The organism is Conexibacter sp. CPCC 206217 (assembly GCF_030646165.1).
Classification (GTDB): domain Bacteria; phylum Actinomycetota; class Thermoleophilia; order Solirubrobacterales; family Solirubrobacteraceae; genus Conexibacter.
Map to the genome: position 1 here is coordinate 1 of NZ_JAUTDO010000011.1, position 53,568 is coordinate 53,568.

Sequence of the window (53,568 nt, forward strand, 5' to 3'; positions counted from 1 at the left end):
GCAGGCCGCCCCGCCGCCCAACGCACCACCCTCTACACCACCCGCCACCACTACAACATCGGCGACATCCCCGCCCCACCAACAGCCCCAGACGTCGCCGCGGCAGCATCCCCGACCAGCTCCTGAGGACCAGGCCCCCCGGTCGGGGGGAATCCCGGCGCATCGGGTTCCCAGCGTGCGTCAGGCGGAGGAACCTCGGACGCATGTCGTGCGAGACCGCCCACTTCTTCCCGGCGGACAGCGGCCAGCTGGTGGCAGCTGCGCTCGCCTGCCCGGTGTGCCTCTCCTCGGCCGTCAGGTGGTCGCTCTGCGGCGGCCGCTACGATCGTCGTGCACGCTGCGCCTGCACGACGTGCGGTCACGAACGTGACGTCTTCCTCACGCCCGAGCAGGCACTCCGGCTGTCGCTCCACCGCACATGCCCGCTCGACCTGACGTTCCACTCGCCCGACCTGCTGACAGCGTTCTGAGCAGCGAACCTCCCCTGCCCGCTCGGCCCGCCCACGAGCCGAGCCTGTTCGCCGGCGTCGAGCCGCTGGAGGTCTTCGTCGACCTGCTCTCGGAGATCGAGAGCGACACCACGTCGAGCGAGTTCTACCACCGCATCTGCGAGGCGATCTGCCGCCTCACGACGATGCAGCGCGCCGCGATCTTCCTCTACGACGCCGGCCGCTTCCGTGTGCGCGCCGTCGGCTCGCACGGGATCTCCTTCACGCGCCTGGCAAAGCTGCGCCCGACGCTGCACGACGCCCCGATCGCCCAGCGCGCGCTGCTGGAGGACCGCGTGATCGTCGTCAAGTCCGACGCGATCGACAGAGAGGTCCCGCCGGACTACGCGCAGCTGCTCGGCATCACCGCGCTCGTCTGCACGCCGCTGGCCGCCGCCGGCCACCGCTACGGCGTGATCGTCGCCGACCGCGGCGCCGGCGACTTCGAGCTGGGCGACGGCGAGCGCCACCTGATGTGGACGCTCGGCAAGACCGCCGCGCTCGCCGCCACGGCGCGCAACGCGACGCGCCAGCAGGAGCGCACGCGCCGCCTCGGCGAGCGGATCGACCTCGCGCGCGAGATCCACGAGCGCGTGATGCAGCGGCTCTTCGGCGTCTCGCTCGTGCTCAGCACCGAGGCCGACCTGACGCCGGAGCTGCGCGAGCGCTGCCGCACCGAGATGGGCGACGCGCTCGCCGACCTGCGCTCGGCGCTGGAGCGGCCGCTGGCGCCGATGGCGTACGAGACCGGCACGACCCTCAGGGCGGAGCTGGAGCGCCACGCGCGCGAGACGAATCTGCCGATCGTGCTGGCGTGGGAGGCCGGCGTCGAGGTGCCGAGGAGACTCGAGGGCCTCGCGCAGTCGGTCCTGGGGGAGGCGCTGCGCAACGTCAGGAAGCATGCCGACCCCTCGCGCGTCTCGGTCACCGTCCAACGCGACGAGGACACCTTCACGCTCGAGGTCCGCAACGACGGCATCACCGGCGGCGTCGCGGCCGGGCTGGGCAGCGGCGGGACCGGCGGCATGGGGCTGCGGCTGGCCGCGTTCGAGGCGCTGCAGCACAACGGCTTCGTCGAGTTCGGCCCGGAGAAGTCGGCGGTTCCACCCGGCTGGCGGGTGCGGCTCGTGGTCCCGGTGAACGAGACGGAGGAGCGATGAACACACTTCCCACCACGCCGATCGAGTCGGAGCGGCGCCTGCGCGTGCTGGTCGTCGACGACCACGACGTCGTCCACTGGGGCTTTCGCCTGCTGCTCGGCGAGCAGTCGTGGGTCGAGCGCTGCGTCGCGGCCAGAAACGCGAGCGAGGCGATGGAGCTGACGAAGCGCTATCGCCCGCACGTCGCGCTCGTCGACCTCTTCCTCGGCGACGAGTCCGGTGCCGACATCTGCGAGTCGATCCGCTCCTCCTCGCCCGAGACGCGCGTGCTGCTGATCTCCGGCGCCGGCAGGATTTCCCCGCATGCCGCGAAGGCGGCCGGCGCGTCCGGCTTCGTCTCCAAGGACTGGGGCGCGCACGACGTCGCGATGGCGGTCCGGATGGTCGGGCTCGGGATGACGATGTTCCCGCCGCAAGCCGACCAGCCCTCGACGCTGCTGTCGGAGCGCGAAAGGGAGGTGCTCGACCTGATCTCGACCGGCTCGACCAACCGCGAGATCGCCGAGGCGCTGTACCTCTCGCCGCACACGGTGAAGGAGCACACCAGCGCGCTCTACCGCAAGCTGAAGGCGCGCAACCGCGCCGAGGCCGTGCAGCGCGCGCAGCGCATCGGCCTGCTCGGCTGAGCGCTACACAAAAGCCCAGCAAAAGTGACACGCGCCCCACGGGGGTCCGTCACCTCCCCCCCGACCGGGGGGAACCATGGCGAGCCGGGGTGGAAGGGGGCCATAACGCGCAGAAGTATGCGGCCAGTGAAGACCGCAGTTCTGTTTCCAGGCCAGGGCAGCCAGACGCCCGAGATGCGCGACACCGTCGCCGCCCGCCGCCCCGACCTGCTCGAGCTTGCGCTCGAGGTCGTCGGCGACGACCCCTTCGAACGGGTAGACGACGGCACGCGCTTCGCGCAGCCGGCGATCTACTGCGCCTCCGTCGTCGCCTGGGAGCGCCTGGCTGAGACCGGCCTGCAGGCCGACGTCGTCGCCGGCCACTCGCTCGGCGAGGTCGCGGCGCTCGTCGCCGCCGGCGTGCTGAACGCCGAGGACGGGCTGCGGCTCGTCGCCACGCGCGGCCGCCTGATGCAGGAGTCCGGCGAGCGCAGAGGCGACGGCTCGATGCTCGCGCTGCTGGGCACCGGCGCCGCCGAGCGCGCCGCACAGGTCGCCGAACCGCACGGCCTCACCGTCGCCAACGACAACGCGCCCAACCAGGTCGTGCTGTCGGGCAGCAGAGCCGCCTTCGAGGCTGCGACCGTGACCGCCAAGGGCCTCGGCCTGCGTGCCGTCCCGCTGCCGGTCACCGGCGCCTTCCACTCGCCCTACATGGCCGAGGCGGTCGGCGAGTTCGAGGCCGCGCTCGCCGCGATCGAATTCGCCGCGCCGAAGATCGCCGCCGTCAGCTCGATCACGACTGAGCCGTTCGGCGACGACGTCGCCGCGCGCCTCGCCGACGCGCTCACGCGGCCGGTGCGCTGGCGCGAGACGCTCGTCGCGCTGCACGCGGACGGCGTCACCCGCTTCGTCGAGACCGGGCCGGGCAAGGTCCTGACCGGGCTCGTGCGGCGCACCGTCTCCGACGTCGAAGCGCTCACCGCAGAGCAGCTGGAGGCCGCAAGTGCCTGATCAGGCCACCACCTCCGCGGCGGGCCTGCGGGCGCCGTCGCCGTCGGTGCCGCGCGGCGCCGCGCTGCGCTCGGTCGCCGCCGTGCTGCCGGAGACGGTCGTCCACAACGACGCCGTCGCCGCCCGCATCGGCAAGAGCGACGACTGGATCTACACGCGCACCGGCATCCGCGAGCGGCGCGTCGCCAGAGACGACGAGCGGCTGTCGGACTTCGCCGCCGCCGCCGGCAGGCTCGCGCTGGAGCGCGCGGGGATAGCGGGCGCGGACCTCGACCTGATCCTCGTCGCGACGATGACGCAGGACGAGGTCACGCCGAACGCCGCACCGCTCGTCGCGCACGCGCTCGGCGCCACGCGCGCCGGGGCGATCGACATCGGCGCCGCCTGCACCTCGTTCCTGTCCGCCGTCGCGCTCGGGGCGGCGCAGATCGAGACCGGCCGCGCCTCGAAGGTGCTCGTGGTCGGCGCCGACTTCATCAGCCGCATCACCGACCACGACTCGAGGGCGACCGCGATGCTGTTCGCCGACGGCGCGGGCGCGGTCGTGATGACGCCGGCCAGCGCCGACGACGCCGACGAGCTCGGCTCGATCGGTCCGATCCTGCTGCGCGCCGACGGCTCCGAGCCGGAGATCCTCTACGCGACGCACGCGCAGAGAACGCTCCAGATGGACGGCCACGAGACCTTCAAGCACGCCGTCAACAGGATGAGCGAGATCACGCGCGAGGCCGTCGCGGCCGCCGGGCTGACGCTCGACCAGATCGACCTGTTCGCCTACCACCAGGCGAACGGTCGCATCGTGCGCGCCGTCGGCGAGCGGCTGGAGCTCGATCCGGCGAGAGTCGTCGACTGCATCGAGAAGACGGGCAACATGTCCGCCGCGTCCATACCGTTCGCACTCGACGCCGCGCGCAGAGACGGGCGCCTGCGCCCCGGCGTGCGCGTCGCGCTGGCCGCCTTCGGCGCCGGCTTCACGTGGGGCGGCGGCGTGATCGAATGGGGAGGGGCGGAATCCTCGGCAGAGCCTCGGATTCCGTCGGGAGAACTCGCCGTGGGGACTCGTTCTCCCGGGCTGGAGGTTTCGCAATGACGCAGCGCAGAGGCGCAGCGCTCGTGACGGGCGCGTCGCGCGGCATCGGCGCCGCGACGGCCAAGCTGCTGGCGGCCGACGGCTGGCCGATCGGCGTCGGCTTCCAGAACGGCGCGGAGGCGGCCGCGGCCGTCGTCAAGCAGATCGAGGACGCCGGCGGACAGGCGCTCGCGCTCGGCGGCGACATCTCCGACACGGCCGTGATCGACAGTCACTTCAGAGCACTCGAGGAGCGCTTCGGCACCGTCCTCGTGCTCGTCAACAACGCCGGCCTGCGGCGCGACGGACTGTCGCCGCAGATCAACGACGAGGACTGGGACGCGGTCCTCGACACGAACCTCGGCGCCGCCTTCCGCACGACGCGGCGGGCGATTCCGTCGATGCTGCGCGCGCGCCACGGACGGATCGTGAACATCGCCTCGGTGGTCGGCCTGCGCGCCAACCCCGGTCAGGCGAACTACGCCGCCTCGAAGGCCGGTCTCGTCGGGATGACGAAGACCGTCGCCGCCGAGGTCGCCCGCCGTGGCGTCACCGTGAACGCGGTCGCGCCGGGACTGATCGAGACCGACATGACAGCGGATCTCGACGGCGAACTCCTGAAGGTCGTGCCGGCACGCCGGCCCGGGACGCCGGAGGAGGTGGCGGCCTGTGTCCGCTTCCTCGCCTCCGACCAGGCCGGCTACGTGACCGGCGCAACGTTGACCGTCGACGGCGGCATGTCCGCCTGAGACCCTGATCTCGAACCAGTAAGAGGAGACACACCAAATGGCAGCTGCAACCCCCGAAGCCGTCGAGAGCCGCATCGTGGAGGCGCTCGCGTCCTTCGGCCCCGACGTCGAGCAGGTCACCCGCACGGCGACGTTCGAGGAGCTCGACATCGACTCGCTCGACCTCGTCGAGCTGGCCCAGATCGTCGAAGACGAGTGGGGCGTCGAGCTCAAGGGCGACGACATGAAGTCGCTGAAGACGGTCGGCGACTCGATCGACCTCGTGGTGGCGCGGGCAAGCTGATGAAGAGACGCGTCGTCATCACCGGTGTGGGTGCCGTGACCCCGCTCGGGGTCGGTGCCGAGCCGCTGCTGCGACGCTGGGCAGCGGGGACGGTCGGCATCCAGGACGGGGAGGGCACCTGCCGCGACTTCGTCGTGAAGGAGCACCTGTCCGTCAAGGAGGCCCGCCGCAACGACCGCTTCGCTCAGCTGGCGATGGTCGCCAGCGACGAGGCGCTCGCGCAGGCCGGTTGGAACGGGGAGAAGCCGTACGACACCGAGCGGATCGGCTGCATCCTCGCGACCGGCATCGGCGGCCTCGAGTCGCTCGAAGGCCAGCACGACAACCTGCGCGACAAGGGCGAGAAGGCAGTGTCCCCGCTGTCGGTCCCGCTGTTCATGGTCAACGCCGGCACCGCCGCGCTGTCGATGCGTCACGGGCTGCGCGGGCCGACCTTCCAGGTCGGCTCCGCCTGTGCCTCGGGCGGTCACGCGATCGGCACGGCCGTGCGGATGATCCAGGCCGGCGACGCCGACGCGATCGTCACCGGCGGTGCCGAGGCGACGCTGACGCCGCTCGCGCGGGCCAGCTTCCAGTCGGCCAGCGCGCTGTCGCCGAGCGGCATCTCGCGCCCGTTCGACGCGCGCCGCGACGGCTTCGTGATGGGCGAGGGCGCCGGCGTGCTGGTGCTCGAGGACGCCGAGCTGGCGGAGGCCCGCGGCGCCACGATCCTCGGCGAGGTGACCGGCTACGCGACCACGTCGGACGCGTACCACATCACCGCGACGCTGCCCGAGGGCACCTACGCGTCCAGAGCGATGAGCCTGGCGCTGAGAGAGGCCGGCCTGCTGCCCGAGCAGATCGACTACATCAACGCGCACGGCACGTCGACGGAGCTGAACGACGCCGCCGAGACGACCGCGATCAAGCTGACCTTCGGCGAGACGGCGAAGGACGTGCCGATCTCGTCGCTGAAGTCGTCGATCGGCCATCTGCTGGGTGCCGCCGGCGCGGTCGAGGCGATCGCGACGCTGAAGGCGCTGAACGAGCGGATCGTGCCGCCGACGCTCGGGCTGGAGCAACCGGGCGAGGGGCTCGACCTCGACTACGTGCCGGGCTCCTCACGCACGTTCACGCCGCGCAACGGCACGCCGAAGGCACTGTCGAACTCGTTCGGCTTCGGCGGCCACAACGTAGTGCTTTGTCTGGAGGGATCTGCATGAGTGCCGTAGCAGCAATCAGAGCCGACGAGCGGATGAGTCCGCACGAGCGGATCGAGCTGCTCTGCGACGAAGGCACGTTCGAGCCGGTTCGCTCGAGCGTGATGTCGCCGAAGCTCGGCGCCCGCGCACGTTCCGGCGACGGCGTCGTCGGCGGCCTCGGCCGCGTCGACGGCCGTCCGGTCGCCGTCTACGCGCAGGACGCGGCCTATCTCGGCGGCTCGCTCGGCGCCGCCCACGCGGACACGATCCACCGCGTGATGCAGCTGGCGCAGCGTGCCCGCGTGCCCGTCGTCGGCTTCATCGAGTCCGGCGGCGCGCGCATGCAGGAGGGCACCGCGGCGCTCGGCGGCTACGGGCGGATCTTCCGCCAGAACGTGCTGCTGACGGGCGTCGTGCCGCAGATCTCGGTGATCGGCGGCCTCTCGGCCGGGGGCGGCTGCTACTCGCCGGCGCTGACCGACTTCGTCGTGATGACGGAGAACGCGGCGATGTTCCTGACCGGCCCCGGCGTCGTGAAGGACGTGATGGGCGAGGACGTGACCGCGCACGAGCTGGGCGGTCGCAAGATCCACGAGAAGAACGGCGTCACCGACCTCGTCGCCGCCGACGACGTCGGCTCCGCGCACATGGCGCGCAGCCTGCTCTCCTACCTGCCGCAGCACGCCGGCGGCCGGCTGCCGAGAATCCTCTCGGTCAACCCCGACTTCTCCGACCCGGGCGCCGCGGTGCCGTCCGACCCGCGCCAGGTCTACGACATGCGCACGGCGCTGCGCGGCATCGTCGACGGCGGCTCGCTGATGGAGATCGCGCCGAAGTGGGCGCGCTCGCTCGTGACCGCGTTCGCGCGCATCGACGGCCGTCCGGTCGGCGTGATCGCCAACCAGCCGCGCTACATGGGCGGCGTGCTCGACGCCGACTCCTCGCAGAAGGGTGCGAGGTTCGTCGAGACGTGCGACCGCTACGGGATCCCGCTCGCCGTCTTCGTCGACACGCCCGGCTTCATGCCCGGCACGCGTCAGGAGCAGGCCGGCGTGATCCGCCACGGCGCGACGCTCGTGCGCGCGTTCGCGCAGGCGACCGTGCCGCGCGTGACGGTGGTGGTGCGCAAGGCCTACGGCGGCGCGTACATCACGATGAACTCGAAGGACCTCGGCGCCGACCTCGCGTTCGCGTGGCCGGGCGCCGAGCTGGGCGTGATGGGCGCGCAGCCGGCCGTCGGCGTGCTGCACCGGCGCGAGCTGGCGGCGGCGGAGGATCCCGTCGCGCTGCGCGACGAGCTGGCGCTGGCGTACGCCGAGGAGCACCTCGGTGCGGAGGTCGCGGCCGCCGCGGGCTTCGTCGACGAGGTGATCGAGCCGCAGGACACGCGCAGACGGCTGGCGTGGGCGTTCGGCGCGATGGACGATCGGCGCGCGCTGAAGGAGATCGCGTGAAGAGCTGCGCCCAGCGGGCTTGCTTTCCACTGAGAGAACTCGCCCGGGGGCTCGTTCTCTCGTCTGCGGAGGCGACTCGTGAGGCTTGAGGGCCGCCGGTACCTCATCACCGGCGTCCTGACGAAGGACTCGATCGCCTTCTCCACAGCGGAGCAGCTGCAGTCGATGGGGGCGGAGATCGTCCTCACCGGCTTCGGCCGCGCCAAGCGCCTGACCGATCGCGTCGCGGGCAAGCTCGCGACGCCGGTCGAGGTGCTGGAGTTGGACGTCAACAACGCCGCGGACTACCCGCCGCTCGTCGCCGCGCTGGACGAGAAGTGGGGCGGCGTGCTCGACGGCGTCCTGCACGCGGTCGCGTTCGCGCCCGAGGACGCGTTGGGCGGCAACTTCCTGCAGACGCCGGCCGACTCGGCGCTGACGGCGTTCCAGACGAGCGCCTTCTCGCTGAAGGAGCTGGGCCGCGCGCTGCGCCCGCTGCTGGTGAGAGCCGAGGGCGGCGGCGCGATCGTCGGGCTCGACTTCGACGCCACGGTCGCCTGGCCGATCTACGACTGGATGGGCGTCGCGAAGGCGGCGCTGGAGTCGACCGCGCGCTACCTCGCGCGCGACCTCGGCCCCGACGGCATCCGCGTCAACCTCGTCTCGGCCGGTCCGCTGAAGACGGTTGCGGCGGGCGGCATCCCGGGCTTCCAGACGCTCGCCGACGCGTGGGGCAAGCAGGCCCCGCTCGGCTGGGACGTGACCGACCCCGAGCCGGTCGCGAGAACGGTCTGCTTCCTGCTGTCGGACTGGGCCCGCGCCATCTCCGGCGAGATCGTCCACGTCGACGGCGGCTTCCACGCGATGGGGACCGCGCTGAATCCCTGAGCGGTGCCGAGGAGCGGCGGCATTCCTCTACGCATCATCAGGATGACACCGGAGATCGCGCGGGCTGCGGCGCGTCATCGCGGACGCGGGATCAGTCTCGCCGACGGCTTTGCGATCGCCACGGCGCAGGCCAACACGGCGGCGGCCGCGGCGACGGAAGGAATCCGGTGTGACGTGCGCGGTTGTCGTGCGTGCGTCGCGCCGGGGGAGGAAGATCGCTCGTGCGCAACATTCCGAAGGAGGGATCGCATGAGCACTGCCGCATCGGACCAGCTCGACATGGGCGCGCTGAAGCAGGCGATCGAGGGTCGTGATGCCGCCGCGCAGGCCGCGATGTTCGCGCCGGACGCGACCGTCACGATGATCGACCACGAGCATTCGCCGAGCAATCCGCAGCGCCTCGCGGGCATCGACGCGATCCGAGCGATGCTGGACGACGTCTACTCGCGCGACATGACCCACGAGGTCACCCACGCCGTCGGCGGCCCCGGCGGCGCCGCCTACACGATCGCCTGCCGCTATGCCGACGGCATGCGCGTCGAGGTCGCGGCGGTGCTGGACGTCAGAGACGGCCACATCACCCACATGGAGGGCGTGCAGGCCTGGGATCCGGCGTAGGCGGCTCACGGGCGCGCGCGGCCGCACGGGAGCGGCCGCGCGGCCGCACGGGAACGGCGCTGCAGCTCAGGGATCGCTGAACGGCTGCAGCGGGACGCCGTGGGTGTGCTCGCGCATGCCCAGCTCGTAGGTCGCGCCGCCGGCGACGGTCAACTCCAGCGGCGGCAGTTCGCGGCGGGCGATGCGGATGCGCATGTCGGCGATCGCGCAGTGGGCGGTGTCGTGCTGCGGACCGGCGGGGTCGCTGTAGATCCAGCCGACGACGTCGCGCGGCGGCGCGCCGACCTCGATCCGCAGCGACAGGTCCTCGCCGCCGAGCCACAGCTCGGCACGCTCGGGCGTCTCGTCGACGCGCGTCGAGCGGATCCGGCCGATCCCGCCGAGGCGGTGACGTCTGCCGCCGAGCGAGAGGCAGCCGTTGGCGACCCACGGCGTCGTCCAGCGGCCGACTCTGATGCGACCGAGGATCACGTCGATCCAGGCGTCCGGCTGCTGCTCGAACGCGGTCCCGTGCAGCCAGATCCAGCGCTCGGCGTGCTCGGCGCCCCAGTTGTGGCCGACCATCCCCGGCCAGCCGTCGAGCGTCAGCGTGCGGCCTCTCACCGTCACCGTCCCACTCACGCGCACCGCCGGCAGCAGGCTGAGCGCCTTCGTGCGCGGCAGCGGCGCCGTGTACATCCAGTCGCGCGGGAGGTAGGGGAAGGGATCCTCGCCGCCGTCGAAGCGCAGCTCCCAGCTGGCGAGTCCCGGCACCTCGCCGGACGCGCCGCCGGCGCCGATCGTCGCGTCGCCGATGCGGAGCCAGGCGGCGTCGGCGGGGTTGCGCCCGAGCGTGCCGCTCGCGTCATCGCCGGTACGCGGTGCGCCGTCGCCGTGCGGCGCGACGGTGCGGCCGCTTCCGAGCGCCTCCGGCGGAGGGCTGACCTTCGCGGCATGCGGCCCGTCGGCGTCGAACAGCGTCGCCCACAGCGAGCCGACCGGCGCCTCGCCGGGACGCTTGTGGATCGTGTAGCGCAGCCACACCGCCTCGCGCCCGGTCGCGTCGCCGGCCTTCAGGTAGAAGCTCTCGTAGTGGCCCTTCGCCAGCGGGACGAGGGGGTAGCGCGGATCAGCCGCCTCCATCGTGGCGACGCTACCAGCGCGGGCGCGGGGCGCGAGCCGATCACGCGGCGACGACGATCCGCGACGGCGGCGATCGCTGCGACCGCTGGTGCGACCGCGCCGCCCGTCCGCTCAGCCGATCGACCGCTCCGCGCGTGTCGCGAGCGCGATCCGGTCGACGCCCGCGGCGGCGAGTGCGCGCGGCACGGTGCCGACGTCGGCGCGCAGGACGCCGAGCAGCACGTGCGTCGCGCCGATGCGGCGGTCGCCGCGCGCGACGGCGATCCGCACGGCGCGCTCCATCGCGCGCTTGGACGAGGCGGCGAAGCCGGGCTTGCGTCGCGGCACGGGCGGGCGGGCGGGCAGTTCGAAGTCGCCGATCGTGACACCGGCGGCAGCGAGGCTCAGCTCCTGCTCGCGCTCCAACGCGGCGAGGAGACCGCTCGAGTGGAGCCCTTCGTCGGACAGCAGTCTGGCCGTCGGCGTATTCGGATCGGCGGCGATCGCCAGCAGCATGTGCTCGGCTTCGAGCGTCGGCGAGCCGAGCGCCTCGGCCTGCTCGTGCGCGCGTGTGACGATGACGCGGGCGTCTCTTGCGAAGCGTTCGAACATCAGCGCCTCCTGGGGGCGAGGCCGGTGTCGGCCAGTCGTCGTGCGTGCTTCTTGTGGACCGCCTGACGCGTCACGCCAAGCGCCTCGGAGATCTGCTCCCAGGTCCAGCCGAGCGCCAGGGCGCGCTCCACCGAGGCGTCCTCGAGGCGATCGGCGAGCCGCCGCAATGCGAGTGCGGCGGCGAGTCCGTCGGCGGGATCAGGGGGAAGGTCGGGTGGGGCGTCGATCATCGCTAGCAACTGTAGTTGACAGGTATACGCTGTGTCAACCTGGGTTGCGAGCCGGCGATTGCGCAACCTCACCGGCGCGCGTCCGTTCTTACTTGTCGAGCGCTCAGATCGATTCAACTCACTCACTCGAACCACAGGGGAATTCAGATGAAAGCCATCCTCGCCTTGGGCGCGGCCGCTCTCGCATGCCTCGTGCTCGCCGCGACCGTCGCAGCATCCGTCGTCACGCGCAGCGATCATCGCAGCGACGAGAACGCGGCTGCGCGTGTGCTGTACGACTGCGCCAGCAGCCGCACCGGCCTGCTGCAGCACACCTACTCCGTGCGCGTGCTGCGGATCGCGCAGCGTCACATCCGCGGCGATGTGGCCGAGTACACCGGCTGCACCGAAGCGGTCAGGTTCGCGCTGCGCGGGCCGCACGGGACGATCGTCGCGGGCGTCAAGCGCAGCCGTCGCGGCGGCCTCGCCGCCGGCAGAATCGCGCTGCTGGACCTGCGCGGTCGCAAGGTCGACGTGCTGAGAGTCCGCCGCGGCGAGCGCGCCCTCTTCGCCGTCGCCCCCGGTCGCTACCGCCTGCGCGCCGACGGCCGCAGAGCATGCACCGTCAACGTACGCTCGTCGGCCTGGCGGACGGCGAGCGTGAACGTGATCTGCCGGAAGTAGGTCGGGCGAGTGTCGATCCGGCAACGCATCAGCGGGCGCGTCGCACGACGCGCCCGCCGCTCAGCGGAACATGTCCTCGGCGGCCGGGCGCAGCAGCGCGCCGACGCCGGGGCCGTCGTCGGCCGTCACGTGCGTGGCGAGGCCGCGCAGCACGACGGCCGGCTGACGCGAGTCCTTGCCGCGCGCGAGGTCGGCCGCGGCCGCCAGTTCGTCGGCGGTCGCGATCCAGGTCGCGCGCAGTTCGCGGCCGACGCTGTCGCTGCGCCCGCGCCAGTCGTCGCTCGGCGCGACGCCGGCGATCCCGATCGCGACGTCGACCTGGCCGTGGCGCCACGCGCGCCCGAACGAGTCGGTCACGATCACGCCGATCTGCGCGCCCGTCAGCTCGCGCAGCCGGGCGCGCAACGCGCGCGCAGAGGCGTCGGGATCGGCCGGCAGCAGGATCAACGTCTCGGGCTCGTCGGCCGGCGCGTTGGAGGCGTCGACGCCCGCGTTGGCGCAGACGAAACCGTGGTGCGTGATGCAGATCAGCACGTTGCGCTCGGCGCGCAGCAGCTGGCGCGTCTCGTCGAGCACGACCTGCACATGGCGCGGGTCCTTGCCGCCCTGCTCGGCCGCCAGCGCGACCGCGCGCTCGGTCGGGACGACCTCGGCGAGCCTGCGCACGCGTCCCTCGGCCTTCGAGATCGCCTTGTGCGCGATCACCAGCACGTCGCCGTCGGCGAGACCGCCGAGGCCGGCGCCACCAGCAGCCGCCGCGATCAACGCCCCCAGGTCCTCACCGGCTGCGATCTCGGGCAGCCCGTCGAGCGCGACGGCGGAGAACATCTGGGGCAGGCCTACTTCTGGTTGGTGCGCATCAGCTGGTTCAGCATCCCGCGCGTGTGCGCGGCGCCGCCGCGGCGGGAGGCGATCAGCTCTCTGAGCGCCGCGAAGTCGTCGGGCGTGTCGACGTCGAGCGCGAGCGACTCGATCTCGGCGACCTCGACCATCACGCCGGCCTCTTCGGCGAGCGTGCGATGGCGGTGCAGCGAGTCGACGCCGTAGGACGGCGCCATCACGTCGGGCGGCTGCAGCAGCAGCGCGTTGGTGCCGCTGAGGTGACGGTCGGGGATCACGACGACGTAGCGGTCGGCGGTGCGCGGACGGCCCAGCAGCGCGTCCAGTTCGGCCGGGTCGAGCATCGGCGTGTCGCCCGCGATGCAGAGCACGCGCGTGGCGCCCAGCTCGCGCGCGTGCGCGACGCCGCGCAGCACCGCTCTGTTCTGCCCGCTCTCGGCGGGATCGTCGAGCGGGATCGCGTCGTAGCCCTCCGCGACGCGCTGCGCGCCGGGGTCGCTGCTCAGCACGAGCACTCTGTCGATGCCTCTGGTCCGCCTCAGGGCGGTCAGGACGTCGACGTACATCGCTTCGGCCAAAGCGCGCCGCGGACCGGCTTGCAGCGCCGGCTCGAGACGGCCCTTGGCCCCGTCGAAGCGCTTGACCGGCAGGATCGCAAAGGTGGACATCGGCGGAGAACGGTAACTCTTCGGGACGATTGACCGATCAGTGGTGTCGAACCGCTCAGCTCGCGAGCGATGCCGCGAACGCCAGCGTCTCGCGTGCGAGGCGCTCGCGCGAGGCGGCGTCCGACATCAGCAGATCGGCCGTCACGACGGCGATCTCGGGGGTGGACGGATCGGATTCCAGCGGCTCGTCGGCGACGATCCCGTCGAGCACGTCGCCGTACAGCGCGGCGACCCCCGCGGCCGACAGCGGCTGCCCGGCCCAGGCCATGAACGCGGCCGTCGGCCCCTTCACGATCGCGCCGCCGACGATCGGGCTGACCGCCACGACCGGCGCCGCGGCGGCGCGCAGCGCCTCGCGGATCCCCGGCACGGCGAGGATCGGGCCGATCGACAGCAGCGGGTTCGATGGCCCGATCACGATCGCGCGCGCGGAGGCGATCGCCTCCAGCACCTCCGGCGTCGGGCGCGCCTGATCGGCGCCGCGGAACTCCAGCCCCTCGACCGGTCCCGCCGCTCTGCCGACGATCATGAACTCCTGGAACGGCCACTCGCGCCCCTGCGCGCGCACGAACGTGCGGACGGGGTCGTCGGACATCGGCAGCACGCGCGCGTTCAGCCCGAGCGCGCGCCCGAGGTCCGCGAGCGTGTCGGTCAGCCGCTCGCCCGCCGCGAGCCGGCGCGCCCGTTCGAGCCCGTACGCGAGGTCGCGGTCGCCGAGGTTGAACCAGACCTCGACGCCCAGCTCGCGCAGGCCGTCCATCACGTGGAACGTGTCGCCGTCGAGCCCCCAGCCGCGCGCGTCGATGCGGTCCGCGATCCAGAACGTGACGAGGTCGGGATCGGGCGCGACGTGCGCGCCGTACATCTCGACGTCGTCGCCCGTGTTGGCGATCACGACCAGCTCGCCGGGGTCCAGCACGCGTGCGAGCCCGGCGGCGAGCTTCGCGCCGCCGGTGCCGCCCGCGAGCGCGACGACGGGGCCGTCGGAGGCCACTACTGCCACGCGTCGTTCGGCAGGCCGGTGATCTTGAAGCCGGCGGTGACCTTGTTGCGGATGTTGATGCCGATCGTCAGCGCGGTCAGCGTCTCCGTGATCCGCGCCATCTCCAGGCGGCCGGCGTCGACCGGACGCAGGCCCGGCACGAGGCGGATCAGTTCGGCGACGCGGCGCTTGGCGTCTCTGTCGTCGCCGGCCACGAGCGCGTCCTCGTCGAACGCGTGGTCGAGGTCGGCGAGGTGTCTGGCGGCGACCGTGTGCAGCGCCGAGACGACCGTGACGCCGGCCGGCACCAGCTCCTGCGCCTGCTGCGCGGCGGAGCCCTGCCAGACGCTCAGCACGCGCGTCGGGCGTCCGCCGACCGCGGCCGCGAGCGGGACCGTCACGTCGAGCAGCACCGTGCCGGCTCTGAGCGCGTCTCTGAGCGATCTCAGCGTCGGCGCCTGCGACGCGAACGGGACGCTCAGCACGACGAGGTCCGACTGCGCCGCGGCGTCGGGGTTGGCGAGGCCGCTGACCTCGGCGCCGGGCACCAGCTCGCGGACTCTGTCGGCCGCCTCGGCGGCGCGGCCGGCGTCACGCGAGCCGATCACGACCGGAACGCCGGCCTTCGCGAGGCGCAGCGCGAGGCCGAAGCCGAGGTCGCCCGTGGCGCCGACGATGGTGATGGGGGAAGGCATGGCGGCGAGTATATGAACGGGCCGCCGCGACGCTCCCCGACACGGCACCGCGCCATCCCCGTCCCGCCGCGCCGCCGCAATAGACTGGTCGCATGGCTGAGCTGCCGCAGCGCGTGCGGATCCGGGAGGTCGGACCGCGCGACGGGTTCCAGAACGAGCCGGAGACGATCGACACCTACGACAAGGTGCGGCTGATCGACCAGCTCGGCCGCAGCGGCTTCAGACGGATCGAGGTGACGAGCTTCGTGCGCCCCGACGTGATCCCGCAGCTCGCCGACGCCGCGGCGGTGCTGGAGGCGATCGACGTGCCCGACGACGTCGCGCTGTCCGTGCTGGTCCCGAACGAGCGCGGCCTCGACCGCGCGCTGGAGCACCGTGACCGCTTCCACGAGGTGTCGGTCTTCCTGTCCGCTTCGCAGACGCACAACCGCAAGAACGTCAACCGCTCGGTCGAGGAGTCGTTGGCGGGGCTGCGTCTGGTGCTCGGTCGCGCGCGCGAGGCGGGGCTGCGCTGCGAGGCCGTGATCGCGACCGCGTTCGGCTGCCCCTACGAGGGCCGCGTGCCGCCGGAGCGCGTCGCCTCGATCGCGTCCGAGCTGCTCGACGCGGGCGCCCAGGAGATCGGCTTCGGCGACACGACCGGGATGGCGAATCCGCGCCAGGTGCGCGAGCTGTTCCCGGCGTGGCGCTCGGCGCTCGGCGCCGAGGTCGAACTGACCGCCCACTTCCACAACACGCGCGGTCAGGGCCTCGCGAACGTGGTCGCCGCCTTGGACGCCGGCGTCGACTCGTTCGAGACGGCCTTCGGCGAACTGGGCGGCTGCCCGGTCCCGGCCGGCGCGACCGGCAACGTCGCGACCGAGGACGTCGTCTCGATGCTGGAGGAGATGGGGATCGAGACCGGGGTCGACCTGCCGGCGTTGGTCGTCGCCACCGGGATGGTGGCTGACGTCCTCGGCCGCCCGCTGGGTAGTCACGTCTCTACCGCCGGCCCGGTCGACTGGTCGCCCTCCCCGCCGGCATCCTGACTCCGAGGAGCGGTCGTTCACTGGTCTGTGAGACCAGCAATCGACCGCTCCTGCGCTCGGTCAGCGTCCTCTGAACGCCGGCAGCCGCTTTTCCGCCAGCGCCTTCGCGCCTTCGGCGAAGTCCTCGGACTGCGCGCACAGCTGCTGAGCGGCCACCTCGAGTTCCAGCGACGCCGCCAACGTCGGCTTCGCGACGCTGTCGAGGACCCGCTTGGCGAGACCGACCGCGATCGGGGCGCAGGCGAGCAGTTCGTCGACCAGTGCCTGCGTCGCGTCGTCGAGCCCGTCGGCAGGTGCCACGCGCGTGACGAGACCGATCCGCTCGGCTTCGTCGGCGCCGATCAGCTTGCCGGTCATGATCAGCTCCTTCGCGCGGCCGAGGCCGACCAATGCCGGCAGCCGCGAAGAGCCGCCGACGTCCGGTATCAGCCCGACGCGCGTCTCCGGCATCCCGATCACCGCGTCCGCCGCCATCACGCGGAAGTCGGCCGCGATCGCCAGCTCCACCGCGCCGCCGATGCAGCCGCCGTGGATCTGCACGATCACCGGCTTCGTCATCTCCTCCGCCAGGTTCCACGCGCTGATGCACTCGTGCCGGAACGCGCGCAGGTGCTCCGGCGTCTGCGCGACCGCGCCGAGCGCACCGAAGTCCATCCCGGACGAGAACATCGCGCCCGCGCCGCGGAGCACGACGACGCGCACGTCGACCTCGTTGGCGGCGTCCTTCAGCGCGCTGCCGATCGCGAGCACCAGCTCGCCGTGCATCGCGTTGCGCTTCTCGGACCGGTTGAGGATCAGATGACGGACCGCGCCGCGGTCCTCGATCTCGACGAGTGGCATCTTCGTGCAGCCTCCGGGGTGGGAACCGGGGCGGAGGCTACCGCCGGCGGATCGCGCTCGCGCCGGCCGGACGGCGTTGCTCCGCGCGCGGGGCGCGCTAGCGCCGGTCGCGGCGATCCGCACCGGGCCGCGACGCGCTGCCGCGTCCGACGCGACGCTGCTCCGCCGCGCCCGGACCCAACTCGCTCCAGGCGACGAACGCGACGCGCACGCCGGTGCCGAGGATCACCCAGATCGGCCAGAACGAGCCGGCCATGCCGGTGGCCAGCCAGATCGCGACGCACGCGACGACCGCGATCGCCGACGCGCCCGCGTTCTGCAGCACGCGCCGCTTCGCCGACTCGCGGTCGGGGTCGTGGCCGGGCCGCGGCGCGGCGGCCGGCAGCGCGGGCAGATCGGCGACGAGCGCTCTCAGCTCGCTGACCGTGCGCGCGGCGTAGGCGGCGTCGCTGCGCTCGTCGAACTCCTCTTCGCTGATGCGGCCGGAGCCGAAGTGCTCGCGCAGCTGCGTGACGGTGCGCTCGCGCTCGGCGTCGGAGGCGCGCAGGTCGGGCTCGGCGGGAGTCATCGCGATCGATGGTACGGCGGCGGCTGTGGCGGCGCCAGCGGATCCGCTGCCACGGGTAGGCTGGCGGCATGGCCGAGACGAGCGATCAGAGAGGGTCGGGAGCCACCGGCGGCGGGGCCGGCGGCGCGAGTGCCGGCGCGGGCGGTCCGGCGCTCCCGCCGGAGCTGCAGGCGCGCGTGCGCGAGGGGATCGAGCTGCTGCGCCCGCATCCCCACCGCGGCGACCTGATCGCCGGCGGCGCGGTGCCGCTGACGGTCGCGCTGCTGCTGATCAACCTGCGCCTCGACGACAGCTGGGGCAACGGCGTCTTCTTCGTGCTGAACCTGCTCGCGTGCGCGATCGTGCTCGGGATGGGCGTGCTCGCGCCGATGGAGGAGGAAACGCCGCGGGCGTACCAGCTGGTGTTGCAGCTGAGCGGCCTGGTGCTGCTGTTCGTGACGCTGATGCGGCTGGCGCAGGTCTTCGGCGTGCAGGAGCCGCTCGGCTCGGCCTGGACGGCGTTCCTGATCCTCGCCGTCATGACGGCCGCGGCGGCATGGCTCGCGCGCGAACGCCGCAGCGAGGTCTGCACGCTGATCGCGGGCATCACCGGCACGTTCGCCCTGCTTGCGTTCGTCGACCTCGTCTTCTCGCCCGACGGCGCCGGCACGACCCGCTGGCTGCTGCTGTTCGCCGCGATCCTGCTGCTGGGCGGTTCGCTCGTGCTGCGCGACCGCCACCGGCGCGAATCGGTCTACCTGATCGACGCGGCCGGCGTCGCGATCCTCGTGCTCGGGATCACGTTCATCGGCGAGCTGCTGTTCGGCGCCGTGCTGTCGTTCGGATCGGACGAGCTGCTGAACCGCGCCGCCGGGCCGGGCGTGCTGTGGAAGGTTGCGCTGCTCGCCTCCGGCCTCGGCCTGGTCGCCTTCGCGGGCGTCGACAACGAGTCCGGCCCGGGCTACCTCGGCGCCCTGATCCTGCTGATCTTCGTGCTGCTCGTCGGCGCGCCCGGCGAGGGCGGCCCGAGCCTCTGGTTCTGGCCTCTGGTGCTGCTGCTGATCGGCGCCGCGATGATCGCCGCCGGTTTGCGCCCGCGCCAGCCGCTGCCGCCCGAACCGGCGAGGGGCGACCCCGCCCCGGTCGTCCCCGCACCCGTCCCGTCCACGTCGCCGCCGGCCGTAGCGGCCGCGATCCCGCCGTTCGCTGCTGCGCCGCCTGCGCCTGAGCGCATGCGGGCCCGTCCGCCGCTGTCGGAGGCCGCGTCGGCTCCTCCCGCCGGGACGGAACCGTCGCCGGCCGCCGCAGCCGGTCCGGAGAGCGCCGACGACGGGTCGGAGTTCATCGAGCCGGCGGCGGGACCGGCGCAGACGGAAGCGGACGCGCCCGCCTGGATGGAACCGCCCGCCGCCGAGGAGAACGACGATCCGCCGACGGCAGACGCGCCGGTCCCGGAGGAGCCGCCCCGGCCGCCCGAGCCACCCGCCAGGGGCTCGCTGTGGGCACGGGCGGATCCCGGCGAGGAGCCGACGCGGCCGCACCGCGTGCCGCCGAGAGACAGCACGGACGAGTGAGTGAGGAGCGAGATGGCCGGGTCTGATCACAGAGCGCTGCTGCAGGAAGCGATCAGGATCGAGGCGGGTGCGCAGCAGGCGCTGCTGCGTGGCGACGCCGCGGTCGCGTGCGACGGCTTCCGCGCTGCCGCGGATCGGTACCGCGCGTCGTGGGAGGCCGCGCCGCCGCGCAGCTACGGACGGCTCGTCGGGATGGCGAAGGCGGGCGTGCTGGCCGGCCACGGCGGGGAGGAGGCGGCCTACGTGCGCAGAGTGCTCGACGACGCCTGCGACTCGGCGCCGGGCTGTTACGCACTCGCGATCGCCGCGCTCGTGCAGGGCGACGACGAGGCAGCCCGCGCGGCGGCGGCCGGGATGCGCAGCGAGGATCCCGCCTTCATGCGCACGAGCACCGCGATCGACGCGCTCGCTCGCGGTGACGGCGATGGCTACGCCGCGGCGCTCGGCGGGATCGTCGCCGACTTCGAGGAACGCCCCGCACACCTCACAGGCGTCCCCTTCGCGGACACCGCCGTGATGCTCGAACGCCTCGCCCGCCCCCGCGGCCTCGCCGCCCGTCCGGCGTCGAAGCTGATGCCGGTGCTCGGCTGACGTGCCCGAACGCGAGCCGCTGCGTGCCCGCGCCGCTCACCCGCCCTCCTCGTCCAACAGCTCGACCAACGCCAGTGTGAGTGCGAGCGCGTCGGCCGCGTGCGGCGCTGCGAGACGGATCGCGGGGATCCGGCGCTGGCGGGCGCGCAACGCGGCGCCGATCGCGTGCCCGCGGCGGTCGCGCGCGGCCAGTTGCGGCTCGTCCGCGGCGGCAGCGGCCGCGAGCGCGACGAGCCGCGGGTGGTAGCGCAGCGGCAGCAGCGCGCCGTCGCGCGTCCACCACGTCGGCACTGTCACCGCCGCGCCCTCCGCGATCTCGATCACGACGTTGCGCTCCGGCGACGGCCGTCTGCGCCGCAGGTAGGCGAGGAACCCGAGCGCCTGGCCGGTCCCGGCCCCGGCGATCACGACCTCGACGGAGACGCGTCGCAGCACCGTCGCGTCGAGCGCCTGTGCGGCGGCGAGCACGATCTCTGGTGCCGAGGGACCAGGCTCCGCGGCGGCGGGCGCCATGGCACCGTCCGTCTCGGCGGCCGGCGTCGGCGCCCGCGACAGCGCCGCGTCGAGCAGCAGCCCGAGCGCCACGAGCAGGACGAGCGTCGGCACCAACTGAATCGCACCGATCCCGCTGCCGTCGACGTCCGCGATCCGCAGCACGGCGCACACGGCGACCCCGAGCAGCGCGAGCACGATCCATGCGAACGGGCCGGGCAGCGGCGCGCCTGGTCGGTTCGGCGCGCCGCGCCGGCCCGCGGTCCGTGCGCCGCCGCCCCGTCCGCGCGCGAGCCGCCGCAGCAGCCCGCCACGCGGCACGTCGCAGTGGGCGGTGAGGATCACGCGCAGCGGCGGCGTGGCTCCACCGGCACCCGCGCCAGATGCACCGCCGTCGCCGTCGCCCGGGACAGCGTGATCCGCCCGCGCCGACGCCGACGCGATCACGTTCTGCGTCGCCCGCTCGGGCGTCAGGCGGCGCAGCAGGAAGAGGCGGCCGCTGAGGTCGAGCAGGAGCGACAGAAGCGCGACGAGCGCGAGCGCGAGCCCGGCGATCGGGCTGGCGACCGCGATGAGGCTCGCGACCACGCCGAGCCCCGCGTGGAGCGCGTGCGTGAGCTCCCATCGCGGTCGCACCCAGACCGTCTCGACGGCGACCTCGCGACCGCCCTCACGCAACCGCGCGGCCAGCGCCAGCGCGGCCCGTCGCTCGGCGTCGCTGCCCGCAACCGCCGCAGGCTCGCTCCAGGACTTGGCCGCACGCTCCATCCGCGAGCGATGATGTCAACCCGCGTCGTTCGCCGAGCCGCTGCGCCCGCTGAGCCGCTGCGCCCGCTGAGCCGCTGCGCCCGCGCCGTCCCCCAAACCCGCGCGCCGCTCCCATCCCACCGACTAGGCTGCCGCGATGGACGCGACCGATCTTGCATTCGCCGGCCTCGGGCGTCAGGCGCAGCTGGTCCGCGACGGCGACGTCTCGCCGCGGGAGCTGGTCGAGCTGTACCTCGCGCGGATCGAGCGGATCGATCCGCAGCTCAACGCGATCCGCGTCACGTTCGCCGAGAGAGCGCTGATCGAGGCCGACCAGGCCGCCGCACGCCGCAGAGCGGGCGCGGGCGCCGAGGACCGCCCGCTGCTCGGCGTCCCGATCCTGATCAAGGACGACGTCGACGTCGCCGGCGAGTTGACGCCGTATGGCACCGCCGCGACCGACGGTCGGCCCGCGACCACGGACGCCGAGGTCGTGCGCCGGCTGCGCGCGGCGGGCGCGATCGTGATCGGCAAGACGAACGTGCCCGAGCTGACGCAGTGGCCGTTCACCGAGACGATCACGTACGGCATCACGCGCAATCCGTGGGATCTCGACCGCACGCCGGGCGGCTCCAGCGGCGGCAGCGGCGCAGCCGTCGCGGCTGGTCTGGCGGCCGCTGCGCTCGCGACCGACGGCGCCGGATCGATCCGCATTCCCGCCTCATGCTGCGCGCTGTTCGGCCTCAAGCCCCAGCGCGGGCGGGTCCCGGAGGCGCCGAAGGTCGAGCCGTGGCAGGACCTGACGGTCACCGGCGCGCTCACGCGCAGCGTCGCCGACACCGCCCTGTGGCTCGACGCCACCGCCGACCGCGACGCGGGCACGCCGCCCTACGCGCAGGCGGCGGCGACCCCGCCCAAAGGCCCCCTCCGGATCGCCTACACGACCCGCAACCCGCTGTTGGCCCCCGTCAGGCGAGAGCAGCGCGAGGCGCTCGACGCGACGATCGCGCTGCTGCGGGAGCTGGGGCACACGGTCGAGCGGGTCGACCCGCCGCTCGATCCGGTCCTGCCGCAGGTGATCGCCCGCTACCTGCGCGGGATAGCCGACGACGCGGGCAGACTCGCGCATCCCGAGCGGCTGGAGCCGCGCACGCAGGGGATGGTCAGAATGGGCCGCCTGCTGCCCGACGGCTTCGTCCGCTGGGCGCGCAACGAGGAGGGCGCGACGACGGTGCGCCTGAACCGCGTGCTCGTCGACCACGACGTCCTGCTGACCCCGGGCCTCGCCGACCTGCCGATGCCGGTCGGCAGATACGACGGCCGCGGCGCGCTGTGGACGTTCAACGGCGTTGCGCGCTTCACGCCGTTCACGCCTGCCTGGAACGTGACCGGCCAGCCGGCCGCGGCGGTCCCGGCCGGCTTCACGCCGGGCGGGGTGCCGCTGTCGGTCCAGCTCGTCGGCCGCCCGCGGGACGAGGCGACGCTGCTGTCGCTCGCCGCCCAGATGGAGACCGCACGACCGTGGAGCGCGCGGCGTCCTACGCTTGCGGAGTGACCTCCTCCGCTGACGCCTCACCCACCACCGCGGCGCTCGAAGCCCAGCTGCTGCAGATCGCGCGCGACGCGGCGCGCGCCTCCGCCAGAGTCCTGCTCGGCTACTACGGCAACGCGACCGGCGTGCGCACGAAGTCGACCGACACGGACCTCGTCAGCGAGGCGGACGTGAACGCCGAGCTGGCGATCCGCGCGCTGCTGGCCGAGCGTCGTCCCGGTGACGCGATCCTCGGCGAGGAGGGCGGCGAGACGAGCGCGACGGGGGAGAGCGGGATCCGCTGGATCGTCGACCCGCTCGACGGCACCGTCAACTACCTCTTCCAGTACCCGCAGTGGTCGGTCAGCATCGCCGCCGCGGACGCCGGCGGCACGGTCGCGGGGATCGTCTGGGATCCGATCCGGCAGGAGGAGTTCGCCGCGACGCGCAGTGGCCAGCCGACGCTCAACGGCGCTCCGCTGATCCCGTCGGCACAGGACGACCTCGGCCAGGTGCTGATCTCGACCGGCTTCGCGTACGACGCGAGGCTGCGGGCGCGGCAGGCGGAGATCGTCAGCGGCCTGATCACGCGCGTGCGCGACATCCGCCGCGGCGGCAGCGCCGCGCTCGACCTCTGCTGGGCGGCCGCCGGCCGCACCGACGCCTACTACGAGCGCGGGATCAACGCCTGGGACTACGCCGCGGGCGCGCTGATCTGCGAGCGCGCGGGCCTCGCGGTGCGCGACCTGCCGGCCGACCACGAGCTGCCGTTCGGCCTGGTCGTCGCGCCGCCGGCGCTGATCGACCACCTGCACGCGCTCGTGATCGGCTGAGCGAGCGGAGCCAGCCCCCGGTAGTGGATCGCCTCCGGAGCGATCCGCAGGATGATCCGCTGTTGCGCGGCCATGGCGACCTCTCCTGGCATGCCTCGGACGATGGTTCGCCGCCGATCATGGGCTCAGCCCCGTAGACTCGGACCTGACCCCACGCGGCGGTGGTGGAACGGTAGACACGGCGGCCTCAAAAGCCGCTGAGCGCAAGCTCGTGTGGGTTCGAATCCCACCCGCCGTATCGAGAGGACCACGATGCGACTTCTGTTGAACATCATCTGGTTCGTGCTGTGCGGCCTGTGGATGGCGATCGGGTATGCGTTGGCCGCGCTGATCTGCTTCATATTGATCATCACGATCCCGTTCGGGATCGCGGCGCTGCGGATCGCCGTGTTCGCGCTGTGGCCGTTCGGCAAGACCGTCGTGCGGCGTTCCGACGCCGGGATCGCGTCGGGGATCGGGAACGTGCTGTGGCTGATCCTGTGCGGCTGGTGGCTCGCGCTCGGGCATCTGATCACCGGCATCGCGCTCTGCATCACGATCATCGGGATCCCGCTGGGGCTCGCGAACTTCAAGCTGATCCCGGTCTCGCTGCTGCCGCTGGGGCGCGAGATAGTGCCCGTCGACCAGGCGCGGTCGCTCGGCGGGGACAGCGTCAGCTTCTAGGGTGGGAGCGCGGCGTCAACCGCGCGTGGCGCCGGTGCTCGTGGTGCCGCGGCGGGCGCCGGGGCGCTCGACGAGCTTGCGCGGCGCCGCACCCGACCACAGGGCGCGGCTCTTGGGCACCTCGAGCTCGACGTGCCACTCCTGCTGGAACGCCTGCGCGGCGAAGCCGATCAGCAGCACCTGCACCGGGATCACGATGAAGGTCAGCAGCGCGAGCACCGACGACTCGAGGCCGGCGCTGCCGAGGATCGACTCGGGCGTGGAGAAGCCGGTCTTGTCGCGGTCCAGCCATTCGGGGCCGGAGACGGCGGCGAAGATCAGCAGCAGGATCGCCATCGCGGCGGCGACCGGCAGCACGCCGCGGTTCCATCTGCTGACGAGATACGCCATCAGGATGTAGAGCAGGGCGAAGACCAACTGGACCGCCTTGCTGCCCTGCAGGGAGGACCAGCCGCCGAGGATCACGATCAGCTGGAGGCCGGCCGAGACGAGCAGCAGCAGCACGACGATTGCGCGCGTCGTGTGCGATGACGCCTTCGCGCGATTGGGCCGATCGATGACGTAGACGTCGTCCATCCCGCCAGGACCCTACAATCCTGCGCGGTCGCGTGGTGCACTACCCGTCAGACGGCGGGCGGGACCGCTGTCGCGAACAGCACCTGCGGGTGTGGTGAAACGGTAGACACGCCGGTCTTAGGAGCCGGTTGGCCAGGTAGAGGCCTTGGGGGTTCGAATCCCTCCGCCCGCATTTGCAAGGCGTCTATTGCCGCGCCATGCGCCAATGTGCGCAGCAAAGTCGCGGAGCGGCATAGAATGGAGAGCGATGGGAACGCCAGACCAGCCAACCGCCGACGCGATCCAGCTCACTTCGGTCATGCACGCGCTCAGCGACGACGCCCGCCTCGCGGTCGTGCGCGAGCTCGCCTGCGGCGGTGAGCGGCCCTGCGGCTCGTTCGATCTCGGCGTCAGCAAGGCGACCGCGTCGCATCACTTCCGCGTCCTGCGCGAGGCCGGCATCACCGAGACGCGGGTCGACGGCAAGCGCCGTCTGCTGTCGCTGCGCCGCGACGATCTCGAGACGCGCTTTCCCGGTCTGCTCGGCGCGGTGCTCCACGCCGCGACCGCCAACGGCGACGCGCCGACGACCACGCCGGTCGCCGAGCCTGCCGTCGTCAGCGCCTGAGCGCCAAGTGCGCCCCGCTGCGTCCGCAGCGGCGGTGGGCCCCGGCGGCCCGGCACAGCAAACTTCTCAACCGCCCGGCGCGGCGCGCTCTCGTGCGCCCAGCCGCACGCAAAGCTGGACGATTTGAGAGGACTTCATATACGATCGCCTCGTGCTCTTGGGAGCACCGCATGACGGATCTACCCGGCCAGTCATGGCCGCGAAGGAGGCAGAGTGAGCCCGTTCAGACCGTATCGGCGCGTGGCCAGCGACACCCTTGTCAAGGTCGCCACGGTCAATGCCGGTGAGGACCTCGCGACGGCTGTCGCGGACATCATCGCCGGCATCGAACTGACCGGACACGAGGTCGTGTCGATATCGCACACCGCCGTCACCGGCTCGACGTACTCAGTGCTGGTCGCTTATTGCAAGCCGAACGACTGACGCGGTCGCGGCCGGCGACGCTCCGTCCCCAGGACGACGAGCGCCCCGGCCAGGCAGGTCCGGGGCGCTCCGGATCGGCAAAGGTGCGATCCCGGCCGATCCCCCGAGTGCTCGACCGGACGAGCGGGGATCTTGAGCGCCCGGCGTCGCGTCTGGACGAATGGACGGGTTTGCTGCCAAGGAGGGCGCAAATCCCCGTGTTCGCGGGAAATCTGCCGGAGCGGGCCACCGAGGAGTCGAACCTCGCGTTACGGTTTTGGAGACCGTCGTGTTACCGATACACCAGTGGCCCGGGGCGGCGGTCATTGTAGGTGTTTGCCGTCTGAGCTGTCGCCTTCACCGTAGAGCTCGCCGATGGTGACGCCGAGCGCGTCGGCCAGGCGGGCGACGGTGGTGGCGCGCGGATCCTTGTTGCCGCGCTCGATCTCGCTCAGATGCTTCGGATGCATGCCCGCCGCGGCGGCAAGCGCTTCCTGTGACAGCTCGCGCTCACGCCGCAGGTGGCGGATGTTGCGGGCAAGCGACGAAAGGTGTGGGGAACGGCCGGACACGAACGTATGTTCGCACACCTGTGGGTGGGATTACACCGCCTCAAGGTGGAGTTCCACTATTGCGATCACCTCGGCGGCTGGCACCCCGAGACCGCTCGCCAGTCGCATCAGCGTGGTCAATCTCGGCTCTTTCGCCGCGCGCTCGATCTCGCCGATGTGCTTGGCGCTGATCCCCGAGCGGCCCGCGAGGTCCTCCTGTGACAGATAGCGATCTCGCCGCAGCTTTCTCAGCGTTCTGGCGAACGCGGCGGACTGGGGTGAGGGCTCGCGCATCGGAATGCTGAAAACTGCTTCACCGCAGCCCGAATCTCCACCCCCGGCGGGCGGCGAATCACCCCCTGCGAGCGGTAAATCTCCACCTCTAGACGGTTTTCTTGGCTATAGTCGCATGTGCCTCGGGCAGCGGTACGGACGATCCGCGCGCTGATTCCCCCTCATGCGTGCGATCACCATCGTCCGCGCGCTGCCTGGCAATCCCCGTATGCCGGCACCCCCCGGCGGCAGGGGGCACTGAACGCCTCGACACGGCAACGCGTCGGGGCGTTCGTGCGTTCGGGGCCGGTCCGCGCTCGCGCCGATGGGCGAGTCGCGCAGCTGTGGCGCCGGCGCTGCCGGCCGCCGCTACGCCGCGCGCTGCTCGGCCGCGGCGCGCTTCAGCGCGCGCTCGGCGGCCCGCTTCAGGAAGCGGCGCTGCTTGGAGCCGACCGGCGCCTGGCTCATCTCGTGATGCAGACGCGCGGCACGCTCGACCCAGTCGGGCGCGGGCTGCGCCGGCGCGGAGGCCGGTGTCGACGCTGGCGGTGACAGTGCCATCGGGCTCCATAACCCCCCGCGCGCGCCGTGGTTGCGGTGTTCGCGCGGCGCGCCGCGGCGACCGGGCGCGTGGTCGCGGAGGTCTGCGCGCGGACCGCCTCGAGAACCGCCCTTGACGAAAAGACTGTTCCGATATATCTTTGACACGTCAAGAACAGTCAAACAAGGAGAACGGCATGCGTAGCGCATCCAATTTCGCCGCCTCCGCAGGACACTCCGGTTCCTGCCATCGAGGTGGCTTCGACATCGCAGATCTGTGGCGCGCAATGTCCGGCGGCGGTCCCCGCTCCGGTCACGGCGACCACGCACGACACGGCGGCCACGGCCGCGGTGAGTTCGGAGGACGTGGCGGCCCGTTCGGCCGCGGCGGCTTCCCGTTCGGCCCGGGCGGTCCCGGCGGCGGAGGCGGCTTCGGCGGGCCCGGCGGCTGGGGCGGCAAGCGCGGCGGCCGCGCGCGGCGCGGCGACGTCCGCACCGCGGCGCTGCTGCTGCTGGCCGAGGAGCCGCGCAACGGCTACCAGATCATGCAGGCGCTGGAAGAGCGCTCGGGCGGCGCCTGGCGTCCCAGCCCGGGCTCCGTCTACCCGGCGCTGCAGCAGCTCGAGGACGAGGGCCTGATCCGCTCCAGCGAGCACGACGGGCGCAAGCTCTTCGAGCTGACCGACACGGGCCGCGAGGAGGTCGCCAAGCGCGACGCCGAGCAGGCCGCGCCGTGGGAGCAGATGGCGGGCGGCGTCCCCGACGACGCCTGGGCCCTGATGCATACCGGCCGCGAGGTCGGGATGGCGATGATGCAGGTGATGCAGACCGGCAGCGACGCCCAGCGCAGAGAGGCGCAGCGGATCCTCGTGAACGCGCGCCGCGACCTCTACCGCCTGCTCGCCGACGGCGAGCCGGAGGCGGAGACGCAGGACGGCCCGTCCACGGAGGACGAGGCGAAGTGAGCACGACCGCGGCGGTACAGGCCCACCGCCCGGTCGACGAGCCCGCCGCCGTTCAGGTGCGCGGGCTCGTCAAGCGCTTCGAAGAGGTCGAGGCCGTTCGCGGCATCGACCTCGACGTCGCGCCGGGAGAGACGTTCGGCTTCCTCGGCCCCAACGGGGCGGGCAAATCGACCACGATCGGCATGCTCTGCACGCTGGTCGAGCCGGACGGCGGCACGGCGCTGGTCGCCGGCCACGACGTCGTGCGCGAGCGCGACGAGGTCCGGCGCAACATCGGCCTGGTGTTCCAGGATCCGACGCTCGACGGCTACCTCAGCGCCGAGCAGAACCTGAAGTTCCACGCGGAGCTGTACGGCGTGCCGAAGGCGCTCGTGCCCGACCGCATGCGCCAGGTGCTGGAGATGGTCGGCCTGTGGGAGCGGCGCAGCAGCCGCGTCTCGACCTTCTCCGGCGGCATGCGCCGGCGGCTGGAGATCGCGCGCGGCCTGCTGCACTCGCCGCGCGTGCTGTTCCTCGACGAGCCGACCGTCGGCCTCGACCCGCAGACGCGCAGCTCGATCTGGCGCTACATCCAGGAGCTGAAGCAGGTCGAGGAGATCACGATCTTCCTCACCACGCACTACATGGACGAGGCCGAGCATTGCGATCGGATCGCGATCATGGACCAGGGGCAGGTGATCGTCGTCGACACGCCGGAGGCGCTGAAGGCGAGCGTCGGCAAGGACCGCGTGCGGATCGAGACCGGCGACGACGTCGCGGCGATCGCGGCGCTGCAGGAGCGCTTCGGGCTGGAGGCGACGATCTCGGAGAACGCGGTCTCCTTCGCGGTCGAGAGCGGCGAGCGGTTCGTGCCGCGGCTGTTCGCGGAGCTGGGCGTGCCGATCCGCGGCGTCTCGGTCTCGCGGCCGTCGCTGGACGACGTCTTCATGTCGTACACCGGCTCGACGATCCGCGATGCGGAAGCGGGCGACAAGGTCGACCCGATGGCACGGATGATGCGGAAGGGGCGCTGAGCAGATGGCGACGACAACCTCCGGCAGCAGCGGTCACGCGACCGCGACGGCGCCCGCCCCGACGACGCGCATCCGCGTGCCGGCCGGCGGCTGGCGCGCCGACGTGCGCGCGGTCAAGATCGTCTGGCAGCGGGAGCTGATCCGCTTCTCGCGCGATCGCCTGCGGATCGTCACCTCGCTGTTCCAGCCGGTGCTGTTCCTGTTCGTGCTCGGCGGCGGGCTCTCGCGGCTGGCGGCGGGCGGCACCGAGGGCGTCGACCTGCGCACGTTCATCTTCCCGGGCGCGCTCGCGATGGCGGTGCTGTTCACCGCGATCTTCTCGGCCGCGTCGGTCGTCTGGGATCGCGAGTACGGCTTCCTGCGTGAGATGCTCGTCGCGCCGGTGCGGCGCGGCTCGATCGTCGTCGGCAAGTGCCTCGGCGGCGCGACCGTCGCCGGCGCGCAGGGCCTGATCGTGATCGCGATGGCCCCGCTCGTCGACGTGCCGTACCGCCTCGACATGATCCTCGCGCTGATCGGCCTGCAGCTGCTGCTCGCCTTCATGATCACCGCGGCCGGTCTGATGGCGGCGGCGCGGATCACGCAGATGCAGTCGTTCATGGCGCTGACGCAGATGCTGCTGATGCCGCTGCTGTTCCTCAGCGGCGCGCTGTTCCCCGTCAGCGGGCTGCCGCAATGGCTGGAGATCCTCAACCGGATCGATCCGCTGACCTACATCGTCGATCCGATCCGCCACGTCGTGTTCGCGCAGCTGGACATCAGCGACGCGGCGCGCGAGGCGCTCAACCCGGGCGTCACGTGGTGGGGCTGGCACGTCCCGATCGGCGTCGAGATCGCCGTCGTGGCGGCCTTCGCGCTCGGCATGCTGTCGATCGCGATCGCGCAGTTCCAGCGCGCGTAGGGGCGCGCTCGTCGCCCGGATCCGGAGCGTCGTCCCATGGTGGGGGCGACGCTCCTCCGCGGCGCTTGCGCGCTAGGCTGAGGCGGTGCCGACGCTTGCCACGATGGTCCTCTTCGCCGCCGTCGCGCTGGGGTTCGCCGCACTGCCCGGGCCGAGCAATCTGTTCGTGCTCGGGCGGGGGATCGGCGTCGGCGCGCGGCCCGCGCTCGCCGGCGCCGCCGGCTGCGCCACCGGCGCCTCCGTCTACGTGGTCGCGACGGCGGTCGGGCTGTCGGCGCTGCTGGCGTCGTCGCAGGTCGTGTTCGCCGCGCTGCACTACCTCGGGGCCGCGTATCTGGTGTTCCTCGGCGTGAAGGCGCTGCGCACGCGGGGCGGGGACGAACTGCCCGGAGAGGCTGCGGCGCAGGAGATGCGTCTGGGGCGCTCCTACCGCCAGGGCATCCTGGTCGAGCTGTCGAACCCGAAGGTCGCGCTGTTCTTCCTCGCGCTCTTCCCGCAGTTCGTACACGCCTCGCGCGGGCCGGCATGGCTGCAGATCGTCGTGCTCGGCGCGCTGTTCGTCGTCGTCGGCTTCCTCTCCGACGCGACCTACGCGCTCGGCTCTGGTGCGCTCGGTCGCTGGCTGCGCCGTCGCCCGGCGCTGATGCGCCGCCAGCCGCAGGCGAGCGGCGTGCTGTACCTCGCGCTCGGCGCCTGGGTCGTCGCCTCGGGCACGGGCAACAGCGGGACAGCGCAGGCGTCGCCACTGTTGCGGCGCTGATCTCGCGCCGGGCGGGGCTCGTAGGCACCAACGTGCCCCGGATTGATCTCGCCGTGAGGTTCCGGCGCAAGACTGAAGCGCGATGGCGCTGCTGATCCTGTTCGGCTTCCTCGCGGGCGCCGGCACTGCGCTGTCCCCGTGCGTGCTGCCCGTGCTGCCGATCGTGCTGGCCGCGGGCGCCACCGGCGGGCGCCGGCGACCGCTCGGGATCCTCGTCGGACTGACCGCCTCGTTCACGTTCGCGACCGTCGCGCTCGTCTACGTGCTGTCCGCGCTCGGCCTGCCGGACACGCTCCTGCGCACGCTCGCGATCGTCGTGCTGCTCGCGTTCGGCGCGATTCTGCTCGTGCCGCCGCTGTCGGCGCGGGTGGAGGGATGGCTGAGCCGCGTGGCCGGGCGCGTCAGCGCGGCTGGGAGCGGTGGTGCTGGCGCGAGCCGCTCGGCCGCCGGCGGCGGCGCCGCTGGCGAATCGGGCGGCGCCGGCGGCGCCCGCAGAGGCGACGGCTTCGGCTCCGGCCTGCTCGTCGGCGCCTCGCTCGGGCTCGTCTACGCGCCGTGCGCCGGGCCCGTGCTGGCCGGCGTGATCACCGTCTCCGCCGCGCAGCCGTTCACGGCCGGGCGGCTCGCGGTCGCGCTCGCGTACGGGCTCGGCTCGGCGCTGGTGCTGTACGCGCTGATGCTCGGCGGCCGCCGGCTCACCGCCCCGCTCGCGCGCAGCAGCGGCAAGCTGCAGATCGCGATGGGGGCGGTGATGGTCGTCTTCGCGCTCGCGATGCTGAACGACTACGACCTGCGCTTCCAGAGCGCGATCGCGAAGGATCTGCCCGCCTTCCTCGTCAACCCGACGGGAGGGCTGGAGAAGACGCGCGCCGCCAGCGACGCGCTCGCCGACGTGCGCGGGGGCGAGGGCGGGATCGCGGCGGCGGCGCTGCGGGCGCAGGACCGGCCGCAGGCGCCGGGCGAGAGCGGCGCAGGCGGCGACGACGACGGCAAGGACGATGGAACGAGCGGCGCCGGGTCCGGCTCGAACGCCACCCACGCGGCCGCCGAGGCGCGCCTCGACCTCCCCGTGATCGGCGACGCCCCCGACTTCGTCGGCACGCAGAAGTGGTTCAACACGCCGGGCGGCGAGCCGCTGTCGCTCGCCGGGCTGCGCGGGCGCGTCGTGCTCGTCGACTTCTGGACCTACAGTTGCATCAACTGCCTGCGCACGCTGCCGTACCTGGAGGCGTGGGACGCCCGCTATCGCAGCGACGGGCTGACGATCGTCGGCGTGCACACGCCCGAGTTCCCGTTCGAGAAGGACCCCGGCAACGTCGCCGACGCGATCGCGCGCGAGGGGATCAGATATCCCGTCGTGCAGGACAACGACACCGCGACCTGGACCGCCTACGGCAACCAGTACTGGCCGGCCGAGTACTTCATCGACGAGAAGGGGCGGGTCCGCTACGCCCACTTCGGCGAGGGCGACTACGGCAGAAAGGAAGAGGTGATCCGCACGCTGCTGGCGGAGGCGGGCCGTGACGTCGGCAGCGCCAGAGTCAGAGCGCACGGCATCACCGCCTCGCGTCAGGTGACGACGCCGGAGAGCTACCTCGGCGCCGCGCGCGCCGGGGAGGGCTTCATGAACGGCGCGATCCTTCCCGGCCAGCACGACTACGGCAGGTCGAAGCCGCCGAGCCCCGATCAGCTCGCCTACAGCGGCGAGTGGAAGATCTCCGAGGAGAACGCGACCGCCGAGGGCGGTTCGCTGGACCTGAACTTCGGCGCCCGCCGCGTCTACCTCGTGCTCGGCTCGCCCGGCGGTTCGCGCCGCATGCGCGTGCTGCTCGACGGCCGCCCGCTGACGGCGCGCTTCGCCGGCAGCGACGTCCACGACGGCGTCGTGACCGTGACGGGCCAGAGACTCTACGAGCTGGTCGACCTGCCGCAGGCCGGCCGCCATCTGCTGAGACTCGAGCCCGACAGAGGCGTTGACGCGTACGCCTTCACGTTCGGCTGAGGCGCAGCTCGGCTGAGCGGGCGCGGTTGGCTGAGCCGCAGCTCCGCCGGGCGGGCGCGGCTGCGATCCTTCGCGGTCGATGCTGCAACTGCTGCTCGCCCTCGCCTCGCTCGCATCGCCGATGGCGGTCCCCAGACCCGCGATCACGAGACGCTTCATCCCGTTGACCGCGACCCGCCGCAGCGACACTGCCGCGTACGCGAAGCGCCACTACGGCCGCGCGACGACGGAGGTGCAGCCGCACGTGATCGTCGAGCACTGGACCGAGAACGACTCGGTCGACGCGACCTGGGACACGTTCGCGCCGAACCTGCCCGACGTCGAGCTGTACGAGCTGCCCGGTACCTGCTCGCAGTTCGTGATCGCACGCAACGGCCGGATCGTCCAGCTGACGCCGATCACCTTCCTCTGCCGCCACACGGTCGGCCTCAACTGGGCGGCGATCGGGATCGAGCACGTCGGCTACAGCGACGGCGAGGTGCTCGGCAACGCCGCGCAGCTGAGGGCGTCGCTGCGACTGACGCGCTGGCTGCGCTGCCGCTACGAGATCCCGGTCCGCGACGTGATCGGCCACGCGGAGAGCCTCTCCTCGCCGTTCCACAGAGAGAACGTCCCCGCGCTGCGCACCCAGACCCACTCCGACATGCAGTCCCCCGCGATGCGCAGCTACCGCGCGCAGCTGCGCGCGGCGGGGGACTGCTGACGAGGACCAAACGACGAGAGCCCCGCTTTCGCAGGGCTCTCGTGTGAGTCGACCTGATCGGAACCCTCTCAAACCCTGAGGTCGGAGATTCCCTTCGTCGCCTTCTCTCCCTGATAGCTCGTGGGTAGATCAAGGAATTCGCTACGTCAGCCAGGTTGACGCGTTGGCAACCCCGTGTCGGAGGGCAATGCGAACCGTAACTGTGCGTCGACATAGCCCGCCGGCACCCCAGCCGGCCTGACCTCTCGCGGTATGTCCATGCCGCTGCTGAAGAACATGACTTCGGAACCGCTGCTGCGGTCAGCGGCGCTGTAGTGGAGGTCGTAGGTGATACAGGCGGCGCCGTCGTACATGGCACGGATTTCAGGCGTCGCGTCGTAGGAGACGACCCAGGGGACTTCGAGAGCGAGGACGAGTGCCGCGACCTCGGCGTGATCGTCGTGCACGTAGTAGTTCTCGTAGAGCCCGCGTCCCTTGACGTAGTACGGCGGGTCGAAGTAGACGAAGGCGTCGGGGACGTGTTGGAGGTCCTGGCGGATGTAGTCAGCGGTATCTCTGCCGGTGACGGTGATGTGGTCCCGGTGCCGAGCGATCTTCTCGATGCGTCGGATGAGGGGATCGACGTTGTAGCGGGCGTCGATCTTCCATCTGCCCGTCTGGTCGAGGCCACCTATCACGCCGCCGCCGATGATGCCCGAACGCGACGTACGGTTGAGGAAGAATGTCGAGAATGCCAAGTCGAGATCTGACACGTCCTGCTGTCGTTGGATGTCCCGTTGTCGCTGCCATTCGGCGACGTCGACGCTGGTGTCGCGGATGCGTCTGCACAGTTCGTCCGGCTGGCCCAGGACGGTCTTCCAGAAGGCGAAGACACTCCGGTTCAAGTCGTTGATGTGGATGTGGCTGGCGTAGCGCTCGAACAACAGCGACAGGGCGACGCTGGCGCCACCGGCGTACGGCTCGACGTACTCGCAGCCGAGGAGATCGTTCTCCAGCATGACAAGCTTGATGTAGCTGGCCACCTTGCCCTTGCCGCCGGGATAGCGCAGCGGCGAAGAGTATCGGCGCTCGGGCGTTGCCATGCTAGGCAGCCTGGGCTGGGTTCACGTCGTCGTCCAAGTGGACCCACAGCTTTCTGAGGAAGGGGGCCACCTCGTCCCATGCGATGAACAGGTCGGCGCTCTTCGGGAAGACGTACGGGTTGTGGACGTAGAGGTTGAACGTCGGCAGTGACACACCGAGGACCGATCGAGGATCGCTTGAAACCGCATGGATGGCCCTTTTCAGGCTCTCGGCGATTTCTCCTCTCGCATGGAGGAAATCGGCGGCAAGACGGAGGCGTCTTGCCAGCTTCTCTTCCCGCATCTCGCGGTCCGTCAGGACTCTCTCTTCCTCCAGGAGCGCGTCGACGCTCAGCTCGATGAAGGTGCGAAAAAGTACCGAACAGGCATTCGGGAAGGGCGCCGCTTCGAGCGTCCGGAGCTCGCGGAAGATCTCAGCGATGCGCGAGTTGGAAATCTCCCACTCGGTTTCCGCCGGAATGACGGTCGTGCGCGGCACCGCGCGGCGCTTCCGCCGTCTCCGTCTTCTCGGCGCCGGCACGTCGACTGGCTCGCGGCCCTCAGTCCAATCTCTCAACGCCACCGGTCTGTCAAGCGTCGGGCTCTCGTCGTCAATCTGGCTGAGGAGGCCATCGACGTACTGGAGCTGGTCAGCTTTGGTGTAGACATTGCCGACGGTGATTCTGCCGAGCTTCAGATCCTCGACGATACGGGTCAGGATTGCGGCGGTCCGCGTGGAGTTGAAGCTGGCGACCACCCGGCCATCACGGACCTCCAGCCCCAGCTTCGTCCGTACCGCGGGCGTTCTCAGCAAGCGCTCGATCGTCGTAATGATGCCGCGGCTCGACTCCAGCGCGGCTGGCGACAGATCGCCGTGGACGGTGACGAAGTCGAGCACCTGGCCAGCGGGGCGGCGCGCGGCGCCGTGCCGGGCCGCGTAGCGATCCTGCTCTGCGGAGTCCCAACCGACGAGTCCAATGCCGCCGTTCTCCCCGAGGTGCCGCAGCATCACCCATCTGTGGGCGTCGTCTTCGTCCTGGAACACAGCGCAGGCGATCTCAGCGATCGGTCTGTCTGCGAACCGCGCGGCGGCCGCAAGCAGCCGTCTTCTCAGGGCTGCTGTCAACTCCGGCGTGACCAGATCAGGCGTCTCGAGTGCCTGCAGCGCGACCACCCGGCGGTTGCCCTCCAGCACCTTGTAGAAGTTCCGGCGGCCGCGGATTGGCACCACAGCTACCAGCGTCGAGGGATCAGTGCCATTGGCGACGATGTGCTCGGCAAGTCTGACCAGCTTGCCCTTCTGCTGCCGGGCCAGCGCCCGAGCAGCCTCCAACTGGTTGGCCGGCTCATCCGGCAGCCGGGCGTTTCTCAGATCGAGCAGCAAACTGCTCACCGGCAGAGTCTGGATTTTCGCTTGGGGCATCTGATGAATAGGGTCGTTTCCGCAGCGCTACCCTACCTAGATCGGCCGCCTGCCGGCGAAGTTGAGCTTCACCGCTCTACTCGCGGGCGTATAAGGCTGTTCCTGCCAGGAAACGGCGCACGTCGGCGACGTGCACGAGACACCGCTACCCAGCCGCGACCACCGCTGGGCACGACCGGAGGATACGGCTAGCGTGTGCGGCGCATGTCCGCCGACCAGAGGGGTTAGCGCTTGCGCATGACCGGTTTCGCGAGGTCGATCACAAGGACTTCGCCGTCCAGATCGATGCCAACGTCACGGGCGCGGAATCGCTGCGTCCGGTACTCACCGCTGATCTTCATCGGGTCGAGGCCGAAATGGTCCAGGAATCCGCCGACTGTGCCGATGACGCCCGCGTTTCCGGCCGGCGTGATTCTGTAGCCGGTCACTGGCTCAACGTCGAGGCGAACGGCGATCGCCCTGCTGGTGCGGCTGTAGAACAGCCGGGCGTAGCGCGCCTTGGCGGACGCCTCATGAGTCATGACAGCCGCATTGAACCGAATCTTCCCGGTGAGACTGCCGCGAGGCGTCACCCGAGGGGTGATCGAGACGATCTCGTCCCGGCCCCGCTGCCGCAAGCCGCGCCGATCACTACGTCGTGACGATTGCGTTTGGTCGGAGCGACGTGCTGTCTTCATGCTCCGTATTATAGAGCTATACTCCCGCAGGGCCAAGCCTAGCGCGGCCGCCATTGGCCGATTTCACCTCGCACTCTCGCCGTCAGCAGCCTGAGCGGCTCAACCCCGATCTGCTCCGCCAGCTTCTCGACGGTCTGGAGTGTCAGGTTGCGCTCGCCGCGCTCCAGCGCTTCCCCAGCGTGGGCCGAATTCGGTGAGAACCTCCGAACACTCTGCCTCTAGGTCGAGAGCGGGACGCGTGGAAGAGGTCGCGCGGTTCTCGCAAGGAGCGTCAAGCTCCCGATAGAGACAGCCAGTGTCACGACAGCTTCAATCACGACGACCGGGTTCAGCATCTCATCAAGCCGGGCGGCAGCCACGAACCAGGACATGGCTTCGGCTGTCGTCCAGATGAACACCGCAGTCAAGCCGAGCAGTCGGATGTACGGATGCCTCGCTCTGCGCACGATGCCTACCACCAGGAGGCTCATGAGCGCCATGAAGAGGAGGTAGTTCGGGATGGCGAGGGAGCGGGAGCCGGGGCTCCATAGCTGTGCCGCTGGCAGAACCGCGCGCCCAGCAGCTACCCCTACCCAGTAGTGCGTGTGGTCGCTGTCGGACGCTGGGCGCGAGGCGTTGTGCCACGGCACAGCACAAGAAGGGTCAAGAAAGCACGGCGGATAACGACGTTGGAAGCTCTGAAAGTCGTCGCAAACAACCCAGCACTTGGCGTACACATCGGTCCGATAAGAATTAAATGCCGACCACGCCAATAGCGTACATATACCTACAACACTGACCGAAATAGCAGTAGCAATGTACTTCACTACTACATTCTACACCCGCCGACTCACGGGTTCCAGCTCCGTGCGCCACGCGGACACTTGCCGGATTGGATGGGCGGATCGTTCATCTTGTCATGAAAATTGATCCACACGTCCTCGTGATTCATCTTGCTGTAGTTGCAGACTATGATCTGCTTCCGGATATTGCGGTCACGCGGGTTGGGATAGTGACGAACCGTGTCGAAAAGCCCATGTTGGATGCTCGCGTGGTTGTACCCGGCAGTTGTTTCGCCTGCCAGAACAACAAACGTATGGCCCCGATCAGCTGCGAGCCACTTCGCGAGCTGAAGCGAAGCGGTTGCGCTGTCGGGACATTTTGCATCAGCGTAGTCCTCGACATCGCCGGGATCGAACAGGAGGATATAGTTGATTTGCGGTATCCACGCCGGACGCTGCTTCAGCAGCGCGAACGGCAGATTGCGAGGCTTGCTCCATGCCGCGACGGTGGTGATGCGAGTATTGCCTACTACACCACTGAAGTTGCCAGGATTTGGACTGCACTTTCCGCGTGTGTCCCAGTCCCGCTGGTTAAAGACTTTGGTCGCTTTGAACGGGACGTTCTTGTTGAGATGACCGCCGTTGTAGTCAATCTTCGTACCGTTGTATGGCGAATAGTAAAGCGACCCACCGTCAATGAGACGCGGGGCGGCGCCCGACGTGCTACCACTCCCTCCACTCGAACCGCCACCCTGGCTGTCCTGCTGGATACCGCCCCCGACCGGGTTGCCGTCGCAGGTATTTTCGCCCGGCGTCGGCTGGTTCGCTACCGCACCGTCGTTGATGTAGTGGGCATTGACCCAGCCCTCGCCGATGTTCGGGCGAGTCAGATTTCGCACGTAGCTCCACCACGTATTTCCGTACGGCCCGACTGCCTCGCCATAGGCGCCGCAGATCAGCTGCACTTGATCGCCGTTGTAGACGCCGACGCCTGGAGCTTGCGCCGTGTCGCCCCAGCTCGGCGAGCGTCGGTAGTAGATGCCGCCGTCCGCGTTGAAGACGGAGAAGACAAGATTCGCGCCGCCCGGGGCGGGGTCAGGAGCTGGTGCGGGGTCTGGTGGTGGAGGAGGCGGTGCAGCGCCACAGTTCGGGATCCCGTACTTGGCGGTCAGCTCGCCTTCGGAGTGGTAGGAGCTGTCGTCCCAATATGAGGCGTAGTAGCCGGTGATGCCGGCCGGCGAGGTTACGTAGAACCAGACGTTGACGTTGCCGATCGTCTGTCCGTATGTGAAGCAGTGGAAGTCCGGACTCGTGCCCTCGCCCATCCAGCCTCGCGCAGGCTGCGAGGTGTCGGGCGTCGGCCGGATCAGGACGCCGTCTATGCCCGTGCCGTGAATGTGAATCGGGGCCGAGATGGCGAGCGCATTGGTGCTCGATCCGAGCGCGACCAGACCAACGACTATGGCGGCCAGCAGAGCACGGGAATAGCCCATCGTATCCTCGCCTTCTTCCGGGGGATTCGTGGCCGTGGGGCCATTCCTTGTATTTGCCCAAGATATCGAGCTTTGGATACGAGTACAAGGACGTTTCTCAAGGCTCCGACCGGAATCGGCCCCTCGGGCCTTGACGCCAGCGGTACGTTCCTCCTCCTCAAAAAGCGGCCCCGGCGACGAGGTTCAGTCGTCACCGGGGCCCGGCACAGGAGGTTCAGGCTCCCATGCAGTTCCAGCGTATCCCGCGTCGACTGCCCCTGCGCGATGTCTAGGGCACACTCGCGGCACCATCAAGCGATCGCAGTGCCGACGCCCGAGGACGACGGCCAGGTGCAGGCGCTGCTGCTGGCCGTGCTGCTCGACCGCTACCCGGCTCCGTCGACCACGGAGGAGTTGGTCCTCGAGTTCGCGGACGACCCGGACGACTTCGGCCAGCGCGATGAGGTCATGCGGGCGGTGCGCGATCTGGCGAAAGCCGGGCTGCTGCACCGCTATCCGACCGTTCACGGACACCGCGTGTTCGTGTTCCCGACCCGGGCCGCAATGTACTACGCCGAGTTGCCGGCGATATGAAGGGGCGACCCGGACAGCGGCCGCTGCATACGACAACGGTGCGCTTTGACGACGAACTGTGGAATCGAATCTGCCTCTATGCCGATGTGCTGGGCGTTGCTAATGCGGCGCTGATTCGCGCGGCGGTGCGCGAATACCTCACTCGCATAGAGGCCGACCGCCAACTTGGCTGGTCGCTGCGAGAACAGGTTGCGAAGCTCCTGGTACGGGTGAGGCGCATCGAGAAGGCCGTCTATGGCGACGGTGGGGCAACGTGATGGTCTCCAATTCGGCAGATTGTTCTGCGGCGTTCGTAGGGTTGCTGTTTGACTCAGCATCCGAAACAGTCGTAGCGTGTTCGACCGCACCCGCGCGGGCCATCCCCCAGCCCGCAGCGGCAGGGGCGGGGCAGGAGCTGGCATCGCAGGCGTCTGGCTCGCGTACGCGCAGTAGACCCCCCTCAAGCGCTGCGCTTATCGCCGACGCAGACACCGATTCGGTTGCTGTCCGCCCCGGTGCCATCCCCTCGAACCCAACGGTCAGGTCAGCTGCGGACGATCTGCGACACCCGCTGGTGGCTCATGCCGAAGATGCGCGCGATGGCTTTCATGGGGAGGCCATCGCGGTACGCCTGTCGGATGGCCTCATCTCGCTCCAACCGGAGCGTTTCTCCGGCCTGCGCCAGCTCTTCCTCGCGCCGAGCGTAGCCCTCGGCGAATGCCGTCAGACGGTCGCTGGCTTCTGGCGCTCTGCGTTGGGGTCGGACGATCTAAGGCATCGTGCGCAGTATTCCTGCTAGTCGGTTAGCATGAATGTCAGTCCCCTATATCTCGGGGCAGACGCGGCCGGCGCTCCGTGTTGGCGCTTCGGTCGTGTTTGCCTGCCCTCTTCCTCCAAAGGAGCCGCCCCGTGCCCCTGGCCGCCCGCCGCTGGCTGTCTGCCGTTGCCGTCATGTTGCTGGTGCTCGCCGGCGGAAGTGCTTCGGCCGCCGCGATCGACACCACGCCGCCGACCATCGAGATGGTGTTTCCGAAAAACGGCCAGCATGTCGAGCAGTACTCCGAGCTGAAGCCGGAAGTCAGGTGCGAGGACGAACCGGGCGGCTCAGGGGTAGCGAGATGCGGCAGACCAACCGGTCTGGATACCGTCAGACTCGGCGAGCACAGCTACCTGGTGCTGGCCGCCGATGTCGCGGGCAACGAGACAGAGGCGCGGTTCTCCTACTTCGTGGATGCGCCGGACGAAACGCCGGGGCACCTTTCAGACCTGAGACCGGTGGTGCAGAACGGCATCGTGAGATTGTGGTTTCGCCTCGATCACAAGTCCGACGTGCAGGTCTCAACGTTCCAGATTCGCGGCGGCGTACTGCGCGGTAGACGCTGCGTCAAGCCGGGCAGAACGTCTGCGAGAGGCAGACGCTGCGATCTCCAACTCGGCCCGCCCGCCTACGAGTGGGCACTTCCAGCGCGTAAGGGCTTCGTCTGGTTCCCCGGACGGTTCGAGCCGGGGCGCTACCGGTTGACGTTGGAGGTGATCCTGAACTGGCACGGCGCCTGGTCGAGAACAAGAGCCGAAATCGGGTCACGAGCAAGCGTTGATATCCGGGTACCGCCGTCTGCCAAGTCCCCGAGAGCGAAGACAGCCGCCGCGCCGGTCTGCCGCATTTGGCCCGGAACGCCAAGAGCTGCCGAATCGGTGGACTTCCCCGGTCGGCGGGCCACGGTGCTGTGGGGCGACTTTCGTTGTCGCAGAGCGGTGAGACTCGCCTGGATGGTCAGCGGCCATGTCCTCGCGCAGCGAATCGTCTACTTCCCCGACTTCACCTACCGCGTCGCGATCGAGGACACCTGCACGCGTCGACGGCACCCACAGCGGAAGGTCTGGACATCCATGGCGCTGCTCGGGCCGCATGACCGCGTGCTGGTCAGAGGCGAATCGAGAAAGGTGCTCCCGCCATGCTGAAGCTGCGGCATGCCGCCGCCTTGAGTGCCGTGATCGGCGGCTTGACCGTGCCCTTGAGCGGCAGCGCTGTTGCCGCCGCACCGTGTTCGCTGTCTCCGCAGACGCCGAGTTACGTTTTCGGCGACGCCTGGCATCGGGGGATCAAGATGACCGGGACGTTCCACTGCAACCGCTCGGTGCGCGGCAGATGGGACCTGTCCCTCATGATGAGAACGATCAACGCCGGCGAAGTAGTGCAGGAGCGGGTCAAGCGCTTTCAGCCCGGCAAGACGTATCACGCCTACGCGATGGTGGCGTGCGTGCGACGCACGATCGGGTGGGAGCCGGTGCTCACGCGGATGCGGCTGCTTGACGATCGCGGACGCGTTGTCGCCCGGGTGGATTCGAGCCGATTGGAGCTGGCGCCATGCTGAGGCGAGCGGTTGTCGCGATGCTGGCGGCCGGGATAACGGCAGCCGTGACACCACAGGTAGCCGCTTCTGCTGCCGCACCGTGCCGCGTGCACGCGAGCACGCCGCGCTTCCAACCGGGCGACCGTTGGCATCGGGGCATTTGGCTGGCGGGGTCGTTCCGGTGCAGTCAGCCGGTGCGGGCGCAGTGGCACATCAGCATCGGAATAGAGGGGTCGAGAACACCTGGCGGTGGCACAATAGCGCCCAAGGTCAAGGTGTTCGAGGCGGGTGTCGTGCATCGGGTCAGAGAACTGCAAGGCTGCATCCTGAGATACATCCACATGTTCAGATACAGCGAGTCGGATCGCATCTTCACTCGCTTGCAGTTGCTCGATCGGCGGAACCGGGTGCTGGCCGAGGGACGGTCACGGATGGTGCTGGCGCCGTGCTGAGAGTCCTAGAGGAGACAGCCGTTCTGACTCCCACAGCTACCCAATGAGACCGGGAGCCGACCGCTGCGTCATGGTCGCTCTTCGGCACCCGGTATGCCGAGTTCGGGCTTAGATTTCTCTGGTCTTGCCATATCCCAGAGTACGACGATCTTCGCGAAATGAAGTCAAGCTGCACCCCTGCGCACGAGGCCCCATCCTTAGCTAGTGCCGCAACCCCGCTTGAGCTGCTCTCGCCACATCCTCGAGCGGTCCGGTTCCGGAGGTACGCTGCCTCAGATGAGCGAAGATGCGGTCTATTGCTGCGAGGCGTGCGGGGAGCCGGTCAACCCCGAGGACGCGGATGTCGTCACCGCGTTTAAGCAGGTCAACTCGACCACGTTCGGTGGCGGCGTCGAGTACCAAGACGGCTTGGCGGTGCTGTTTCACGAGCACCATTTTCCGTCTGGCACGCGCCGCTACCGGATCGACCGCTGACGCCGGCTGGCAGATCTCTGGCGCCGGCAGTAACGTGCGAGCGATCCGCCGCGACCGTCCTAGTCGTGCGCGAGACTGAGCGTTGTGGAAGCTCAAGCTGCTTTTCGGAAGACGCTTGACGAAGCCGCGGACGACAAGCGGTCACGTGCAGCGCGTGAGAACGTCTGCCGCCAGCTGGCTTTGGTCTTCCGTGAGGCAGGCCACCAGCTCTGGGTGTACGGCCATCTCATCGGTGGCGATCGGGTAGCCGGTGACTCGCCGTTCGACTTCGGCAGTGACGGCTTGGTGGGCCTGTCCACGGTCACGCAGATCGGAGGCGAACTGCTGAGTGGAGCGAACGCGCTGCTCGACCAGGACAACTCCTACGGCGCAGCCGCCCTCATCCGCCAGATGGTCGAGGTCGAATACCTGGCGTGGGCCTTTGCCGAGGATCCCGACGAGGCTACGACATGGCTTCGGTCGCAACGTGACGAACGTCTGAAGATGTGGCAGCCCCGGCACCTGCGCGAGCGTTCGCAGGGCCGTTTTCGCGGCTCCGACTACCGCCACCACTGCGAGTTCGGCGGGCATCCAACGCCCACCGGCATGGTGCTACTGCCGTGCCACGCCCGTGGGCCAGCAGTCGAACGGTACGAGATCGCGCTGCACGGCACGAGCGCCTGGGAATACGTCTCCGTCGCAGCCGAACGGTTCGGCTACGGCGAGCAGGTTCGCTCCGTCGCTGAGGCGACGGGCCTTACGGAGGCCATCGGGGCGTGGCGGGAAGATGACCGTCTGTGGCACATCCGCAAGCCGGACACGGAGCGCTTCGACCGTTAGGCGGCGACGCTGCCGGACATCCCAAGTTGCCGTCCGGCGTCTCAAGCGGTCGATGCGAGGCGCATCACCGCCACGGGGTAGTAGTCCCCGGGCAGCGAGCCGTGGATCTGCATGACATCCCAATCGCGGCTCTCTGCCGGCGCCAGGTGCATCCGAATCAGTGGCGGCTGCTTCGTGATGGTGATCAACCGCTCGCCTCGCCAGTCTTCGGACCTTTCGTAGTACCGGACCACGGATCCTTCGAGGTAGTCGGGCCGGCACCGTTCCAAATGCAGCTCGACCTTGAACAGAAACCCATCCTCGGTGATCACCCGAAACGGCTCGCTTCCGATCACGTGCTCCTTGATCTCGTCTCTTGGGGTCGGGTCATTCATGTAGATCGGCTGGTCCAGGTCGAAACCCAGCTCACGCAGCCGAGCAGCCCGCTCGCTCGGGATCACCATATCTGGCACCCACTCGTAGTAGCGCTGAGCAAATCGCCGAGCCGACAGTCGCAAGAGCCGCGAAAAGGCTATGACCGCCTCATCGAGATCAAACTCATCCCCCATCCAGTCAAAGACGACTTCAGGCAGAGTCTTTCCAAGGGCCGCCGTCACGGCCGCTTCATCGCCTTGCTCGATCGAGCGACGGATTCGCTTGCGTTGCTGGTAGTACCGCCCGTGGGCCGTGGCCGTGGACAGCCGCATCTGTGCGGCCACCTGTGGGAGAGCCTCGCGAAGTGGCTTCCCGCCGCGGGCTTCGGCTTGGACGCGCTGAAAGACGCTGGCGGCGTTGTCAGCTTGCGGTGATCGCTCCGGCGCTACTGCGTTCTTCACCAAGACTATTATCGACAACCATCGAATTGAGTCAAGTGTGCCCCTGGCGCCACACGGCGGTACCGGCTCCAGCAAACGGCTCCATGACTATGCCTGTCGGCGTTTCGGCGGACGGTCACGCCAGCGCAGGTAGAGCGACAGCATCTCGTCGCCCCACGCCGGGAGGTTGCGCCAGACGTAGACGACGGCCCACGCAACCCCTCCTGTAGCGACTGCCGACACAACGGAATCCATGGACAAAGCGTACGGATATGTCCCGCGCGATCTCTACCCTTGAGGGCCAGCATTTCGCATGGATTCCGCATCGAATCGGCTGCAAATCGCATAGATTTCGCATGCCAGAACTTCCGCTGGCACGGGGAGCCGTCGATCAGGGAATCCACGAATGGCGGCGTCTGCCCGCCGCGTCGTCGTTGGCCCCAGCCTCCTAGGCCGGCTGGGCTTCGGCCGCCTCACGTATCTGCTGGATGAGGGCGACTTTGTCCTCATGGAGATAGCTCGCACCGAGTAGCGACGCTATTCCTGCGGCTTCGGCTTCCGCCTGCGTCGGGACCAGCAGCTCACCGAGGTCAACGAGTGCGAGGCGCGCAGCGTTGAGGCTCTTGCCGTCCTCGAACTCATGGCTGCTTCTTCGCCACGCCCACCAACGGCGGACGAGGTCACGACCCTCGATGTGCTGGGTTCCGCCACCAACCTGGACATCCGCTCGCATCTTGGCGATGCGCAGCGGACGCTCGCGCTGCTGCTGCCGGAGCAAACGATGCCAGGCGCCATTGTCAGGCTCTGCCTCCCCGACGACGTTGTCCGCCTCCCGAAGCTGTTCGTGAGTGTCCAACAGCCAGTGCCATTCGATGTCGTCATACGGGAGGGCATCGTGGTAGCGGCGGATGAGGCCTCTTACGTTTGCAGCAACTGCGTCGCGACGACCAGCCGGGATCTCAGCGCCATACTCAGTTTCCTCCACCGTAGATTCAAGGTAGATCGCTTGGCCGAGCGCTCGGCGATCGTTGTCGTTCCAGTACGGCTGCTTCCTGACCGGGGGCGCGTTCAGCAGGTGCTCAGCCATCGACAGCGCGACGCCGCCCAAAATTCTGCTGTCGCCGTGAAGCGGCGCCGCCGGCATCAGCCGACGGCCCGGCGCTTCTCGTAGCGCCGCAACCCGTTCCATATCGAGCGGTTCGCTCATACCTACTCCTAATTACAGTGCTATTATCTCACATCCTTAACATTTGCGCAAGCGCCGCTTCGCTCATACGTCACAGCCTGGCTTTCTTATGACTGCGTCCGCCCAGTCTCCGGCCTCCGCCGCCGTTTGATCGGAACGAGCGTGGGCTATGTTGCGAATTCGTACGTCGCAGCCATCGAAGTCGTCTCTTGTGACAGTGTCAAAGATGATGTACTGCGTCCCAGCCCGCTCATAGTTACCGATGTCGAAGCCGCCGGCAAACAGCGGATCGTTTTTCATCGGACGATCATTCTGTGCGTCAATGAGACGGACGCTACCCGGCACAAGTCTCAGATGTGGCGGCATCACGTCACGGACGACGACGCTCATCAGAGGCACATTGCTGACATTCTTGGTGGCGAGCCGCCATTGGATGTCCGCGCCCGTCTGCACCTCGATCTCTTTACTCCATTCGGTCTCACCGCGCAGCTTGACTTGGGCAACGAGCTGCAAGCGAGCGGTGTCGCTCGTGAAGCCGTGCTCTTCGGCGGCGGCAGTCGTGCTGGAGATTCTCGTAGCCCCAACCGCCGTGGCGACATCTCTGCCATGTTTGTCCGATCCGCCTCCGCTCAGGATCACGGCGAGGGCAACCGCAGCAATAGCAGCGACGACCCCAAGTCCGATCGCGTATCGGCTCCAGCGGCGCGGCGCTGCTGGGCTGGCGTCGTCCGAGGCGGCTTCTTGAGCACCCCCGGCAGTCGATGGTTCCGGCCCGACCTCGTCGGCATTAGCAACTGGAATCAGAGGGGGCTCCGCACGAGCAGGCTCGTCGTCCTCGCCACCTGCCTGCTCTTGCCCTTGCGCTTCGCCAGTGGTTGGCTCGGCGACCATCTCGTCGGCGAGGGGCTGCCCTATGTCTGCAACCGCTGGCTCAGACTGCGCCGTCCGCCACCGTCGCTCCGGACGCTCGAACTTTCCGGAGTAGGAGAACTGCTTTTCTGTGGCGAGGTCGAGCAGAGCGTCTGCAAGCCGCTCCCTGGCTACGTCGATCAAGAGGGGAGGCTTGCCGTCCTCAGGCGGGGGTTGGATGTCGAACTTCGCGTATCTGAGCGAGTCGCCACTCGCGTATGGACGGGTTCCGCCTCTCTGGCGCAGCAGTCTCGCTGCATCATCTCGCCGGCCATTGAGATTGACCTTGGGCGGGTTCTCATAAGGATCTACGACAGGGATGCCGTAAAGCGCCAAGATGCCGCCGGCCGACAGCTGTCTGTCATCGCGAGCACCGTCTGCGGCGAGCACCAACGCATTGACAAGCGATTCCCACAGAGGTTCCTTGGGCTTGTCGGTAAGGGCGAGAGCCAGCTCCGCGAGCGCGGGATCCCGGCCAGGTTTGATGTCCTTGGGAATCCCGTGCTCGTACAGATCGGCCAAGTCTGTAGCGAGGCGGGTTCGGAGGTCGTCTGCACTTGGGTTCATTGGCGAAAAATCCCAGGTTTCCAGCGGATTTGAAAGGAGTTCTCCGGAAGACTCCCGCGGCATTCTTTGCCCTAGCCGCTTTCTGGTGGAAGCTGAGGCTACCGGTCCAGATTCCCGCCTACCAAGGAGGAACCGGTGCCCTCAGCAAGCCAACCGGCTCGATACGAATCTCGCGGAGAAGCCGCCGTCGGCATCCCGCTCCTGGACAACCTCGCGCACTGCGGTGCGATCAGCCGGTTCCAGGCCGACTGGCTGGCCGAACGCTGGCATGACCTGCCCGACGACTGGGCGAGCCATCCGTTCATGCACACCGTGCGCGACTACTCCCGCGCCTCCATCGACCAGATCCGGCCTCGAAAGGAGCAGCCGTGAACAGCAGAATCGTCCCCTCCACCCGAACCATCAACCCGACGCGGGTCGACCGCGCCACCGGCCGCGTCCTCGGTCAGATCCGGAGCGAGAAAGCGATCATCGCCGAGAGCGAGATCGCGAAGATCGCGATCACGGAGGCGGTCACCTCTGAGGCCCTGATCGCCTGCTCGAACCTGTCGGCACTCCAGGCGATGCTGTCGGCCCGGGCGCCGCTCGCCGAGGAACGGCTCCGGCACCTGGCCGACGCCGGCACGCTCCAGCTGACCAACATCGTGCTGAGACTCGGCCAGCGGTTCCAGTGATGTTCTTCGCTGGCCTTGTCTGCGGGATGGTCGTGACGTTGTTCATGGTCTGGCTGCTGCCCCGGCTGGATGCTGCTGGCTCGGTCGAACCTGATCCGCGAGAGGATCTGCGCGCCGTTGAGGAGGCGACCATCCGCAAGATGCTCGATGTCGAGCGCGAGGTTCGCAGCGCTCCAGCTGACCTGAGCGCCCTGCAGAACCACACCTGGCGGTGGCAGCCATGACCAAGCCGGTGGTGTTCTTGGTGGCGGCGATCGTCACCCTGTCGGTGTTGGTGTCGGCCGGCCCGCCGCTGGTTGCCATTCTGGATGCGGCGGTGCCGCTGGTCGTCGCAGTCGGGTTGGTGGGGGCGATCGTGCGGCTTGTCTGGCACTACACGAGCCGGTAGTTGGCGGCTGCACAGCGGTGCGGTGCTGTGGAATTAACAAAGTCGTTGACGTGTCTACTTTGTAGACGCATAGTAGGGAGCAGCTTGTCTACTAAGTAGACAGTATCTAACGCTGAGAGGGGGCCATATGGGGAGAAATATTCGCGTGCGCGGAGTACGAAAACGCGAGATTGACGCCGACAAATTGGCGATGGCGTTCCTGCTGCTGGCCAAGGTGTTGCACGAGCAGGAGCAGGCGAAAGCGACAGATTCAGTTGCGAGAGCCGGCGACGGTGACGTGGAGGCCGGGTAATGACTCCGGCGCTGACACTGGCGCTGAGCGGCATGGTGGTAGCCCTCGGCAGCACGATCTGCATTGAGCTGCGAGAACGACATCGGCGGCTTAAGAGCTGGCGAGTAGTGCGGTTGCAGTTCAGCCGGGATGTCTCGGAGGATGCGGCCGTCGCGCTCGTGAGTGCGGTCGCTGGCTTGGCACGCGACATCTCGGTCGTCTTCGAGATTCGGGCGACGCGGGACGGTATCGAGCATCGGTTGGGTTCGGATCAGGCGACGATCGACACGCTCGCCGGTCGACTGCGGGCGGTGCTGCCGAGAGTCCGACTCGACCCGGTCGAGGTTGAAACCGATACACCGTTCCGGCTCGGGCGATCGGTTCACCTGCGGGGCCGAGCGCGAGCGCTGCGACAGGACGAGCTCGCGCAGACGAACACCAACTTGCTGGCGGCGATGCAGCCGCTTCGCGGTCGCGAGGTCCTGCTGCTGCGGTGGCTGGTGGCGTCGAGCCGGGCAACGACGGTCACCCGGGTACGGCACGGCGAATTGGTCGAACCGGAGGAACGCCGGCGCCTTCGGATGAAGAACGACGGTCCCGTCGTGCGAGCGGTCGGAACGGTCGCGGTCGCGGCTGGTCATTCTGAGCGGGCCGCGCATTTGCTGTCGCGGATCACGGCGGTGCTGCGCAGCCGGGCAACTGCCTACGGGCGGTTGTCGACGCCGACTCGCTCGGCAGCGGGAGTCAAGCGGGCGCTGCGGCGGCGGTCGTACTTCTTCATCGGGGAGCGGTACGCGGCCAAGGAGCTGGCGGCCCTGCTGGCTCTCCCCATCGAGGGGCCGGTGTTGCCCGGCGTCAGTTTGGGGACTTCGCCGGTGCTGATGCCGTCGAACCGGCTGCCCCGCAGCGCGCGGGTCTACGGTATCGCGACGTGGCCGGGAGCTGAACGTCCGGTCGCGCAGCCGGTGCTCGGTGCGATGTCGCACAATCTCATTACCGGGCCGACCGGAGTTGGAAAATCAACGTTGCTGACGAGCTTGATGCTCGGCGACATCGAGCACGGCCGCGGCGCGTTGCTCATCGACGGCAAGGGCGACACCGCCAAGGCGGTGTTGGAACGTTTGCCGGAGAACCGCCGCGACGTGATCGTGCTTGACTGCGCGTCGGCCGGGCCGCTGCCAGGGCTGCGGCTGTTCGGCGGCGCCGATCCGCAGTTGGCGGCCGACGTCGTCCTTGGCGTGCTCTCCGATCTGTTCCGGGAGAGCTGGGGCGTGCTGTCCGAGCGCTACTTGCGGGCGGGCTTAGTTGCCGTGGCGCAGGACTCCTCGGCAACGCTCGCCGATGTTGCGTACGTCTTTACGGATGCGGCCTACCGCCGGAAGTTGGTCGGCCGGATGCGCGATCCGCTGACGAGAGCGACGTTCGCCAACTTCGAGGCGATGAGCGCCGGCGAACGACAGCAGCAGTTGGCCGCACCGCTCGGCAAGCTGGGCCAGCTGCTTGGCCGCCCAGTTGTCCGAACGGTGCTTGGGCAGCAGGAACCGCAGTTGGACTTCCGCAGAGTCCTCGCACGCCAGCAGACCGTGATCGTCAGCTTGACGCCGGCTCGTATCGGCGCGCCGGCTGCCCGGCTGGTAGCCGCGCTGCTCGTGTTCGCGTTCTTCCAGGCGGTGCAGTCGCGCATCAGCCTGCCCGAGGCGAAGCGGCGGCCGTACATGGTGTTCTTGGACGAGCCAAGAGCGCTCGGCGATCTGCCGATGCCAGTCGACGCCTTGCTTGAGCAGGCCCGAGGGCTTGGTGTGTCGGTGACGCTCAGCCCGCAGTCGCTGCAGCAGTTGCCGAAGCGGGTTCGCGATGCCGCACTGACGAACGTGGCGACCCGCATCGTTTTTCGCCAGGATGCCGACGACGCGAGACTGCTGGCCCGTGATCTGCGCGGCGTCAGCGCCGAAGAGTTGGGTGACCTGGCAGCGTTCGAGGCCGTCGCCCGCATCGGCATCGGGCCGGGCGACCTCGCGCCGCTGGCGACGATCCGAACGGTGCCGCTCCAACCGGCAACGGCAGATGCAGCCGCTATTCAGGCCGCCTCCGAGCAGCGGTACGGCGAGACGCTTGAGCGCGTCGACGAGGCCCTTGAAGCCCGCCACCGGCCCGCAGCCCAGGCCCCCGTAGGCCGCATCCGGAGGACTCCATGAACCGACCGCTCGCCTGTCCGGTCGTGTCGTCCTGTCCAGCTCCCATTCCCTGCTGCGACCGGCAATCTCACGCTTCCGTGACCACGAAAGTCTGCCGCCAGTTCCCGGCGGCAGTGCCCGGCGCCGCTGTGCCCGCGAAAGACTCCAGGTCTGGTCGGGTGGAGTTCGGCGTGGCGGTCGGGGTCAGTGGCTGGGCTGCTGGTAGCGGCGGTACCTGTGACCGGCCGCGATCGTTCGGCACCGGCGACAGCGGTTTCGGGGTGGCGCACTCCCCGCGTTCGTGTCCGTTCGCGCTGCGCTCGCGGCCCGCTTCAACCCCTCTCGACTGCACTGCTGTGCCCGCGAATGAGAGAGCAGCAGACACGAGATTCAAGCTTTCGTCTTGCCGAGAGGGGGACGGATGAGCCGGCGCGTGACGACGGTCGAACTGCTGCGCCTGGCGGACGAGCTGACGCTAACCGAGCGGGAGGTAGTCGAGACGGTCGCCCGCTTCGGCCTCATGACTCACGCCCAGGTGGCGGCGCTGCTGCCGAACCGGGACGACGCAACGCCGGCTTCCCGCGCTCGGGCTGCGCGGCGGATGCTGGCGAGGCTGACCAAGCACAAGGTGCTGGCCCGGCTGGAGCGACGGGTCGGCGGCGTACGAGCAGGTTCGGCGGGCTACTGCTACTACGCCGGTCCGACCGGACAGCGGCTGCTGGCGTACTGGCAAGGGCGGGGATTGGGGCGCGGCCGATTCCGGCCGGAGCCGGGCCGTCAGTACGTCCGTCACCGGCTGGCGATCGCCGAGCTGTACGTCCAGCTGCACGCCGTCGACGCGGACGGCGGCTTGGAGCTGCTGGCCTTTGACCCGGAACCGGCCTGCTGGCGGCGGCTGGTCGATCGCATGGGAGGTGAGACGATCCTGAAGCCGGATGCGTTCGTGCGGCTCGGCCTCGGTGCCTACGAAGCCCGCTATATGCTCGAGGTCGACTTGGGCAGCGAAAGCCGGACGGTCATCGCGCGCAAGCTGCGGGCCTACCTCGACTACTTCGACAGCGGGGTTGAGCAGGCCGAGCACGGGGTGTTCCCTCTCGTACTGCTGGCAACGACGACCGAAACCCGACGGGCGGCGTTGGTCGAGGCATGCACCCGTCTGCCGGCGGAAGCCTGGGCGCTGTTCGCGGTGACGACGCTCGACCAGGCCGTAGCGGTCATGGGCGGACTGCTGGAAGCCGACGCGATCGATCCGAACGGAGCGCCGTCATGACGCCGCGTAACTGCATCCTGATCGGGGACGCCGCCACGCGGCTGCGAACGCTGCCGGCCGGCTCGATCGACTGCATAGTCACGTCCCCGCCGTACTTCGGACTGCGCGACTACGGCGTCAGCGGACAGCTCGGACAGGAAGCGCATGTCGATGACTGGGTGGCAGGCCTGCTGGCCGTCTGCCGGGAGTTGCGGCGGGTGCTGGCGCCGCATGGCACCTTGTGGCTCAACCTCGGCGACGCCTACTCGACCCACGCCCGTTACGGCGCGGCGCCCAAGTCGCTACTGATGGCTCCGGAACGGGTTGCCCGTGCCCTGATCGCCGACGGCTGGCTGCTGCGCAACAAGGTCGTCTGGAGCAAGCCGAATCCGCTGCCGTCGCCGACGCGCGATCGGCTGACCAACGCCCATGAGTTCGTCTACGCCCTCACCACTCGGCCGAGCTACTTCTATGACCTCGACGCCATCCGCGAACCGCTGCAATCGGTTCGGAAGCCATCGGCCGGTTCGCGAACGCCGCAGACGGCCCTCGGGAAATTGACCGGCGGCCGCGACGGCCTGGTCGCCATGGCCCGCACCGGCCGCTCCGGACATCCGCTCGGCAAGAACCCCTCGGACGTATGGCGGCTGGGATCAGCGTCCTACCGGGGTGCGCACTTCGCGACGTTCCCACCGGCCTTAGTCCGGCGGCCCATCCTGGCGACATGCCCGCCGGCCGTCTGTTCCAAGTGCGGGCAACCGTGGCGGCGCTCTACCCGGGCAGTCGCCTTTCAGGGTGGCCAGCCGCTCAAGCGCCCGTTCGTGCCGTGCGGCTGCGGGGCACCGACCCGGCCGGGAGTGGTGCTCGATCCGTTCTTCGGGACCGGCACTGTCGCCCTCGTGGCCCGCGAACACGGCCGCGACTGGCTCGGCATCGAGTTGAACCCCGACTACGTCCCGCTGGCGGAACGACGGCTCGGCGAGGCGATACGGCGTGCGTAGTCACCCTAAACGAAACGCCGACGCTAACGCCATGCTAAGAGGCATGATTCAGGGCTTCGCAGACGGGATCTTGCGCGGTAGATTTGACACTGTATTACAGGGAGTTAATCAACCGAAAGGGGTAAGACATGTCGAGAGATAGCAAGCCGCTCGGCCAGGTGTACTACGAAGCTGTCGAGGCCTTGACCAGAGACGGCATGAGCCAGGCGGACGCCATCCGCAGCGTCGCCGAACAGCAGGGCAAGAGACCGAACGCCGTCCGCGGCAGCGTCCACGCCTGGCGGCTGCGGCACGTCGATCAGAACGGCACCAGCAACGGAAACCCCCGCCGTCGCAGCCGGTTGAGCGTCGATGACCACATCGGCCGGGCCCGCCAGTCGCTGGAGGAGGCCCGCGACCTCATCCAGCAGGAGGTCGCCGCCGCCAGAAGCGCCGTCGACACGGCGTCGGCCCACTACGAGGAGGTCAGCACGACCGCCGAGCAGCGCCTGACCGACATCGACGCGAAGCTGACGGCATTGGCGTAGTTAAAACAACAGCGTCTACTTAATAGACAAAACGTGAGATAATGGAAGCAGTAAGGAGGACCACATGTATGAGCATGACTGAAGTACAAGCATTGAAACTCGGGGCGTTCGTGTCGCGGTCGCGGCACAAGCAGCACATCACGATCCGCGAGCTGGCCGAGGCGGTGGGCTGCAACGCCAGCTGGATCGGACACCTGGAACGCGGCCGGTACCTCGACCCGTCGCCTGACCGGCTGGCCCGCATCGCCGAAGCGCTCGACATCGAGCCGTCACGCATCGACCGCATCACCAAGGGCAGCGTCGCCGAGGCGCTGCCCGGAATGCGCACCTACTTCCGGGCCAAG

General features: G+C 69.6%; 63 protein-coding genes and 3 tRNA genes (1 of these 66 only partly in view). 43 read left to right on the forward strand and 23 right to left on the reverse strand.

Translation table 11 applies throughout. From position 1 onward, the window contains the following. The first annotated feature begins 203 nt into the window (after positions 1-203). The 11 genes from Q7L65_RS23490 (at position 204) to Q7L65_RS23540 (ending at position 9,488) form a co-directional block, all read left to right on the forward strand. Positions 204-470, forward strand: coding sequence for a hypothetical protein (locus Q7L65_RS23490; RefSeq protein WP_304725054.1), 267 nt, complete (start codon positions 204-206; stop codon positions 468-470). Continuing rightward, a complete protein-coding gene (locus Q7L65_RS23495; protein ID WP_304725056.1) occupies positions 419-1,648 on the forward strand; it encodes a GAF domain-containing sensor histidine kinase in 1,230 nt (409 codons plus the stop codon). Before Q7L65_RS23490 ends, Q7L65_RS23495 begins: the two co-directional genes overlap by 52 nt. Then, positions 1,645-2,274 (forward strand): DNA-binding response regulator, encoded by a 630-nt coding sequence (locus tag Q7L65_RS23500; RefSeq protein WP_304725058.1) that lies wholly within the window; start codon positions 1,645-1,647, stop codon positions 2,272-2,274. Before Q7L65_RS23495 ends, Q7L65_RS23500 begins: the two co-directional genes overlap by 4 nt. A 126-nt stretch (positions 2,275-2,400) precedes the next feature. Further along, the gene (locus tag Q7L65_RS23505; protein ID WP_304725059.1) at positions 2,401-3,267 is read left to right on the forward strand and encodes an ACP S-malonyltransferase; all 867 of its coding nucleotides are present in this window, start codon (positions 2,401-2,403) and stop codon (positions 3,265-3,267) included. Continuing rightward, positions 3,260-4,357 carry a beta-ketoacyl-ACP synthase III gene (locus tag Q7L65_RS23510; protein ID WP_304725062.1) on the forward strand — a complete coding sequence of 366 codons (1,098 nt, stop codon included), beginning with the start codon at positions 3,260-3,262 and terminating at the stop codon, positions 4,355-4,357. Before Q7L65_RS23505 ends, Q7L65_RS23510 begins: the two co-directional genes overlap by 8 nt. Next, positions 4,354-5,085, forward strand: coding sequence for a 3-oxoacyl-ACP reductase FabG (fabG, locus tag Q7L65_RS23515; RefSeq protein ID WP_304725064.1), 732 nt, complete (start codon positions 4,354-4,356; stop codon positions 5,083-5,085). The genes Q7L65_RS23510 and fabG overlap by 4 nt, the downstream gene beginning before the upstream one ends. Positions 5,086-5,122: 37 nt before the next feature. Then, complete coding sequence (locus tag Q7L65_RS23520; RefSeq protein ID WP_304725066.1) at positions 5,123-5,368, forward strand: phosphopantetheine-binding protein; 246 nt, start codon at positions 5,123-5,125, stop codon at positions 5,366-5,368. Beyond that, entirely contained in the window at positions 5,368-6,570 is a 1,203-nt protein-coding gene (locus Q7L65_RS23525; RefSeq protein ID WP_304725068.1) for a beta-ketoacyl synthase, read from the forward strand. Before Q7L65_RS23520 ends, Q7L65_RS23525 begins: the two co-directional genes overlap by 1 nt. Continuing rightward, the gene (locus Q7L65_RS23530) at positions 6,567-8,003 is read left to right on the forward strand and encodes an acyl-CoA carboxylase subunit beta (protein ID WP_304725072.1); all 1,437 of its coding nucleotides are present in this window, start codon (positions 6,567-6,569) and stop codon (positions 8,001-8,003) included. Before Q7L65_RS23525 ends, Q7L65_RS23530 begins: the two co-directional genes overlap by 4 nt. Before the next feature lie 78 nt (positions 8,004-8,081). Further along, a complete protein-coding gene (gene fabI, locus Q7L65_RS23535; RefSeq protein WP_304725075.1) occupies positions 8,082-8,870 on the forward strand; it encodes an enoyl-ACP reductase FabI in 789 nt (262 codons plus the stop codon). A gap of 249 nt (positions 8,871-9,119) precedes the next feature. Next, positions 9,120-9,488 (forward strand): nuclear transport factor 2 family protein, encoded by a 369-nt coding sequence (locus tag Q7L65_RS23540; RefSeq protein ID WP_304725077.1) that lies wholly within the window; start codon positions 9,120-9,122, stop codon positions 9,486-9,488. Positions 9,489-9,554: 66 nt separating this feature from the next. Here Q7L65_RS23540 and Q7L65_RS23545 read toward each other — a convergent pair whose 3' ends face one another. The 3 genes from Q7L65_RS23545 to Q7L65_RS23555 form a co-directional block, all read right to left on the reverse strand. Next, the gene (locus tag Q7L65_RS23545; protein WP_304725078.1) at positions 9,555-10,610 is read right to left on the reverse strand and encodes a hypothetical protein; all 1,056 of its coding nucleotides are present in this window, start codon (positions 10,608-10,610) and stop codon (positions 9,555-9,557) included. 111 nt (positions 10,611-10,721) lie between these two features. Beyond that, a complete protein-coding gene (locus Q7L65_RS23550) occupies positions 10,722-11,201 on the reverse strand; it encodes a Clp protease N-terminal domain-containing protein (protein WP_304725080.1) in 480 nt (159 codons plus the stop codon). Then, the gene (locus tag Q7L65_RS23555; protein ID WP_304725081.1) at positions 11,201-11,431 is read right to left on the reverse strand and encodes a helix-turn-helix domain-containing protein; all 231 of its coding nucleotides are present in this window, start codon (positions 11,429-11,431) and stop codon (positions 11,201-11,203) included. The genes Q7L65_RS23550 and Q7L65_RS23555 overlap by 1 nt, the downstream gene beginning before the upstream one ends. Before the next feature lie 147 nt (positions 11,432-11,578). On the opposite strand from Q7L65_RS23555, the gene Q7L65_RS23560 reads away from it, so the two are divergent. Continuing rightward, complete coding sequence (locus Q7L65_RS23560; RefSeq protein ID WP_304725082.1) at positions 11,579-12,094, forward strand: hypothetical protein; 516 nt, start codon at positions 11,579-11,581, stop codon at positions 12,092-12,094. A 60-nt stretch (positions 12,095-12,154) separates the two neighbouring features. On the opposite strand, the gene cofE is transcribed toward Q7L65_RS23560, so the two are convergent. Genes cofE through npdG form a run of 4 tightly spaced genes read right to left on the reverse strand, consistent with a single transcriptional unit; the run spans position 12,155 to position 15,279 of the window. After that, positions 12,155-12,922, reverse strand: coding sequence for a coenzyme F420-0:L-glutamate ligase (cofE, locus tag Q7L65_RS23565; RefSeq protein ID WP_304725085.1), 768 nt, complete (start codon positions 12,920-12,922; stop codon positions 12,155-12,157). 11 nt (positions 12,923-12,933) lie between these two features. Continuing rightward, a complete protein-coding gene (gene cofC, locus Q7L65_RS23570; protein WP_304725086.1) occupies positions 12,934-13,602 on the reverse strand; it encodes a 2-phospho-L-lactate guanylyltransferase in 669 nt (222 codons plus the stop codon). Between the two features lie 55 nt (positions 13,603-13,657). Continuing rightward, positions 13,658-14,605 carry a 2-phospho-L-lactate transferase gene (gene cofD / locus Q7L65_RS23575; protein ID WP_304725089.1) on the reverse strand — a complete coding sequence of 316 codons (948 nt, stop codon included), beginning with the start codon at positions 14,603-14,605 and terminating at the stop codon, positions 13,658-13,660. After that, positions 14,596-15,279 carry an NADPH-dependent F420 reductase gene (gene npdG, locus Q7L65_RS23580; RefSeq protein WP_304725091.1) on the reverse strand — a complete coding sequence of 228 codons (684 nt, stop codon included), beginning with the start codon at positions 15,277-15,279 and terminating at the stop codon, positions 14,596-14,598. The genes cofD and npdG overlap by 10 nt, the downstream gene beginning before the upstream one ends. Positions 15,280-15,371: 92 nt before the next feature. Here npdG and Q7L65_RS23585 point away from each other — a divergent pair, with 92 nt between their 5' ends. Beyond that, positions 15,372-16,307, forward strand: coding sequence for a hydroxymethylglutaryl-CoA lyase (locus tag Q7L65_RS23585; RefSeq protein ID WP_304725093.1), 936 nt, complete (start codon positions 15,372-15,374; stop codon positions 16,305-16,307). Between the two features lie 60 nt (positions 16,308-16,367). Here the strand turns inward: Q7L65_RS23585 and Q7L65_RS23590 are convergent, their stop codons facing one another. Then, positions 16,368-17,147, reverse strand: a complete 780-nt coding sequence (locus tag Q7L65_RS23590) for an enoyl-CoA hydratase/isomerase family protein (RefSeq protein ID WP_304725095.1) — start codon at positions 17,145-17,147, stop codon at positions 16,368-16,370. A 97-nt stretch (positions 17,148-17,244) separates the two neighbouring features. After that, on the reverse strand, positions 17,245-17,715 hold the full coding sequence (locus Q7L65_RS23595) for a DUF1707 domain-containing protein (protein WP_304725096.1): 471 nt from the start codon (positions 17,713-17,715) through the stop codon (positions 17,245-17,247). A 68-nt stretch (positions 17,716-17,783) separates the two neighbouring features. Here Q7L65_RS23595 and Q7L65_RS23600 point away from each other — a divergent pair, with 68 nt between their 5' ends. Together Q7L65_RS23600 and Q7L65_RS23605 are read left to right on the forward strand one after the other, a co-directional pair. Then, the gene (locus tag Q7L65_RS23600) at positions 17,784-19,268 is read left to right on the forward strand and encodes a hypothetical protein (protein ID WP_304725097.1); all 1,485 of its coding nucleotides are present in this window, start codon (positions 17,784-17,786) and stop codon (positions 19,266-19,268) included. A 12-nt stretch (positions 19,269-19,280) separates the two neighbouring features. Then, positions 19,281-19,859 (forward strand): hypothetical protein, encoded by a 579-nt coding sequence (locus tag Q7L65_RS23605; RefSeq protein WP_304725099.1) that lies wholly within the window; start codon positions 19,281-19,283, stop codon positions 19,857-19,859. A gap of 36 nt (positions 19,860-19,895) precedes the next feature. Here the strand turns inward: Q7L65_RS23605 and Q7L65_RS23610 are convergent, their stop codons facing one another. Beyond that, positions 19,896-21,119 carry a hypothetical protein gene (locus Q7L65_RS23610; protein WP_304725101.1) on the reverse strand — a complete coding sequence of 408 codons (1,224 nt, stop codon included), beginning with the start codon at positions 21,117-21,119 and terminating at the stop codon, positions 19,896-19,898. 136 nt (positions 21,120-21,255) lie between these two features. Here Q7L65_RS23610 and Q7L65_RS23615 point away from each other — a divergent pair, with 136 nt between their 5' ends. The 4 genes from Q7L65_RS23615 to Q7L65_RS23630 all read left to right on the forward strand — a co-directional run bounded on the left by Q7L65_RS23615 (position 21,256) and on the right by Q7L65_RS23630 (position 24,125). Continuing rightward, on the forward strand, positions 21,256-22,653 hold the full coding sequence (locus Q7L65_RS23615; RefSeq protein WP_304725103.1) for an amidase: 1,398 nt from the start codon (positions 21,256-21,258) through the stop codon (positions 22,651-22,653). Then, positions 22,650-23,462 carry an inositol monophosphatase family protein gene (locus Q7L65_RS23620; RefSeq protein WP_304725106.1) on the forward strand — a complete coding sequence of 271 codons (813 nt, stop codon included), beginning with the start codon at positions 22,650-22,652 and terminating at the stop codon, positions 23,460-23,462. Before Q7L65_RS23615 ends, Q7L65_RS23620 begins: the two co-directional genes overlap by 4 nt. A gap of 155 nt (positions 23,463-23,617) precedes the next feature. Further along, positions 23,618-23,700, forward strand: a tRNA-Leu gene (locus Q7L65_RS23625). 14 nt (positions 23,701-23,714) lie between these two features. Next, a complete protein-coding gene (locus Q7L65_RS23630; RefSeq protein WP_304725108.1) occupies positions 23,715-24,125 on the forward strand; it encodes a YccF domain-containing protein in 411 nt (136 codons plus the stop codon). Between the two features lie 15 nt (positions 24,126-24,140). On the opposite strand, the gene Q7L65_RS23635 is transcribed toward Q7L65_RS23630, so the two are convergent. Next, positions 24,141-24,701 carry a hypothetical protein gene (locus Q7L65_RS23635; protein WP_304725110.1) on the reverse strand — a complete coding sequence of 187 codons (561 nt, stop codon included), beginning with the start codon at positions 24,699-24,701 and terminating at the stop codon, positions 24,141-24,143. An 85-nt stretch (positions 24,702-24,786) separates the two neighbouring features. On the opposite strand from Q7L65_RS23635, the gene Q7L65_RS23640 reads away from it, so the two are divergent. The 3 genes from Q7L65_RS23640 (at position 24,787) to Q7L65_RS23650 (ending at position 25,731) form a co-directional block, all read left to right on the forward strand. Beyond that, positions 24,787-24,873 (forward strand) — tRNA-Leu (locus tag Q7L65_RS23640). Positions 24,874-24,948: 75 nt separating this feature from the next. Further along, positions 24,949-25,308 (forward strand): helix-turn-helix transcriptional regulator, encoded by a 360-nt coding sequence (locus tag Q7L65_RS23645; protein ID WP_304725112.1) that lies wholly within the window; start codon positions 24,949-24,951, stop codon positions 25,306-25,308. Between the two features lie 213 nt (positions 25,309-25,521). Beyond that, positions 25,522-25,731 (forward strand): hypothetical protein, encoded by a 210-nt coding sequence (locus tag Q7L65_RS23650; RefSeq protein ID WP_304725113.1) that lies wholly within the window; start codon positions 25,522-25,524, stop codon positions 25,729-25,731. Between the two features lie 221 nt (positions 25,732-25,952). On the opposite strand, the gene Q7L65_RS23655 is transcribed toward Q7L65_RS23650, so the two are convergent. The 4 genes from Q7L65_RS23655 to Q7L65_RS23670 all read right to left on the reverse strand — a co-directional run bounded on the left by Q7L65_RS23655 (position 25,953) and on the right by Q7L65_RS23670 (position 27,095). Next, positions 25,953-26,023, reverse strand: a tRNA-Trp gene (locus Q7L65_RS23655). Positions 26,024-26,033: 10 nt separating this feature from the next. Then, entirely contained in the window at positions 26,034-26,282 is a 249-nt protein-coding gene (locus Q7L65_RS23660) for a helix-turn-helix domain-containing protein (protein WP_304725115.1), read from the reverse strand. 30 nt (positions 26,283-26,312) lie between these two features. Further along, positions 26,313-26,555, reverse strand: a complete 243-nt coding sequence (locus Q7L65_RS23665) for a helix-turn-helix domain-containing protein (RefSeq protein WP_304725117.1) — start codon at positions 26,553-26,555, stop codon at positions 26,313-26,315. 348 nt (positions 26,556-26,903) lie between these two features. Continuing rightward, a complete protein-coding gene (locus Q7L65_RS23670) occupies positions 26,904-27,095 on the reverse strand; it encodes a hypothetical protein (RefSeq protein ID WP_304725119.1) in 192 nt (63 codons plus the stop codon). A gap of 266 nt (positions 27,096-27,361) precedes the next feature. Between Q7L65_RS23670 and Q7L65_RS23675 the strand changes: the two genes are divergently transcribed. From Q7L65_RS23675 to Q7L65_RS23700, 6 genes are all read left to right on the forward strand, one after another. Further along, positions 27,362-28,039, forward strand: coding sequence for a PadR family transcriptional regulator (locus tag Q7L65_RS23675; protein ID WP_304725121.1), 678 nt, complete (start codon positions 27,362-27,364; stop codon positions 28,037-28,039). Continuing rightward, a complete protein-coding gene (locus tag Q7L65_RS23680) occupies positions 28,036-29,052 on the forward strand; it encodes an ATP-binding cassette domain-containing protein (protein ID WP_304725125.1) in 1,017 nt (338 codons plus the stop codon). The genes Q7L65_RS23675 and Q7L65_RS23680 overlap by 4 nt, the downstream gene beginning before the upstream one ends. Positions 29,053-29,056: 4 nt before the next feature. Further along, a complete protein-coding gene (locus Q7L65_RS23685) occupies positions 29,057-29,953 on the forward strand; it encodes an ABC transporter permease (protein WP_304725127.1) in 897 nt (298 codons plus the stop codon). A gap of 85 nt (positions 29,954-30,038) precedes the next feature. Beyond that, a complete protein-coding gene (locus Q7L65_RS23690) occupies positions 30,039-30,713 on the forward strand; it encodes a LysE family translocator (protein ID WP_304725129.1) in 675 nt (224 codons plus the stop codon). Between the two features lie 82 nt (positions 30,714-30,795). Next, entirely contained in the window at positions 30,796-32,715 is a 1,920-nt protein-coding gene (locus tag Q7L65_RS23695) for a cytochrome c biogenesis protein DipZ (protein ID WP_304725131.1), read from the forward strand. Between the two features lie 79 nt (positions 32,716-32,794). Then, complete coding sequence (locus Q7L65_RS23700) at positions 32,795-33,418, forward strand: N-acetylmuramoyl-L-alanine amidase (RefSeq protein WP_304725132.1); 624 nt, start codon at positions 32,795-32,797, stop codon at positions 33,416-33,418. A 146-nt stretch (positions 33,419-33,564) separates the two neighbouring features. Here Q7L65_RS23700 and Q7L65_RS23705 read toward each other — a convergent pair whose 3' ends face one another. The 5 genes from Q7L65_RS23705 to Q7L65_RS23725 all read right to left on the reverse strand — a co-directional run bounded on the left by Q7L65_RS23705 (position 33,565) and on the right by Q7L65_RS23725 (position 38,833). Further along, positions 33,565-34,500 carry a DNA adenine methylase gene (locus Q7L65_RS23705; protein WP_304725134.1) on the reverse strand — a complete coding sequence of 312 codons (936 nt, stop codon included), beginning with the start codon at positions 34,498-34,500 and terminating at the stop codon, positions 33,565-33,567. A gap of 1 nt (position 34,501) precedes the next feature. Then, positions 34,502-35,872, reverse strand: a complete 1,371-nt coding sequence (locus tag Q7L65_RS23710; RefSeq protein WP_304725136.1) for a hypothetical protein — start codon at positions 35,870-35,872, stop codon at positions 34,502-34,504. A 254-nt stretch (positions 35,873-36,126) separates the two neighbouring features. Next, positions 36,127-36,579 (reverse strand): hypothetical protein, encoded by a 453-nt coding sequence (locus Q7L65_RS23715; RefSeq protein ID WP_304725138.1) that lies wholly within the window; start codon positions 36,577-36,579, stop codon positions 36,127-36,129. A gap of 218 nt (positions 36,580-36,797) precedes the next feature. Further along, positions 36,798-37,058 carry a hypothetical protein gene (locus Q7L65_RS23720; RefSeq protein WP_304725140.1) on the reverse strand — a complete coding sequence of 87 codons (261 nt, stop codon included), beginning with the start codon at positions 37,056-37,058 and terminating at the stop codon, positions 36,798-36,800. A gap of 350 nt (positions 37,059-37,408) precedes the next feature. Then, positions 37,409-38,833 carry a hypothetical protein gene (locus tag Q7L65_RS23725; protein WP_304725142.1) on the reverse strand — a complete coding sequence of 475 codons (1,425 nt, stop codon included), beginning with the start codon at positions 38,831-38,833 and terminating at the stop codon, positions 37,409-37,411. 303 nt (positions 38,834-39,136) lie between these two features. Here Q7L65_RS23725 and Q7L65_RS23730 point away from each other — a divergent pair, with 303 nt between their 5' ends. From Q7L65_RS23730 to Q7L65_RS23755, 6 genes are all read left to right on the forward strand, one after another. After that, positions 39,137-39,406, forward strand: a complete 270-nt coding sequence (locus Q7L65_RS23730; protein WP_304725144.1) for a hypothetical protein — start codon at positions 39,137-39,139, stop codon at positions 39,404-39,406. Between the two features lie 38 nt (positions 39,407-39,444). Beyond that, positions 39,445-39,663, forward strand: coding sequence for a hypothetical protein (locus tag Q7L65_RS23735; protein ID WP_304725146.1), 219 nt, complete (start codon positions 39,445-39,447; stop codon positions 39,661-39,663). 631 nt (positions 39,664-40,294) lie between these two features. After that, the gene (locus Q7L65_RS23740) at positions 40,295-41,347 is read left to right on the forward strand and encodes a hypothetical protein (RefSeq protein ID WP_304725148.1); all 1,053 of its coding nucleotides are present in this window, start codon (positions 40,295-40,297) and stop codon (positions 41,345-41,347) included. Then, positions 41,341-41,760, forward strand: coding sequence for a hypothetical protein (locus Q7L65_RS23745; RefSeq protein WP_304725149.1), 420 nt, complete (start codon positions 41,341-41,343; stop codon positions 41,758-41,760). Before Q7L65_RS23740 ends, Q7L65_RS23745 begins: the two co-directional genes overlap by 7 nt. A 707-nt stretch (positions 41,761-42,467) precedes the next feature. After that, positions 42,468-42,665 (forward strand): hypothetical protein, encoded by a 198-nt coding sequence (locus Q7L65_RS23750; protein WP_304725150.1) that lies wholly within the window; start codon positions 42,468-42,470, stop codon positions 42,663-42,665. Between the two features lie 84 nt (positions 42,666-42,749). After that, positions 42,750-43,484, forward strand: a complete 735-nt coding sequence (locus tag Q7L65_RS23755) for a hypothetical protein (RefSeq protein WP_304725152.1) — start codon at positions 42,750-42,752, stop codon at positions 43,482-43,484. A 41-nt stretch (positions 43,485-43,525) separates the two neighbouring features. On the opposite strand, the gene Q7L65_RS23760 is transcribed toward Q7L65_RS23755, so the two are convergent. The 3 genes from Q7L65_RS23760 to Q7L65_RS23770 all read right to left on the reverse strand — a co-directional run bounded on the left by Q7L65_RS23760 (position 43,526) and on the right by Q7L65_RS23770 (position 46,940). Further along, positions 43,526-44,299: a hypothetical protein gene (locus Q7L65_RS23760; protein WP_304725153.1), complete on the reverse strand. Its 774-nt coding sequence runs from the start codon at positions 44,297-44,299 to the stop codon at positions 43,526-43,528. Between the two features lie 427 nt (positions 44,300-44,726). Further along, positions 44,727-45,485 (reverse strand): hypothetical protein, encoded by a 759-nt coding sequence (locus tag Q7L65_RS23765; RefSeq protein WP_304725155.1) that lies wholly within the window; start codon positions 45,483-45,485, stop codon positions 44,727-44,729. A gap of 63 nt (positions 45,486-45,548) precedes the next feature. Continuing rightward, positions 45,549-46,940 (reverse strand): hypothetical protein, encoded by a 1,392-nt coding sequence (locus Q7L65_RS23770; protein WP_304725157.1) that lies wholly within the window; start codon positions 46,938-46,940, stop codon positions 45,549-45,551. 135 nt (positions 46,941-47,075) lie between these two features. On the opposite strand from Q7L65_RS23770, the gene Q7L65_RS23775 reads away from it, so the two are divergent. From Q7L65_RS23775 to Q7L65_RS23815, 9 genes are all read left to right on the forward strand, one after another. Then, positions 47,076-47,312, forward strand: a complete 237-nt coding sequence (locus Q7L65_RS23775; protein ID WP_304725159.1) for a hypothetical protein — start codon at positions 47,076-47,078, stop codon at positions 47,310-47,312. Continuing rightward, positions 47,309-47,614 carry a hypothetical protein gene (locus Q7L65_RS23780; RefSeq protein ID WP_304725160.1) on the forward strand — a complete coding sequence of 102 codons (306 nt, stop codon included), beginning with the start codon at positions 47,309-47,311 and terminating at the stop codon, positions 47,612-47,614. The genes Q7L65_RS23775 and Q7L65_RS23780 overlap by 4 nt, the downstream gene beginning before the upstream one ends. Further along, complete coding sequence (locus Q7L65_RS23785; RefSeq protein ID WP_304725162.1) at positions 47,614-47,838, forward strand: hypothetical protein; 225 nt, start codon at positions 47,614-47,616, stop codon at positions 47,836-47,838. The genes Q7L65_RS23780 and Q7L65_RS23785 overlap by 1 nt, the downstream gene beginning before the upstream one ends. Next, positions 47,835-48,002 carry a hypothetical protein gene (locus Q7L65_RS23790; RefSeq protein ID WP_304725163.1) on the forward strand — a complete coding sequence of 56 codons (168 nt, stop codon included), beginning with the start codon at positions 47,835-47,837 and terminating at the stop codon, positions 48,000-48,002. Before Q7L65_RS23785 ends, Q7L65_RS23790 begins: the two co-directional genes overlap by 4 nt. Before the next feature lie 291 nt (positions 48,003-48,293). Then, on the forward strand, positions 48,294-50,468 hold the full coding sequence (locus tag Q7L65_RS23795; RefSeq protein WP_304725165.1) for a type IV secretory system conjugative DNA transfer family protein: 2,175 nt from the start codon (positions 48,294-48,296) through the stop codon (positions 50,466-50,468). A gap of 412 nt (positions 50,469-50,880) precedes the next feature. Further along, a complete protein-coding gene (locus Q7L65_RS23800; RefSeq protein WP_304725167.1) occupies positions 50,881-51,717 on the forward strand; it encodes a replication-relaxation family protein in 837 nt (278 codons plus the stop codon). Next, entirely contained in the window at positions 51,714-52,697 is a 984-nt protein-coding gene (locus Q7L65_RS23805) for a site-specific DNA-methyltransferase (RefSeq protein ID WP_304725169.1), read from the forward strand. The genes Q7L65_RS23800 and Q7L65_RS23805 overlap by 4 nt, the downstream gene beginning before the upstream one ends. 128 nt (positions 52,698-52,825) lie before the next feature. Then, entirely contained in the window at positions 52,826-53,224 is a 399-nt protein-coding gene (locus Q7L65_RS23810; RefSeq protein WP_304725170.1) for a hypothetical protein, read from the forward strand. Between the two features lie 68 nt (positions 53,225-53,292). Next, positions 53,293-53,568: the 5' portion of a helix-turn-helix domain-containing protein gene (locus tag Q7L65_RS23815; protein ID WP_304725172.1), read on the forward strand. The gene runs 75 nt beyond the window's last position; only the first 276 of its 351 coding nucleotides appear in the window; it begins with the start codon at positions 53,293-53,295; its stop codon lies beyond the right edge, outside the window.

Coding starts and splice junctions, on each gene's coding strand:
- Q7L65_RS23795 (WP_304725165.1), top strand. CDS start 48,294: ATGACTCCGGCGCTGACACTGGCGCTGAGCGGCATGGTGGTAGCCCTC.
- Q7L65_RS23715 (WP_304725138.1), bottom strand. CDS start 36,579: ATGAAGACAGCACGTCGCTCCGACCAAACGCAATCGTCACGACGTAGT.
- Q7L65_RS23670 (WP_304725119.1), bottom strand. CDS start 27,095: ATGGCACTGTCACCGCCAGCGTCGACACCGGCCTCCGCGCCGGCGCAG.
- Q7L65_RS23545 (WP_304725078.1), bottom strand. CDS start 10,610: ATGGAGGCGGCTGATCCGCGCTACCCCCTCGTCCCGCTGGCGAAGGGC.
- Q7L65_RS23790 (WP_304725163.1), top strand. CDS start 47,835: ATGACCAAGCCGGTGGTGTTCTTGGTGGCGGCGATCGTCACCCTGTCG.
- Q7L65_RS23540 (WP_304725077.1), top strand. CDS start 9,120: ATGAGCACTGCCGCATCGGACCAGCTCGACATGGGCGCGCTGAAGCAG.
- Q7L65_RS23805 (WP_304725169.1), top strand. CDS start 51,714: ATGACGCCGCGTAACTGCATCCTGATCGGGGACGCCGCCACGCGGCTG.
- Q7L65_RS23785 (WP_304725162.1), top strand. CDS start 47,614: ATGTTCTTCGCTGGCCTTGTCTGCGGGATGGTCGTGACGTTGTTCATG.
- Q7L65_RS23745 (WP_304725149.1), top strand. CDS start 41,341: ATGCTGAAGCTGCGGCATGCCGCCGCCTTGAGTGCCGTGATCGGCGGC.
- Q7L65_RS23550 (WP_304725080.1), bottom strand. CDS start 11,201: ATGTTCGAACGCTTCGCAAGAGACGCCCGCGTCATCGTCACACGCGCG.
- Q7L65_RS23635 (WP_304725110.1), bottom strand. CDS start 24,701: ATGGACGACGTCTACGTCATCGATCGGCCCAATCGCGCGAAGGCGTCA.
- Q7L65_RS23695 (WP_304725131.1), top strand. CDS start 30,796: ATGGCGCTGCTGATCCTGTTCGGCTTCCTCGCGGGCGCCGGCACTGCG.
- Q7L65_RS23750 (WP_304725150.1), top strand. CDS start 42,468: ATGAGCGAAGATGCGGTCTATTGCTGCGAGGCGTGCGGGGAGCCGGTC.
- Q7L65_RS23665 (WP_304725117.1), bottom strand. CDS start 26,555: ATGCGCGAGCCCTCACCCCAGTCCGCCGCGTTCGCCAGAACGCTGAGA.
- Q7L65_RS23765 (WP_304725155.1), bottom strand. CDS start 45,485: ATGAGCGAACCGCTCGATATGGAACGGGTTGCGGCGCTACGAGAAGCG.
- Q7L65_RS23500 (WP_304725058.1), top strand. CDS start 1,645: ATGAACACACTTCCCACCACGCCGATCGAGTCGGAGCGGCGCCTGCGC.
- Q7L65_RS23585 (WP_304725093.1), top strand. CDS start 15,372: ATGGCTGAGCTGCCGCAGCGCGTGCGGATCCGGGAGGTCGGACCGCGC.
- Q7L65_RS23560 (WP_304725082.1), top strand. CDS start 11,579: ATGAAAGCCATCCTCGCCTTGGGCGCGGCCGCTCTCGCATGCCTCGTG.
- Q7L65_RS23685 (WP_304725127.1), top strand. CDS start 29,057: ATGGCGACGACAACCTCCGGCAGCAGCGGTCACGCGACCGCGACGGCG.
- Q7L65_RS23810 (WP_304725170.1), top strand. CDS start 52,826: ATGTCGAGAGATAGCAAGCCGCTCGGCCAGGTGTACTACGAAGCTGTC.
- npdG (WP_304725091.1), bottom strand. CDS start 15,279: ATGCCTTCCCCCATCACCATCGTCGGCGCCACGGGCGACCTCGGCTTC.
- Q7L65_RS23555 (WP_304725081.1), bottom strand. CDS start 11,431: ATGATCGACGCCCCACCCGACCTTCCCCCTGATCCCGCCGACGGACTC.
- Q7L65_RS23675 (WP_304725121.1), top strand. CDS start 27,362: ATGTCCGGCGGCGGTCCCCGCTCCGGTCACGGCGACCACGCACGACAC.
- Q7L65_RS23770 (WP_304725157.1), bottom strand. CDS start 46,940: ATGAACCCAAGTGCAGACGACCTCCGAACCCGCCTCGCTACAGACTTG.
- Q7L65_RS23595 (WP_304725096.1), bottom strand. CDS start 17,715: ATGACTCCCGCCGAGCCCGACCTGCGCGCCTCCGACGCCGAGCGCGAG.
- Q7L65_RS23630 (WP_304725108.1), top strand. CDS start 23,715: ATGCGACTTCTGTTGAACATCATCTGGTTCGTGCTGTGCGGCCTGTGG.
- Q7L65_RS23725 (WP_304725142.1), bottom strand. CDS start 38,833: ATGGGCTATTCCCGTGCTCTGCTGGCCGCCATAGTCGTTGGTCTGGTC.
- Q7L65_RS23720 (WP_304725140.1), bottom strand. CDS start 37,058: ATGGCGCTCATGAGCCTCCTGGTGGTAGGCATCGTGCGCAGAGCGAGG.
- Q7L65_RS23520 (WP_304725066.1), top strand. CDS start 5,123: ATGGCAGCTGCAACCCCCGAAGCCGTCGAGAGCCGCATCGTGGAGGCG.
- cofE (WP_304725085.1), bottom strand. CDS start 12,922: ATGTTCTCCGCCGTCGCGCTCGACGGGCTGCCCGAGATCGCAGCCGGT.
- Q7L65_RS23645 (WP_304725112.1), top strand. CDS start 24,949: ATGGGAACGCCAGACCAGCCAACCGCCGACGCGATCCAGCTCACTTCG.
- Q7L65_RS23525 (WP_304725068.1), top strand. CDS start 5,368: ATGAAGAGACGCGTCGTCATCACCGGTGTGGGTGCCGTGACCCCGCTC.
- Q7L65_RS23700 (WP_304725132.1), top strand. CDS start 32,795: ATGCTGCAACTGCTGCTCGCCCTCGCCTCGCTCGCATCGCCGATGGCG.
- Q7L65_RS23705 (WP_304725134.1), bottom strand. CDS start 34,500: ATGGCAACGCCCGAGCGCCGATACTCTTCGCCGCTGCGCTATCCCGGC.
- Q7L65_RS23605 (WP_304725099.1), top strand. CDS start 19,281: ATGGCCGGGTCTGATCACAGAGCGCTGCTGCAGGAAGCGATCAGGATC.
- cofC (WP_304725086.1), bottom strand. CDS start 13,602: ATGTCCACCTTTGCGATCCTGCCGGTCAAGCGCTTCGACGGGGCCAAG.
- Q7L65_RS23590 (WP_304725095.1), bottom strand. CDS start 17,147: ATGCCACTCGTCGAGATCGAGGACCGCGGCGCGGTCCGTCATCTGATC.
- Q7L65_RS23610 (WP_304725101.1), bottom strand. CDS start 21,119: ATGGAGCGTGCGGCCAAGTCCTGGAGCGAGCCTGCGGCGGTTGCGGGC.
- fabG (WP_304725064.1), top strand. CDS start 4,354: ATGACGCAGCGCAGAGGCGCAGCGCTCGTGACGGGCGCGTCGCGCGGC.
- Q7L65_RS23530 (WP_304725072.1), top strand. CDS start 6,567: ATGAGTGCCGTAGCAGCAATCAGAGCCGACGAGCGGATGAGTCCGCAC.
- Q7L65_RS23490 (WP_304725054.1), top strand. CDS start 204: ATGTCGTGCGAGACCGCCCACTTCTTCCCGGCGGACAGCGGCCAGCTG.
- Q7L65_RS23495 (WP_304725056.1), top strand. CDS start 419: ATGCCCGCTCGACCTGACGTTCCACTCGCCCGACCTGCTGACAGCGTT.
- Q7L65_RS23600 (WP_304725097.1), top strand. CDS start 17,784: ATGGCCGAGACGAGCGATCAGAGAGGGTCGGGAGCCACCGGCGGCGGG.
- Q7L65_RS23615 (WP_304725103.1), top strand. CDS start 21,256: ATGGACGCGACCGATCTTGCATTCGCCGGCCTCGGGCGTCAGGCGCAG.